Source organism: Phytohabitans rumicis, from assembly GCF_011764445.1.
Lineage (GTDB): Bacteria > Actinomycetota > Actinomycetes > Mycobacteriales > Micromonosporaceae > Phytohabitans > Phytohabitans rumicis.
This window is the reverse complement of sequence record NZ_BLPG01000001.1, coordinates 8,197,986-8,255,656: the sequence shown is the minus strand read 5'-3', so window position 1 is coordinate 8,255,656 and position 57,671 is coordinate 8,197,986. Positions and strand designations below refer to the sequence as shown.

The window sequence follows — 57,671 nt, the reverse complement described above, 5'->3', positions numbered from 1 at the left end:
CGCCGGCGCGCAGCTCTTCGGCGCGTTCCAGGTCGGCGCCGTGTGGCTGACCATGCCACCCGGGCTGAAGGCGTCCCACGCGGTGCTGACCGTGGTGGGCCTGGCCGGCGCGATCCCGGCCCTTGTCGCGTACCGCGATGGGGATCCGGACGCGGGGCTGAGCGGTTGGGGCTGGCAGCGGTCCCGGTACGTGCTGGCCGGCGGGCTCGCGGCCGGCGTCGGCGTGTTCGCGTGGCTGCTCACCTCGGGGCGTACCGAACGGATCCTGGACCTCATGCCGGGCAGCCTCTACCGGCACCCGCGCGCCCTGCTGGCCGCCATCGGCCTGGCCATCCTGGTGGCCGCCGTCATCCTCGCGGCCGCCGCCGGCGCCTGGTCGCTGGCCGGCGGGCTCACCGCCGCCGTCGCCCAGGTCGCCCTCGTCGCGCCGCTGCTCCTCGCCGCGTTCGCGCTGGCCATGGCGCACCCGACGCGGTGGTTCGCGGCGCTGGCGGGCGTGGCCCTGGGCGCGGTCGCCGCGGCCCTGCGCTGGCGGATACCGATCGCCGCGGCGCTCGCCGTGCTGGCCGCGGCGGTGTGCTTCATCCTCTACGCCGGCACGTCCGGCGATCCGGAGAAGCTGGTCACCCGCCGCACGGAACTGGTCGGCGCGCTCCTGCTCATCCTGATCGCCGCGACCGCGACCGCGCTCATCGGCGCCGTCACGCCGGTGCTGGCCAAGCGCGGCGCCGCACCGGCCGTGCTCGGCTTCGTCGTCGCCGCGATGACGCTCGGCGGCCAGCAGCTCCTGCAGGTCACCTACCTGGACGCCGCCGGCGGGTACGCGTCGGACGTCCTCGAACCGGTGCGCCACATCACCTCGTCCGCGACCCTGATGCTGGTCGCCGCGGCCGGCCTCGGCGGGCTCGCCCTGGCCGAGCTTTTCGCGGCCCGCCGGGCCGAGCGCCGGATGACCGAACTGGTACGCCGGGAGGCGGCCGAGGCCGAGCGGAACAGGCTCGCCCGGCCGATCCACGACGGCGTGCTGCAGGTGCTCGCGCTCATGCAGCGGCACGGTCCCGAACTGGGCGAGCGCGGCACCGAGCTGGCCGAGCTCGCGGGCGACCAGGAGGCGGCGCTGCGCACGTTGATCAGCAGCGAGGCGGCACCGGGCGGCGGCCGGGACCGCGCGGACCTGCGCACGGCACTGGCCGACCTGGCCTCGCCCACCGTCCACTTCGCCGTCCCCGCCAACGCCGTCGACCTGCCGGCGCACGCCGCCCAGGAGGTCCGCGCGGCGGTCGCGGCCGCGCTGGACAACGTGGCCCGGCACGCCGGGCCGACGGCGCAGGCGTGGGTGCTCGTCGAGGACGAGCCGGACGGGGTACGCGTGACCGTGCGCGACGACGGGCTCGGCATCCCGGAGGGGCGGTTGGCGGAGGCCGCCGAGGCCGGCCGGCTGGGCGTGGCCCAGTCGATGCGCGGCCGGATCGCCGACCTCGGCGGCGCCACCACGGTCACGAGCCGGCCCGGCGAGGGCACCGAAGTGGAGTTCTGGCTCCCCCGCCGGCCCGGTTCGTGACGGCTTTCTACGGCGTCGCCAGCGCCTCCGTGGGGGCCAGCCGCGCGGCCCGGATCGCCGGGTACAGCCCGGCGAGCGCGCCGATGAACAGCGTGGCGCCGACCCCGCCTGCCATCGCCCACGGCGGCACCACGGTCGGCCAGTCCTGCGTGGTGGCGTACGCGGTGGTGACCGCGATGCCCAGTGCCACCCCGCCGGCCCCGCCGAGCGCCGACAGCAGCAGCGACTCGGCCAGGAACTGCACCCGGATCTGGCCCCGGGTCGCCCCCAGCGAGCGGCGCAGCCCGATCTCGGCCCGCCGTTCGAGCACCGAGATCACCATCGTGTTCGCCACGCCGACGCCGCCCACCAGCAGGGCCACCGCGCCCAAACCGAGCAGCAGGCCGGTGAACGCCCGGTCGGCGGCCTGCTTCGCGGCGAGCGCGTCGGACGGCCGGGACACCTTGACCTCGCTGGGCGCCTCCGGGTTCGCGGTGGCCGCCAGCACCTCGCGTACGGCCTCGACGGCCGGCTCGTTGGCGCGCGTGTAGACGGTCGTCGGGTGCCCGTCGAAGTCCAGATAGGACTCCGCTGCCGGCCAGCCCAGCAGCGCGGCCGTGTCCAGCTCCGGCGCCAGCGCCACCGGGGCGAGCACGCCCAGCACCGTGAACCACTTCCCGCCGACGTACACCTGGACGTCCTCGCCCGCGGCGCCGACGCCCAACCGGGCCGCGGCCGTGCTGCCGAGCACGACGGCCGGGTACTTCGCCGTCGCCGCGTTGAACCACGTGCCGTTGGCGACCGTGGCGCCCACTGTGGACAGCAGGTCGAGGCGGGCGGCCACGCACAGCAGGCCGTTCGTCTCGATCTCCGGGATCCGGTCCGAGCGGTACACCTTCGCGTCCGGCACCCGGCCGGTCGCGGACACCGCCGTCACCGGGCCGATCCGCCCGATCATCTCGATCGACTCGGTGGGCAAGGTGGCCGGCTCGCCGAACAGGTCGTTGCCCGGCCCGGCGGTGAGCAGGTTGGTGCCCAGCTGCTCCAGCGTCCGCGCCAGGTCCGCACGGCTGGACGTGGACACCCCGACCACCGCGATCATCGCGGCGATGCCGATCGCGATGCCCAGCGCCGAAAGGACCGCGCGCAACGGGCGGGTGCGCAGGCCGGCGCCGCCCACCCGGACCACGTCCGCGAACGCCAACCGTGCCGGCTTCATCTCACTCACGACTCCACCTGCCCGTCACGCATGCCCACCTGGCGCGGCAGGCTCGCCGCGATCTCCCGGTCATGGGTGATCACGACGACCGTGGTGCCGGCGGCGTTGAGCTCACGCAGCAGGCCCATCACCGCCGCCCCGGAGGCGGAGTCGAGGTTGCCGGTGGGCTCGTCGGCCAGCAGCAGCGCCGGCTCCCCCACGACCGCCCGAGCGATCGCGACCCGCTGCCGCTCCCCGCCGGACATCTCATGTGGACGGTGCTCCAGCCGGTGCGCCAGGCCCACCCGCTCCAGCGCGGCGGCCGCCCGCCGCCGCCGTTCCCGCCGGGGCACGCCGGTGTAGAGCAGGCCGTCGGCGACGTTGTCCACGGCGGGAACCCCCGCGCCGAGGTGGAACTGCTGGAACACGAACCCGATCCGGGACGCCCGCAGCGCGGACAGCTGCCGGTCGGTCAGCCGGGCCACGTCGTACCCGTCGACGCGTACCGTCCCGGACGACGGCCGGTCCAGCGTGCCGATCAGGTGCAGCATCGTGGACTTCCCGGACCCGGACGGGCCGACGATCGCCACGAGCTCGCCGCGGCCGACCGCCAGGCAGACACCGCGCACGGCCGCGACCCCGCCCGGGTACGTCTTCGTCACGTCGTCGAGCTCCAAGACGTGGGCGGTCATGAGGCGGTGCCCACGGTCATGCCCTCGGCCAGGCCCTCGCCGCGCACCTCCACCCGGCCGCCCGAGAACATGCCCACCTCGACCGGCACGATGCGGGTGCCCGTGCCCTCGACCACCTGGACGCCGTACCCGCCCTCGGCCAGCGCGAGCAGGGCCGACACCGGCACGCTGAGCACTCCCTCGCGCTTCTCGGCGGTGAACGTGACGTCCACTGTGGCCCGGTCGAGCGTGCCGAGGCTCTTCTGGTCGGTCAGCGCGACGGTGACCTCCAGCTTGGTCTCCGGCTCGTCGTTGCCCGCGCCACCCGACCCGAGGTCGATGATGGTGTCCACATCGGACACCTTGCCCGGCACCGTCTTGCCGTCCGGCAGCTCCACCGACACCGCGCTGCCCTTGGCCGCGAGGCGTTGCTGGTCGATGTCCAGCTCGACGGTGACCACCCGGGTGGTGCCGGTCAGCGCGAGCACCTGCTGGCCGGGGCCCGCGCCGGCGCCGACCTGCGCTTGGACGTCGTACACCCGCACGGTCCCTGGCGCGTACACGATCCGGCCGGGCTCCACCACGCCGGTCTCCGGCAGGCCTAGATCCTCCTGCCACTCCTCGACCGCCGCGGCGGTCGAGTCGGTGTACTCGTCGTCCACGGTGAACCCGTCGTACCCGAGGGCGGACAGGTTCTGCTCGAACTGCTTGACGTCCGTGCCCTCGACGCCCGGCGCCAGGTTGCGGTACATGGGCAGGGTGCCGCGCATCAGCAGGACCGGCTTGTCGTCCACCGTGTACAGCTTCTGGCCCGGCCGTACGGTGGCACCCTCCTCGGGCAGCCAGGTCACCGTGCCGCCGAGCCGGCCGGTCACCGCCGTCTCGGTGCCGTAGCCGAGGGTGCCGTCCACGGTATCGGCATCCACCAATGTGGACTTCTGCACCGTGGAGGTGGCGGGTGGCAGCGCGCTGCTCCCCGCCGTACCCGCGTCGCCGCCGCCGAATCCGGTGGCCGCCGCCGCGCCGCCGACCGCGACCACCGCGACGCCGGCCGCCAGCGCCACCGGGGCCCGCCGCCGTCGCCGGCTCATCCGCCACTCCCGGGCCGGCGCGGGCGCAGCTGCTCGCACTTCTTCTGGGCCGCGGCGAACTCCGCCGAGTTCGGGTCGAGGCCGCTGTCCGGCCCGGCCCGCAGCATGATGCCGCCGGTCTCCGGGTCGGGGTCGGGGAACGCCGGCACGCCGTTGTCGCGCATGCACTTGGAGTACTGGCGGGCCTTTTCGATGTCCTCGGGGCTCATCCGGGTCTGCTCGCCGCCGTTGGGCAGATACTGGCGGCACTTCTGCATCGCGGCGTCCGCCTTCGCCGGGTCGCCGCCGCGGATCCGGATCTGGGTGCCGCCGCCGGGCTCCGGGTCCTCCATCTCGATGCCCTCGCCCCGCATGCACTCCACGAACTTCAGGTTCTGCTCGTCCGCGTTCCCGGCCGCGGCGCTGGCGCTGGCGCTCGGGCCGCCGCTGGCACCGCCGGCGGTGGCGATGCCGTCGCCGCCGTCCTCGCCCCCGCAGGCCGCGGGTCCCAGGGCGAGCGCCAGCGCGGCGATCGTCCAAGCAATGCGTCGTCTCAACACGTCGTTTCTCCTCCACAACCGATGTCGGTGTCGGGAGGCAGTACACGCGGCGGGGCGTTACCGGGCGGTTTCCGCCGGCCTTAACGCGGAGAGAACATCACGGTGGGTAATTATTGATCTCATGCGCGTACTGGTGGTGGAGGACGAGCGGCTGCTCGCCGACGTGATCGCGCGGTGGCTGCGGGGCGAGGCCCACGCCGTGGACATCGTGTACGACGGCGACGCCGCGCTGGAACGGCTGGCCGTGAACGACTACGACGTGGTCGTGCTCGACCGGGACCTGCCCATCGTGCACGGCGACGACGTGTGCCGGGCGGTGGTCGACTCCCGGGCGGACACCCGGGTGCTGATGCTGACCGCGGCCGCCGAGGTGGGCGACCGGGTCGCCGGCCTGTCCCTCGGCGCCGACGACTACCTGCCCAAGCCGTTCGCGTTTCCGGAACTGGCGGCCCGCGTGCTGGCGCTGGGCCGGCGCTCGCGCCCGGCGGCGCCGCCGGTGCTGACCCGGGCCGGTATCACGCTCGACCTGCCCCGCCGGGAGGTGTACCGGCACGGCCGGTACGTCCCGCTGTCCCGCAAGGAGTTCGCGATGCTGGCGGAGCTGATGCGTGCCGAGGGGGCGGTGGTGAGCGCCGAGCAGCTGCTGGAGAAGGTGTGGGACGAGCACGCCGACCCGTTCACCGCCGCGGTCCGGGTGACGATCCTCAAGCTGCGCCGCAAGCTCGGCGACCCCGCGGTTGTCGAAACGATCCCGGGTGAAGGATATCGGATCCAATGAGCCGTTTGACGCTACGCACCCGCCTCACCGTCCTGTACGGCGCGCTCCTGCTCGCCGCCGGCACCGTGCTGCTGGCTCTGACGTACGTCCTGGTCGGGCGGCGCAGCGGGGTGAAGATCCTGGCCACCAAGACCGGCCCGATCGACGGCACCGACCCGCTCGACGCGTACTACTCCGCCGCCGACCTGCCGGACAAGCTACGCGAGACCGCGCTGCACGACCTGCTCACCCAGGGCGGCATCGCACTCATCGTGGTCACCGCCGTCGGCGTCGCCTTCAGCTGGCTGCTCGCCGGGCGGGCGCTGCACCCGCTGCACCGCATCACCGACACCGCCCGGCGGATCGCCGCCGCGCCCGCCGCCGACCGCGGCCTGCACGAGCGGATCGCGCTCCCCGGCCCGCGCGACGAGGTCAAGGAGCTGGCCGACATGTTCGACGCGATGATCGAACGCCTCGACCGCTCCTTCGACGGCCAGCGGCGCTTCGTCGCGAACGCCTCGCACGAACTGCGCACCCCGCTGACCCTGGGCCGGGCGGTGCTCGAATACGCCGCCCACCGCACCGCCACCACGCCCGAGGTCCGGCAGCTCACCGACATGCTGCTGGACATCAACGCCCGGCACGAGCGGCTCATCAACGGGCTGCTCCTGCTGGCCCGCTCGGAAAACGAGCTGGTCGACCAGGCACCGGTCGACCTGGCCGACATCGTCGAGCACACGGTCTCCCAGGCCGAGCCGGACGGCATCACCGTCGGTGCCGAGACCGCGGAGGCGGTCACGCTCGGCGACGCGGTGCTGCTGGAACGGCTCGTGCAGAACCTGGTGGAGAACGGCATCCGGCACAACACCAAGCCCGACGGCTGGGTCCGGGTGGCCTGCCGCGCGCTGCCGAACGGCCTCGTCGAGCTCACCGTCACCAACACCGGCCCGGTCGTCCCCCGGTACGAGGTACCCGGCCTCTTCGAGCCCTTCCGCCGGTACGGCACCGAGCGGGTCAGCCACGACCGCGGCGCCGGCCTGGGCCTGTCCATCGTCCGCGCGGTCGCCCGGGCGCACGGCGGCGAGGTGACCGCCGAACCCCGGGACGGCGGCGGCCTGGCGGTGCGGGTCACCCTCCCCCGATTTGCGCCGTCGATCTAGCCTGGGGCGATGTTCCGAGTGCTGTGGGTCGCGGCCGTCGCGCTTCTCCTCGGCGCCTGCTCCCCCGGCCGCCCGGTGTCCCCTGTGGATTCCTCAGCACAGCCGCCGGTGCCGCTGGGCGTCCGCGACCCGGCGGTCGCGCCGAGCGCCGTGCCGCCCGAGCCGGCCTGCGATCCGCGGGCCAGCCTGCGCCCGGACGGCACCGATGGCTCCACTGTGGAGAAGATCCGGGCGCGCGGCCGGCTGATCGCCGGCGTCGACCAGAACAACTACCTGTTCGGCTTCCGCGACCCGTTCACCGGCAAGCTGGCCGGCTTCGACATCGACCTGGTACGCGAGATCGCCAAGGCCATCTTCGGCGACGCCGAGAAGGTGCAGTACCGGGTGGTCACCCAGGCGGAACGGCTCACCGCGGTCAACGGCCAGGTCGACCTGGTCGCCAACTCGATGACGATCACCTGCGCGCGCCGCGAGCTGGTCGAGTTCTCCACCAACTACCTGGACTCCGGCCAGCGCGTACTGGTGCCGGAAGGCTCCACCGTCAAGGGCATCGACGACCTGGGCGGCAAGCGCGTCTGCTCGGCCGCGAACACCACCTCGATCCAGGCCGTCATCGACGCGCCGTCGAAGCCGGTCGCCATCTCCGCCGTCGACTGGACCGACTGCCTGGTGCTGCTCCAGCAGGGCCAGGTGGACGCCATCTCCACCACCGACAACGTGCTCGCCGGCCTGGCCGCCCAGGACCCGACCACCAGGATCGTCGGGCCGCGCTTCACCGACGAGCCGCACGGGTTGGCGTTCTCCCGCACGGCGCCCGACTTCGTCCGCTTCGTCAACGGCGTCCTCGACGACCTGCGCGCCAACGGCACCTGGACCGCCCTGTACACCCGCTGGCTAGCCCCCACCCTAGGCCCCGCCCCTCCTCCCCTCCGTCCCGCTACCGCCCGTAACCCCACCACCACCCCACACAATCCTCACGCCCACCCTCCCGCCTCCCGCCTCCCGCCCCGCGCCTCCCGCCTCCGCCGCGCGCTTCGCGCCTCCCGCTGGCGTGCGTCGATCAAGGACTTCGCCGTCGATCAAGGGCGAATGGTCGTGCTTCGATCTCCAAACCACGGCCGTATGCCCTTGATCGACGCGGAAATCCTTGATCGACGCACGCCGCGAAGGCCCGCGCCGCGCGGGCCACGGCACGCGGGCCACGGCACGCGGGCCGCCGCCGCGCGGACCCACGCCAGTCGCCCACCGCGCGCCGGCCCTCGGCCCGCACGCCGCGTCGATCAAGGACCACGCCGCCGATCAAGGGCATACGGCCGTGCTTCGATCTCCAAACCACGACCATCCGCCCTTGATCGACGCGGAAATCCTTGATCGACGCACGCCGCAAGGGCCCGGGCCGCACGGGCCACGGCACGTGATCCACGCCGCGAGCCGCCGCCGCGCGGACCCGCGCCACTCGCCCACCGCGCCCCGCCCTCGGCCCGCACGCCGCGATCAAGGACTTCGCCGTCGATCAAGGGCATACGGCCGTGGTTTGGAGATCGAAGCACGACCGTTTGCCCTTGATCGACGGCAAAGTCCTTGATCGACGCGGCGCGGGGGCCGCGCCGCGAGCGGCCGCCGCGCGGAGCCGGGCCGCAAGGGCCGCCGTGCGAGGGCCGCCGTGCGAGGGCCGCCGTGCGAGGGTCGGGGCGGGAGGGGGTACGGGGTGAGCTGGGCGTGGGTACGGGGTTAGTCGCACGGGCGGTAGGCGAGCGGGGTTGTCAGCGGGAGGCGGTCGTGGCCGCGGATCGCGAGTCGGCGGAGCGGGGCGAGCCGGTGGCGGGCGGCCACCCGTTCGTAGCGCAGCCGGTGCACCGCCGGGGGCGGGGGCGCGCCGGTGAGCGGGTAGCCCAGCGACCGTAGCCGCCCGCCGAGCACCGCCTCGCACAGGCCGGCTTCCCAGGGTTCGAGGATGGACCGCCAGCGGCCGATCCGGTCGGGGCCGATCGCCGAGCGGGTACGGGCGTGCCAGGACTTCCGGTCCGGCACGGCAAGCGTGGCGAGCGCGGCCGGGTCGGTCATCGCCGGGTCGTACTCCTCGTGCAGGAAGCGGCACAGCGCGGCCAGTTCCGGCCCGACGTTGGTGACCAGCCGCTCGTACCGGATCTCGTGGTAGGCGCCGGGACCCAGGACCCGGGCCGCCCACCGGCCGTGGTCCACCGCCTGCGCCCACGCCGAGATCGCCTGGTAGATGCCGGTCCGGTGCCACGGCATCTGTTTGAGGGAGGCGACGCAGTCCCGCCCGTCCCGGATCACGTGTACGAACAGGGCGTCCGGGAAGAGCCGTGCCAGCGCCGGGAGGTTGGTGACGTACGCGGGTCGCTTGTCACCCCACCGCGACTTGCCGAACCGCTGGGCGTACCCCTGAAGTGGGATGGCCAGCGCGGAGCCCAGCGTGGGCGGCCCGGCGGTGATCTCCTCGATAGTCTCCTCGGCCGATAGGCCGAGGTCCGCGAACCGCGTCTCCGGCCGGTCGACGATCCACCGGGCCAGTGCCCGGCGGGCGCCGCTCTCGCGCAGGTCTCCGAACGCGCGCCGGGCCCGGTACGCCTCCAGCACGAACCGGGTCTCCGGCGGAATCGCGATCCTGGCGTGCGCGTGCAGCATGAGCTGCACCAACGTGGTCCCGGACCGCGGGCACCCACATACGAAGACAGGCTGCCCCACACACCCACCATGCCACGACGCACCTAGGTGGCGGTGTCGAGCAGGTGTTGCATTTGCTCCAGCTGGGCCACGCGGGAGAGTTCTATGCGGGTGGCGAAGGCGCGGATGCGGGGGTCTTTGCCGCTCGCGAGCTCCATTTTGGCCAGGCGGATGGCGTCGCCCTGGTGGGACATCATCGTGGTCAGGAAGCGGCGCTCGAACTCCGTTCCGGTGGAGGCGTGCAGCGCGGCGATCTCGACGGCGCTGGTGCCGGGCAGCCCGCCGTGCGCCGCGTGCGGGTCGGCGCCGTCCGTGGCCGGCGGGGCGGTTTCCGGGGCGCCGGCCTCGCGCAGCCAGCCGGACATCGTCTCGACCTCGTCGCGCTGGGTGGACTCGATCGCGGCGGCCAGGAGGGTCAGGTCGGTGCGGGTGCCACGGGTGCGGCCGAGCCCGGCCAGTTCCACGCCCTGCCGGTGGTGTGGCAACAGCATCTGCAGGAACATCACGTCGGTCGCCGCCGCTGGCGGGTCCGAAGTGGACGGGCGGGCGGCGGGGGCCGCGGAGCAGCCAACGAGCAGCAGGAGTGACAGGAGAAGCCACCGCGACATCGAGACTCCTAATCGTAAAGAAGATTAAGAGTAGTGTGCGCATCTTCTCTTAACAATATTTACAAATAGGAACGGGCCGATGTAGCCTCCTGCCACCAACGTCCGAACCGTCCGGAAGGAGCGGTATATGAACCTACGCAGAAGGGTGGCGGCCATCGCCGGCGGCATCGCGGCCGTGCCGTTGGTGCTGGTCGCGTTGCCGTCGAGCCCAGCCGCCGGGCACGGCTGGATCACGTCGCCACCGAGCCGGCAGGACATGTGCGCCACCGGGCGCGTGGCCAACTGCGGGCCCATCCAGTACGAGCCGCAGAGCGTCGAAGGGCCCAAGGGGCTGCGCAGCTGCAACGGCGGGCTGGCGCAGTTCGCGGTGCTCAACGACAGCTCCCGCTTCCCCGCCACCTCCGTCGGCAGCACCGTGACGTTCAATTGGCGGCTGACCGCGGCGCACCGCACCACCACCTGGGAGTACTACATCGGCAACCAGCGGATCGCGCAGTTCGACCAGGGCAACCAGCAACCGCCGTTCACCTTGTCGCACACGGTCAGCGGCCTGCCCAGCGGGCGGCAGACGGTGCTCGCCATCTGGAACATCGCGGACACCCCCATGGCGTTCTACGCCTGCGTCGACCTGCAGGTCGGCGGCGGCAGCACCAGCCCGAGCCCCAACCCCCGACGCCGTCACCCAGCACACCCAACCCCAACCCGACCACCAGCGCCCCGCAGCCGGGCGGCACCTGGGCGCCATACGTGGCGTACGCGGTCGGCGCCCGGGTCACGTACGGCGGCCGGACGTATCAGTGCATCCAGGCGCACACCTCGCTGCCGGGGTGGGAGCCGCCAAACGTCCCCGCCCTCTGGCGTGCCCTGTAGCGTCCTCAATGGCCCGCTGGCGCCGGGCGCGCCAGCGGGTCACCTCACTCGTACGCCAGCAGCGGGGTGACCGGGCGGCGGCTCAGCAGGCGCGCCGGTACCGCCACGATCGCCGCGTACGCCAGCGGCACCACCACGGCCACCGCGGCGTACGTGGTGGCGGGCAGGTTGATCGGGGTCAGGTCCTCGCCGCCCACGAGGGTGAAGAGCAGTACGCCGAGCGGGATGCCGGCGGCGCAGGCGAGCAGGCACCCGCCGAGTTGGGCGACCACGAAGGCGACCACGGTCTGGCGCGGGGTGGCCCCGACGGTACGCAGGATGGCGTGGTTGCGGGCGCTGTCCCGGGCCGCGAAGACGGCGACGACGACCGCGTTGACCGCCGCCAGCGCGATCAGCAGGCCGGCTCCGGCGTACACCAGCGTGACGAGTTGGTCGATGGCCCGCGCGGTGATCTCGCGGCTGACCGCGCTGGTGTCGGGCGCCTGCTCCGCCAGGAAGTCCTGGATGCCCTTGTCCAGCGCGAGACCGATCATCACCATGGCGACGCCGAGGCTGAGGCCGGCGGCGTTGGCGACCGCGCGCCCGGGACGGCGCAGCGCCGAACGCAGTCCGAGGACTACCGGCAGCGGCAGGCCGGCCCGGCTCCCCCACTGGGCGAGGCGGCTGGCCCGGCGGGGTGGCCGGGCGGTCGTGGTGAGGGATCGCAGCGTGCTGTGCCGTGCCCCGCGCAGCGCCGGCCGTACCGTGGCCAGCAGCACCACGGCGATGGCGATGCCGGCGACGGCGGCGGCCCGGGTCCAGGTGACCGGCGGGGCCTGCGGGGCGCCGTAGAGGCTGCGCGAGAAGTCGCCCGCCAGCGCCGGAGAAAGCGCCTGCCCGGCGGCGATGCCCACCGCCGCGGCGATGCCCGCCAGGGCCAGGTACTCCGCGAGCAGCACGGCGGTCACCTGCCCCGGGGTGACGCCCACCGCCTTGAGCGTGCCGACCTGCCGGATCTGGCTGGCCATCCGCCCGGCGACCAGCACGGCGGCGGTGGCGATGGTCAGCCCCGCGAGCAGGATGCCGATGCTCAGCATCGCCACCGCGAACGCCGTCATGTCATCGTGCGAGGCGTCCCGCCTTTGCTCCCAAGTGGACAGTCCGACATAGAAGGACGGGCCCAGCTCTGCCCCGCCGCGGGCGGCCACGAACGCGGCCGCGTCGCCCTGGTGGGCCAGGCGCAGCTCGATCGAGGAGGCGAAGGACCGGGCGCCGGTCGCCTGGACCCGGCCGCCGACGGACTCGCTGACCCAGATCCGCGCCGGCTGGTACATCGGGAACCGGCCGATGGCGACGCTCGTCGCGACCCCGCGTACGGGCAGGCGGTGGCCCGCGATCGTGACGGTGTCGCCGGGCCGCACCTTCATGGTCGAGGCCAGCCCGTCCTCCAGCACCACCCCGTCGCCGCCGTCCAGCCACTGGCCCGCGGTGAGCAGCGGCTGGCCGACCGCGGCCGGCTCGGACCGGCGCACCAGGACCTCGACCTCCCTGGTGTCACCGCCGATCTCGCCGGTGGTGACCAGCTCGGTCCAGGGTCCGCTGGTGGCGACCACGCCGGGAGCGGTGGCCAGGGCGACCAGGTCCGCGCGGGCCCGCGCCAGCTCCGCCTCGGCCGGCGGGTCATCCGGGTCGTACGCCAGGAAGGCGGACACGTGGGCACCGTTGGTGGCGTGCCACACCCGTTCCCAGGCGTTGTCGCCGGCGCCCCGGACCGCGAGCGCCACGCTGAGGGTGCTGGTGGCCAGGCACAGGGCGAGCAGCAGCAGGGCGGCCTGGCCGGGCCGGTGGCGCAGGTTGCGCCAGGCCAGGCGGGTCACCAGTCGACTCGTGGCCCGCATGGCTACGCGTCCCAGCCGGCGATCTGGGCGAGCACGGCCTGCCGCGACACGCCGCCGTCGAGCGGGGTGTCCTCGACGATCTCGCCGTCGCGCATGGTGAGCAGCCGGTCGGCGGTGGCGGCCGCCCGCGGGTCGTGCGTGACCAGCAGCAGCGTCTGCCGCGCCTCGCGGAGCCCGGCGAAGAGCTTGAGGATCTCGCTGGTCGCGTGGCTGTCCAGGTTGCCGGTGGGCTCGTCGGCCAGCACCAGCAGCGGCTCGTTGACCAGGGCCCGGGCCAGCGCCACCCGCTGCCGCTGGCCGCCGGAGAGCCGGTCGGGCAGGTGGCTCGCGCGGTCCGCGACGCCGAGGCGCTCCAGCAGCTCCAGCGCCCGCTTGCGGGCCGCCCGCCGCGAGGCGCCGACCAGCAGCGCGGGCAGCTCGACGTTTTCCACCGCGGACAGCTCGTCGACCAGGTGGAACGCCTGGAACACGAACCCGATGCTGCGCCGGCGCAACCGCGCCCACGCCGCTTCGGAGAGTTTGTCGGCCCGCTGGCCGGCGATCGCCACCGCGCCGGCGGTGGGCCGCTCCAGCCCGCCGAGCAGGTGCAGCAGCGTCGACTTGCCGCAGCCGCTCGGCCCCATCACCGAGACCGACTCGCCCTGCTCGATGACCAGGTCCACGCCGTCGACCGCCCGCACCGGAGCCCCGTCTCCCGGGTAGAACCGGCTCAACCCCATCGCCTCGACAACCGCGCTCATCCGGGCCTCCTCGACGTCCTGGGTTCGTTCGCTCGCGCGGCGCCAAAGGCGACGTCTTCCCTCGTCGCTGCGCTCCTCAGTCCAGACGCCGCCGCGCCAGCTCGCTCACTCACCGGACGTCCACCGCTGCTCGCAGGCTTCGAGCCAGCGGATGTCGGCTTGCAACCGCAGGGCGCTGCCCTCCAGGATCAGCGCGCCGTCGCTGCCGGCCGGCTCGGCCTGCGCGATCCGCTGCACCTCGCGGAGCCGGCGCAGCAGGTCGCGGCGCTGGGCGTCGATCAGCGCCACCGGATCGGCCAGCCCGGTGGCCGCGGCGGCCACCAGCTTGAGGTGGAACTCGGTGGGTGCCACCTTGGGCCAGGCGGAGTCCATCAGCCAGCCGGCGACGTGGTCCCGGCCGGCCGGGGTCACCTCGTACACCTTCTTGTCGGGGGCCGCGCTCTGCTCCACCTGGACGCCACGCACGAGCCCGGCCTTTTCCAGGCGGGACAGGGTCACGTAGATCTGGCCGGGGTTGAGCACCTCGCCGACCGACCCGAGCGCCCGTGTCAACCGTTGTCGCAGCTCATAGCCGTGCGCCGGCTCCTTGGCCAGCAGCGCCAGCATCGCTTCGCGCACCCCGCACCTCCTCTAGATAACGGTAATCTACAACCGTTATCTAGAGATGTAAACGGGTCAGGCGGCGAGCGCCGGAACGGCGTCCGGGGTGAGCAGTTCCAGGGCCCAGCGCATGCGGATCGCGGCCGCCTCCGGGTGCTCGCCGTACTCGGCGGCCAGCACGGCCGCGCACCCCCTGGCGCCGCCACGGCTCAGCAGGCTCGCCCGGATCGCGCGCGCCACCTGCGCGGGCGTCGGCCGGTCGGAGGGCTGCAGGTCGCTGGCGAACAGGGCCTCCGCCCGGGTGGTCTCGGTCATCGCGCTCACCGCCCTTCTCTATGACACACAGAGTCCTCTCAGCGTCGCCCCGATACATCCGGAGGTTCCCCAGACGGAACCCTGACACGAACCCTTAGGTGACCGCGTTGACGACCACCTTGTGGATCTCCTTGCCGGAGTCGGCGTTGGTCAGCACCACGCAGCCCGCGCCCGAGCCGAGTCGGATCGCCGACATCGCCCGGTAGCCCGGCGTCTGTCCATTGTGGCCAATCTCCGGATCCGGCCGGGTGTAGTCCACCACCGTGCCCAGGCCATAGAAGCTGCCCGGGTGTGCCTCGGTCAGCATCACCCGCGCGGACACCGCCGACAGCAGCGCCGACTCGCCGTGCTGGGCCCGGCGCACCTCGACCGCGAGCTGCGCGAGGTCGCCGGCCGTGGACCACAGGCCGCTGCCGGCCACCGCCGGGCGGGAGCGGTAGCCGCCGTCCAGCGGCCGCCCGCCCTCGTGGCCCACCGCGTGCCCGAGCGGCGGCGCGAAGCCGCTGTCCCGCATGCCGAGCGGGGAGAAGACCAGCCGCGACGCCAGGTCCGCGAACGGCTCGCCGGTCACGTCGGTCAAGAGCTGCTGCAGCACGGCCCACTGCCCGCCGGACTTACGGAATTCCGCACCGGGCTGATGAGCCAGACCAATCCCATCGAGTACGTCGGAAAGGGGCGGGACGGGGTCCGGCGGCGCGTACCAGGTGGCGGGCGTCTCGGCGATGCCGGACAGGTTGGCCAGGCAGTGCCGGAGGCTGGCGGACCAGCCGCTGCCCGGCGGTGCGGCGAGCGGCCGGGCGAGGTAGTGGTTGACGTCCCGGTCCAGTGCGAGCACGCCGTCGTCCACCAGGCGCAGCACCAGGAACGCGGTCACGTGCTTGCTGATCGACCCGGCCTGGAACGGGGTACGCATCGTCACCGGCCGGGGTTCGGCGGCGGAGCGTACCCCGTAGGTCTGGACGGACGTGATCTCGCCGTCCTCGATGTGCGCGACGGTGGCCCCGGGGACCGCGTGCAGCTCCATCGCGACGGAGATGGCCCGCCCGGCGTCGAAGGCCGTACGCCGGGGGCGCGGCGCCGGCACCGGTTCGGTGGTCACGCCGTCGCCGCACGCGACCGCCAGCTCCTCGATGGTCTCGTTGTCCAGCAGCATCCGCAGGGTCAGCGGGAGCCCCGCCTGCCGGGCCGCCGCGAGCACGTGCACGATCCGCATCGAGTCGGCGCCGAGGTCGACGAGCCGGTCCCGCACGCCCACCTGGGCCACGCCGAGCACCCGGACGCAGATGTCCACCATGGACCGCTCGGTGGGCGTGCGCGGTGCGACGTACTCGCGGTCGGCGACGAGGGCGGCGCGGTCCGGCGCGGGCAGCGCCCGGCGGTCCACCTTGCCGGCGGCGTTGAGCGGCAACGCGTCGAGCACCACGAACGCGGCCGGCACCATGTACGGCGGCAGCGACTCGGCGAGGAACTCCCGCAGCCGCGCGTGCTCGACCTGCTTGCCCTCGTGGCCCACCACGTACGCGGCGAGCCACTTGTCCCCGGCGCCGTCCTCCCGGGCGACGACCACCGCGTCGCGCACCTCGGGCTGGCGCAGCAGCCGCTCCTCGATCTCGCCCAACTCGATCCGGTAGCCGCGGATCTTCACCTGGTGGTCGGCGCGGCCGAGGTACTCCAGTTCCCCGTCGGGGCGGAAGCGCACCAGGTCGCCGGTGCGGTACATGCGCGCGCCCGGGTGCGGGCCGTACGGCTCGGGCAGGAACCGCTCGGCGGTCAGCTCGGGGCGTCCCACGTAGCCGCGGGCCACCCCGTCCCCGCCGATGAACAGCTCGCCGACCACGCCGACCGCGACCGGCTGGAAGTTGCCGTCGAGGACGTACACGCGGGTGTTGTGGATCGGGCGTCCGATGGGGACGGTGGTGAGGTCGCCCGCCACGTCCCAGCCGGTGGACCAGATGGTGGTCTCGGTCGGGCCGTACAGGTCGACCAGTGTGGACACCCGGCGGCGCAGGTCGCGGGCGAGGCCGGGCGGGCACGCCTCGCCGGTGGTGACCGCGACGACCGGGCGGTGGTCGAAGCCGGCCTCGACGAGCAGCTTCCAGCCGGCGGGCGTGGCCTGGACGTGGGTCACGCCGTGCCGGTCGATCAGGTCGAGCATGGCGGCCCCGTCGCCGGCCTCGCCGTCCCCGGCCAGCACCACCCGGCCGCCGCTGACCAGCGGCAGGCACAGCTCGGCCAGGGAGATGTCGAACGACAGGGAGGTCGCCGCCAGCCAGGCGTGCTCCGGGGTGGCGCGGAACCGGACCCGCATCGAGAAGAGCAGGTTGAGCAGCGACCGGTGGGTGACCTGGACGCCCTTGGGCCGCCCGGTCGAGCCGGAGGTGAACAGCGTGTACGCGAGCGCGCCCTGGTCCACTGTGGGCGGCGGCGCGGTGGTGGGCCCGTCCGCCACGGTGTCGGCCCACACGTACTCGCCGCCGTACACGTCGGCGAGCAGGCCGGCGTGGGTGGACTCGGTCACCACGACCCGCGCGCCGGCCGCGGCGAGCATGTAGCCGAGGCGTTCGGGCGGCAGGTCGGCGTCCAGCGGCAGGTAGCAGCCGCCGGCCTTCCACACGCCCAACAGCACGGCGAGCGTCTCCGGGCCGCGGCTCACCAGCACGCCGACGGGCGACTCCGGCCCGACACCCGTGGCGCGCAGGTGGTGCGCGTACCGGTTGGCCCGCGCCTCCAACTCGCCGTAGCTGACCTCGACGGCCCCCGACCGGACCGCGACCGCGCCGGGCCGCTCCGCCGCGACGGCGGCGAACACCTCGTGGACGCACCTGCGCTCAGCCATGACTCACCACTCCACCTCGGTGTCGTTCCAGTCCTGCAGGAGCCGTGCCTTGTCGGGCTCGGACAGGTACGCGGCCCGCGCGTCGCCGTCCGGGTCGGCGGCCATCGCCTCCAGCACCGCCCGGTAGGTGCCGGCCAGCCGCTCCGCGCCGGCCCGGTTGAGCCCGTTGCTGATCGCCCGCAGCACCAGGAACCCGGGCTGGGTGGCGATGGACAGGGTGAACTCATTGGAGCCCTCGCCGGCCCCGGCCCGGACGTCGACCCGGCCGGTGTCGACCTGGTGGAAGTCCTGGTAGCGGAACATGATGTCGAAGAGCCGGTGGCCGCCCGCCTGCCGCTGGATCGCCGGCAGCGGGTAGCGGCGGTGGGCGTACACCTCGGCCTCCCGGGCGAAGACCTGGCGGACCAGCTCCCGCCACGTCCGGGCGCTGCCGTCGTGGGCGAACGGGAGCGTGTTGAGGTACATGCCGTACACCCGCTCGGCGCCGGGCGCCTCCGGGCGGGCGCTGTAGAGCACGCCGGTGTGGAACGCGGGCTCGCTGGTGACCGTGCTCAACACCTTGAGGTGGGCGGCGAGCAGGACCGCCTTGAACGACGTGCCCGTGTCGGTGGCGAGCGCCCGCAGCCTGTCCTCGATGTCGCGGAAGACGATCGGCAGCTTGAGGTCCGCGCGCGGCGCGTCCGGCCCGTCGCCCCAGTCCGGGGGCAGGACGCACGGGGCGTACGCGTCGACGACGTCCTTCCAGTATTGACTGTCCTGCGTGGACTCCAGCGACGCCTGCTCGGCGGCGATGAAGTCGGCGTACCGCACCGATGGCGCCTCGAAGGCGGCGGGCCGGCCGCTGTACAGGTCGAGCACCTCCATCAGCAGCGAGTGCTGGCTCCAGCCCTCGGTGATGGCGTGGCAGTGGGTGAAGCCGAGCCGCCACGCCTCGTCGCTTTCCACCAGCGCGGATATCCGCAGCAGCGGTGGCCGGGACAGGTCGAAGAGGTCGGCCCGCTCCCGCGCGATGTGCTCCCGCACCGCCTCCTCCCGGCCGGCCTCGTCCAGGCCGCGCAGGTCCCGCACGGTCACCGGCAGCTCGGCGCCGGCGTGGACGAGTTGCAGCGGCACGCCGTACCGGTCGAGGTCGAACGACGTGCGCAGCATCTCGTGCCGGCCCACCACGGTACGGGCCGCCGCACGCAGCGCCTCGGCGTCGAACGGTCGCCCGTCGCGGATGAGGAACGTGGCGCTGTTGTGGTACTTGGCCAGCCCTTCGTCGGCGAACATCTCGACGAGCATGCCGAGCTGCACCTGCGACAGCGGGTACGCGTCGACAACGCCCGCCGGCAGCTGTGCGCGCACCTGCGGCGGCACGAGCGCGAACGGCGCGACCCCGGCGGGCTCCGCTGCCGGCGCCGCCGTGGTGGCGAGCGCGGCGGCCAGCGCGGCCACCGTGCGGTGCTCGAACACGTGCCGTACGCCGGCGTCGTACCCGGCCGCGCGCAGCGCGCCGACGAGCGCGATGGCCCGGATGGAGTGGCCACCCACGTCGAAGAAGCTGTCCTCGATGGACACCCGCTCCAGGCCCAGCACCTGGCCCCAGATGGCGGCGATGCGCTCCTGCTCGGGCGTATGCGGCGCCACGTACGGCCGCTCGCCGGCGGCACCGTCCGGGTCGGGCAACGCCCGCCGGTCCACCTTGCCGTTGGCGTTGAGCGGGATCCACTCCACCGCGACGGACACCGACGGGACCATGTAGTCCGGAAGCGACTGTCCACAGTGCGCCGCCAGATCGGTCGGGCCGACCACGTAGGCCACGATCCGCTCGCCGTGGACGACGACGGCAGCGTCCTTGACGTCCGGGTGGTCCAGCAGCACGGCCCTTATCTCGCCCAACTCCACCCGGTAGCCCCGGATCTTGACCTGGTCGTCGATCCGGCCGAGGAACTCGACGCTGCCGTCCGCGGACCAGCGCACCAGGTCGCCGGTGCGGTACAGCCGGCCGCCCACCGAGCCGAACGGGTCGGGCAGGAACCGTTCCGCGGTGAGGTCGGGGCGGTTGACGTAGCCGCGGGCCACGCCGGTGCCGCCGACGTACAGCTCACCGACCACGCCGGCGGGCACCGGCCGCAGGTTCGCGTCGAGCACGAACATCGTCATGTTGGGCAGCGGGTGTCCGATCGGGACGATCCCTTCGTGGAGGCGGGTGAGCGGGAACACGCAGGTGCCCACCGACGCCTCCGTCGGGCCGTACTCGTTGATGAGGTTGCCGTCGCCCAGGACCCGGCGCCACTTCTCCGCGATCGGGCCGGGCAGCGCCTCACCCGCGACCACGATGACCGGCGCGTACGCGAACGACGGATCCAAGATCTCCAGATGGCCCGGCGTCAGCTTGATGAAACTGAACGGGGCGGCCTTGCGCAGGGCGGCCGACAGCCCGTCCAACTCGGTGTCCGGCGGCAGCAGCCACAGCCGCTGACCCGACACCAACGGCGCCCACAAGTTCGGCACCACCAGGTCGAACGCCACCGACGAGAACAGCGGCGCCCCGCCCGTACCCCGGGACGCCAGCACCTCGGCGGCCCACTGCACATGGTTCGTCAAGCCGCGGTGGGTGATGGCCACACCCTTCGGTCGCCCGGTCGAGCCGGACGTGAAGATGGCGTACGCGAGCCGGTCCAGGTCGTCCACCCGCTCCGGCGGCGTCGACGGCCGGCCGGGCGCGTCCGGGAGCACCGTCTCCACGGTGAACCGCTCCACATAGGACGCCTGGGTGACTGCCACCTGGGCGCCGGCATCGGCCAGCATCCGGCCGACCCGGTCGGCGGGGAAGGCCGGGTCCAGCGGCACGTACGCGCCGCCCGCCTTCCACACCGCCAGCAGCGCCACCACCAGGTCCACGCCCCGGTCGAGCAGCACCGCGACGAGCGACTCCGGCCCGACACCGCGGGCACGCAACTCGTGCGCCAGCCGGTTGGCCCGGGCGTCCAGGTCGGCGTACGTGACGCGGGTGTCGCCGACCTCCACGGCGAGGGCACCGGGCGAGGTGGTGGCCCGTTCCTCGACCATCTCCAGCACCGAGCGGCCCACCGTGGCGCCGGGGTTGTGGCTCCACTGCATCAGCAGGCGGTCGCGCTCGCCGGCCGGCAGGTACGTCTCCCGCGCGTCCCCGTCGAGGTTGGCGGCGACGGCCTCCAGCACCGCCCGGTACATCCGGCCGAGCCGCTCGGCGTTGGTGGGGCTGAGCGTGTGGGTGTCCACAGTGAGCACCAGCCCGCTGGCCCGGGCGGCGACGGCGAGCCCGAACTCGGTGGCGCCCTCCCCACCCCGGAGTCGGTGTCCACCACATCCGTCTCGGCCTGGGCCTGCTGCAGGTCCAGGTAGCTGAAGCGCACGTCGAGCAGCCGGGCCCCGTCACCCAGCTCGCGCTGGATCACCGGCATCGGGAAGCGCCGGTGCGGCCACAGCTCGCCCTCCCGGTCGTACGCCTGCCGGACCGCCTCACGCCAGGTGGCGGCGGTGCCGTCGTACGCGAACGGGAGCGTGTTGAGGTACATGCCGTACACCCGCTCGGCGCCGGGCAGCTCGGGCCGCCCGCTGCACACCAGGCCGGTGTAGAAGGCCGGCTCGTCGGTGAGCTGGCTCATCACCTTCAGGTGCGCTGCATGCAGGACGGCCTTCAGGGACGCGCCGGCCTCGCTGGCCCGGGCCCGCAGCGCGGGACCGAGGTCCGCGAGCGGGACGGTCACCGTGTACGCCCGGCGCGGCGCGTCCGGGTCGTCGCCCCACCCGGCCGGGAGCTGGAAGCGGGCGTACCGGTCCACGATGGACTGCCAGTACGACCGGTCCTGAATGGACGCGACCGCGGCGAGCTCGGCCGCCACGAAGTCGGCGTACCGCAGGGCGGGCACGTCCCGCTCGGGCGCCGCGCCGCCGCCCCGGATGCCGAGGTACGCCTCGACGAGCTCCATCAGCAGCGAACGGTGGCTCCAGCCCTCGGTGATGGGGTGGCAGACGCTGACCGACATCCACCACGCCTCGTCGCTCTCCACGTGCGCGGCGATGCGCAGCAGCGGCGGCCGGGTCAGGTCGAAGACCGTGGCACGCTCGCGCGCGGTGAAGTCGCGGATCGCCTGGCGCAGCCCGTCCGCGTCCAGCGCGCGCAGGTCGCGCACGTCGACCGGGATCGTCGCGGTGCGGTGCACGAGCTGCATCGGCACGCTCAGCCCGTCCAGGTCGAACGACGTACGCAGCATCTCGTGCCGGGCGACGACCACACCGGCCGCCGCGCGCAGCGCCTCGACCGAGAACGGCCGCCCGTCGCGGATCCGGAACGTGGTGGTGTTGTGGTACTTGTTCACGCTGTCGTCGGCCAGCATCTCCACGAGCATGCCGAGCTGCACCTGCGCGAGCGGGTACGCGTCGACCAGGCCCGCCGGCAGCGCGGCGCGGTCCTCGGCGTCGACGAGCGCGAACGGGGCGACGAGCGGCTGCTCCTGCGCCACGCCGGTCTGCGCCAGCGCGGCGGCCAGGGCGGCCACCGTCCGCTGCGCGAAGACGTCCCGGACGCCCGCCTCGAAGCCGGCCGCCCGCAGCGCGCCGACCAGCGCGATGGCCCGGATGGAGTGGCCGCCCACGTCGAAGAAGCTGTCCTCGATGGACACCCGCTCCAGGCCCAGCACCTGGCACCAGATGGCCGCGATGCGCTCCTCGGCGGGCGTACGCGGCGCCACGTACTCTCGTTCGAGAGCGGCGCCGTCCGGGTCGGGCAGGGCCCGCCGGTCCACCTTGCCGTTGGCGTTGAGCGGGATGCGGTCCACGGCGACGAACACGGACGGGATCATGTATTCGGGGAGCTTCTGTCCACAGTGCTCGGCCAGGTCGGTCCGGCCCACCACGTAGGCCACGATCCGGTCGCCGTGGACCACCACGGCCGCGTCCGTCACCTCCTCCAGCAGGACCGCCCGGATCTCGCCCAGCTCCACCCGGTACCCGCGGATCTTGACCTGGTCGTCGACCCGGCCGAGGAACTCGATGTTGCCGTCCGCAGACCAGCGAACCAGGTCACCGGTGCGGTACATCCGGGCGCCCGGCGACCACGGGTCGGGCAGGAAGCGTTCGGCGGTCAGCTCGGGCCGGTTGACGTACCCGCGGGCCACGCCGGTGCCGCCTACGTACAACTCGCCGACCACACCGACCGGAACGGGCCGCAGGGTGGCGTCCAGGACCCGCATCGTCATGTTCGGCAACGGCCGGCCGATCGGCACCACGCCGGCGGGCTGCGGCCCGGAGACCGGGAAGACGCAGGTACCCACGGACGCCTCGGTCGGCCCGTACTCGTTGATGAGGTTGCCGTCGCCCAGGACCCGGCGCCACTTCTCCGCGATCGGGCCGGGCAGCGCTTCCCCGGCCACCACGATCACCGGCGCGTACGCTTCCGGCGGGTCGAGAATCTCCAGGTGGCCGGGAGTGAGCTTGATGAAGCTGAACGGGGCGGCCGTCGCCATCTCATCGGCCAGATTGGACAGCTCGACGGACGGAGGTAGCAGCCACAGCCGCTGGCCGGTGACGAGCGGCGCCCACAGGTTCGGCACCACCAGGTCGAACGCAACGGACGAGAACAGCGGCGCCCCACCCGTACCCCGGGACGCGAGCACCTCCGCGGCCCACTGCACATGGTTCGTCAGGCCACGATGGGTGATGGCCACACCCTTCGGCCGCCCGGTCGAGCCGGACGTGAAGATGGCGTACGCGAGCCGGTCCGGATCGTCGACGCGGTCCGGCGGGGTGGACGGCGCGCGGGCGATGAGCCGCCGGTCGCGATCGACAAGGATAGGATCGCCCTCGAACCGGTCGGCAAGGTCCGAGTGGGTAACGACCGCGCGCGCACCGGCGTCGGCCATCATCCGGCGGATCCGGTCGGCCGGGAACGCCGGGTCCAGCGGCACGTACGCGCCGCCTGCCTTCCACACGCCGAGCAGGGCGGCCACCAGGTCCAGGCCGCGCTCCAGCAGCACGCCGACCAGCGACTCCGGCCCGACGCCGAGGCCGCGCAGGTGGTGCGCGTACCGGTTGGCGCGGGCGTCCAGCTGCTCGTACGTCAGCTCGGCGTCCCCGCAGCGCACGGCGGTCGCCGCCGGGGTGGCGGCGGCCTGCCGCTCGAAGAGCTCCAGCACCGAGGCGCCGGAGAACTCGGCCGCCGAGTCGTTCCACTCGGTGACCACCCGGCACAGCTCGCCGTCGGGCAGGTACGTGGCGGCGGCGTCGCCATCCGGGTCGGCGGCCATCGCCTCCAGCACCGCACGGTACATCGCCGCGATCCGGTCCACATTGGACCGGCTGAGCGCGTGGTTGCTGGCGGTCAGCACGCAGAATCCGGCCCGGGTCGAGACGCCCAGCGGAAACTCGGTCGGGCTGTCGTCGATGGTCGCGGCGTAGTCCACCACGCCGGCGTCGACCTGGCGGAAGTCCTGGTAGCTGAAGCGCACGTCGACCAGGCGCTCGCCGCCGCCGTACTCGCGCTGGATCGCGGCGAGCGGGAAGCGCCGGTGCGGCCACACCTCGATCTCCCGGGCGAAGACCCGCTGGACCAGCTCGCGCCAGCTGCCGGCGCCACGGTCGTACCCGAACGGGAGCGGGTTGAGGTAGACGCCGGCCACCCGATCCGCGCCGGCCGCCTCCGGCCGGGCGTTGGTGACCAGTCCGGTGTGGAACGCCGGCTCGTCGGTGAGCTGGCTCATCACCTTCAGGTGCGCGGCGTGCAGCACCGCCTTGATGGGCACGTCCGCGGCGGACGCCAGCGCGCGCAGCCGGTCCTCCAGGTCCCGGTACGGCACCCACGCCTTGTGTACGCCGCGCGGCGTCGCCGGGTCGTCGCCCCACCCGGCCGGGAGGGTGAACTTGGCGTACCGCTCGACGGTGGACCGCCAGTGCTCCTGGTCGGCCGGATCGTCCAACGAGGACAGCTCGGCGGCCACGAAGTCGGCGTACCGCACGGCGGCCGGCGCGGCCGGATCGGGCTCCCGGCCGTCCCGGTAGGCCCGGTAGGCGCCGACCAGCTCCATCAGCAGCGAGTGGTGGCTCCAGCCCTCCAGCACGGCGTGGCACTCGGTGAGCGTGAGCCACCAGCCGTCGTCGCACGCGTGCGCGTGGAAGCGCACCAGCGGCGGCCGGGCCAGGTCGAAGAGGCGGGCCCGCTCGGCGGCCATGAAAGCGCGCAGCGAACGCTCCAGCTCCGCGCCGGACAGGCCGGGCAGCTCCCGGGCGCCGACCGCCGGCTCCGCGCCGCCGTGCACCAGCTGCAAGGGTGTCGAGTACGCGTCGAGCGCGAACGACGTACGCAGCACCTCGTGCCGGTCCACGACGAGTTGGGCCGCGCGGGTGAACGCGGGCAGCGAGAACGGCTCGGAGTCGACGATCCGGAACGAGGTCGAGTTGTGGTAGTGGTGCCGGCCGTCGTCGGCGAGCATCTCCACCACCATGCCGAGCTGCACCTGCGCGAGCGGGTACGCGTCGACCACGCCCGCCGGCAGCGCGGCCCGGTCCACGTCCGCGATGAGCGCGAACGGCTGGACCGCAGCCGCCGGAGTGGGCCCGCCGACGCCAACGAACTCGGCCAGCTGGGCCACCGTGCGGTGCGCGAAGACGTCCCGGACGGCCACCTCGTACCCGGCCTCGCGGAGCGCGCCGACCAGGGCCACCGCGCGGATCGAGTCGCCGCCGAGGTCGAAGAACCCGTCGTCCACGCCGACCCGGTCCACGCCGAGCACCTCGCGCCAGACCGCCGCGACCCGCTCCTCCGCCGGCGTACGCGGGGCGACGTAGGCCCGGTCGGCCGACAGCGCGGCACGGTCCACAGTGGGCAGCGCGGCCCGGTCGAGCTTGCCGTTGGCGGTCAGCGGGATCTTCCCCAGCGGCACGAACGCCGACGGGATCATGTATTCGGGCAGCGTCCGGGCGAGCAGGGCGCGCAACTCCCCGGCGACGGGACCGCGTCCCGGGCCGGCACGGCGTACCCGACGAGCCGGCGGTCGCCGGGCTTGTCCTCGCGGACGACCACGACCGCGTCGCGGACCTGCGGGTGCGCGGCTATCGCCGCCTCGATCTCGCCCAGCTCGACCCGGAAGCCGCGGATCTTCACCTGGTGGTCGATGCGCCCGAGGAACTCCAGGCTCCCATCGGGGGCGCGCCGGGCCAGGTCGCCGCTGCGGTAGAGGCGGGCCCCGGCGGGCCGAACGGGTCGGGCACGAAGCGCTCGGCGGTCAGCTCGGGCCGGTTGAGGTAGCCGCGGGCGACCCCGGGGCCGCCGACGTGGATCTCGCCGGCCACGCCGATCGGGGCCACGTTGCCGTCCGCGTCGAGCAGGTAGACGGTCAGGTCGCGCAGCGGATACCCGACCGGGTTGGCCGCGCCCGGCGCCAGGTCCGCGTCGACGAGCCGGTAGTACGTGGTGTGCACCGTGGTCTCGGTGATGCCGTACATGTTGAGCAGCGCCGTGCGCTCCAGGTCGCGGCGCGCCACCCACGGCGCCAGCTCGGGCACCTCCAGCTTCTCCCCGGCGAACACGACGGCCCGCAGCACAAGCGCGTCGATGCGCCGGTCGCCCTCCGCGGCCAGCGCCACCAGTCCCCGGAACGCCGACGGCGTCTGGTTGAGCACGGTGACCCGGTGGGAGACGAGCAGGTCGAGGAAGTCCTCCGGCGAGCGGGTCACCGCCTGCGGCACGACCACGAGCCTGCCGCCGTACAGCAGCGAGCCCCACAGCTCCCAGACCGAGACGTCGAAGGCGTACGAGTGGAACAGCGGCCACACGTCCCGCGCGCTGAAGGCGTAGTGCTCCTCGGCCGTGGTGAGCAGGCGCAGCACGTTGGCGTGGGTGAGGCAGACGCCCTTGGGCCGGCCGGTGGAGCCGGAGGTGTAGATGACGTAGATGAGGTTGTCCGGAGTGGACACCGGCGCCGGGTTGGTCGCCGGCCGGGCCGCCAGCGCGGCGGCGTCCTCGTCCAGCACCACCAACCGTCCGGAGTGGATGGTGCGCAGCTTCTCCACGTGCGCGGCGACGGTCACCACGACCGGTGCGGCGGTGTCGGCCAGCATGAACGCGAGCCGGTCCGCCGGGTACGCCGGGTCGAGCGGCAGGTACGCCGCGCCCGACTTGAGCACGCCGAGCAGCGTGGGCACCAGGTCGATGCCGCGCTCCAGCGACACCCCGACCAGCGACTCCGGCCCGACGCCGAGGTCGCGCAGGTGGTGCGCGAGGCGGTTGGCGCGCTCGTTCAGCTCGGCGTAGGTGAGCCGCTCCCCGCCGTACACCACGGCCACGGCGTCGGGGCAGGCCGCGGCCCGCTCCTCGAAGACCTCGTGGACGCAGCGGGCCGGCGGGTCCAGGAGTTCCTGGGGCGGCGCGACCAGGGCCAGCTCGTCGGCGTCCAGCACGACGTGGTGGGACAGCGGGGCGTCCGGCGCGGCGGTGACGCTCTCCAGCAACCGCACCAGGTGCCGGGTCATCCGCTCCACCGTGGAGCGGTCGAACAGGGCGGTGACGTACTCCAGAGTGCCGCGCAGCGAGCCGTCGGCGGCCTCCTCCACCTGGAGCGTCACGTCGAAGCGGGCCACCCGGGTCGGCGCGCTGAGTGTCTCGACAGTCAGGCCCGGCAGCGCGAACGCGCCGGTCCGCTCCTCGTGCATGGTGAACGCGGCCTGGAACAGCGGCGTGCGCGACATGTCCCGCTGCGGCTGCAACTCGTCGACCAGCCGCGCGAACGGCACCTCCTGGTGGTCGAACGCGGCCAGCACGGTCTCCCGCACCCGGCCCAGCAGCTCGGCGAACGACGGGTCACCCTCGGCCCGCCCGCGCATCACGAGACTGTTGATGCCGTACCCGATGAGGCGCTGCACCTCCGGGAGCGTGCGCCCGGACACGACCGTGCCCACCGGCACGTCGGTCCGGCCCGTGTACCGGCCGAGCAGCACCTGGTACGCGGCCAGGAGCGTCATGAACAGCGTGGTGTCGTGCGCGGCGCCGAGACTGCGCAGGCGCTCGGTCAGCGCGGCCGGGAACGCGAACGGCACGGCGTCGCCCACCCAGCCGCGGGTGGCCGGGCGCGGCCGGTCGGTCGGCAGCTCCAGCGGTGGTACGCCGTCGAGCTGGCCGCGCCAGTAGTCGAGGTGGCGCTGGAGCACCCCGCCGGTGAGGTGCTCGCGCTCCCAGGCGGCGTAGTCGGCGAACTGGATCGGCAGCGGCGCCGGCGCGGGCCCGGCACCGTAGAGGGCGCTGAGCTCCTCGGCGAAGACGCGGACAGACCAGGCGTCGCAAGCCACATGGTGGAAGATCACGACCAGGATGTGGTCGTCGGCACCGAGCCGCAGCAGGCTCGCCCGCACCGGCCACTCCGCCTCCAGGTCGAACGCCTCACCCGGCGCGCTGGCGGCCAGCTCGGCGGCACGCCGCTCGCGGTCCACTGTGGGCAGTGCGGTGAGGTCCTCCACCGGCAGCTCGAACGGCCGGGGCAGGTCGATCACCTGCACCGGCTCGACACCGGCCAGCGCGTACCGGGTGCGCAGGATCTCGTGCCGCTCGACGAGCCCGGTGAAGGCCCGGCGCAGCGCGTCGACGTCCAGCGGGCCGCGCAGCCGCAGCGCGACCGGCACCACGTACTCCCAGCTGTCCGGCTCCAGCCGGCTCAGGAACCACATCTGCTGCTGCCCGTACGACAGCGGCAGCGGCCCGCCACGGTCCACCGGCCGCGGGGAGACGCGCCGCTGCGCGCGAGCGCCCCCTCCGGCGAGCCGGGCGCGGATCAGCTCCTCGCGGAGCGCCTCCGCACGCTCGGTCGTCCGCACTCCACCGGTGCTCATGCTTCGCGCCTCCCTGGGTCGTGTCGCTCGGCGGGTTCAGACCGCCTCGGCCTGCTCCATCCGGCGCCGCAGACTCAGCGGGCGCATGTCCGTCCACACCTCGGCGATCCGCGCGAGGCACTCCTCCTTGGGCCCCTCGGTCCCCTCAGCCCGCCACCCGGCCGGCAACTCCCGGTCCGCCGCCCAGATCGAGTACTGCTCCTCGTCATTGACGACAACGCAATAGGTCTCCATGCAAGCAGCGTGCCCGCGCCCGCTATATCTCCCCTATAGCCGCCGCCCCGCGTCCCCCCGTCCCCGCGCCCCGCGTCGCCCCGCGCCGCCCCGCCCGCCCCTCCCCGTTGATCAGGGAGTACCTCGGGCGTGTCGCGGCGCGCCGAGAGAGCAACTCCCTGATCAACATGGGTCGTCCGGGCCGCCTCCCGGTGATCATGGGCTACGCGGCGCGATTTCGGCGTGTCGTGCTGCGGAGCCCATGATCACGGGACGAAGGCTGTCGGATCGGTGACTCAGCGGCCAGACGGTGGAGGTTTGGGGCTGAGTTCGGTGAAATGGGGCGGTGAACGATCCGCCCGTGGTGTTCATCTCGTACGCCCACGACTCCGGCGAGCACAAGGAGCTCGTGCGGCGGCTGTGGGAGTTTCTGCGCAGCCGCGGGATCGACGCCAAGCTGGACCTGTCCGCCGCCGCTGAGCGGAGGGACTGGGCACTGTGGATGGGGCAGCAGATCGACCGCGCCGACTACGTGTTGGTGATCGCGTCTCCGGCCTATCGCGAGCGCGGCGACGGCGACGTCGACCCGCACGACGGGCGCGGCGTGCAGTACGAGGCGGCCCTGCTCAAGGACCGGTTGATGCAGGACCGAGCACAGTGGACGGGCCGCATGCTGCCGGTGATCCTGCCTGGCCGGTCAGCAGCGGAGATCCCCCGTTTCCTGCAGCCGTACGCGGCAAGCCGGTACGAGGTCACCGACTTCACCGACGTGGGTGCTGAGGAACTACTACGGGTGGTCACGAAGCAGGCGAAATACCCCGAGCCGCCGCTCGGCACCCTTCCGCGTCTGCCGCCCGAAACCGGCCGGTCCACCGAGGGGTGGCGGATCGGGAACGTGCCAACCCTGGCATCGGCCCTCCAGCCGCGCGAAGGGCTGCGCGAACGCGTCGACGCCGCACGGACAGCCGGCGGTGGCGTGTTGTTGACTCAGGTGCTGGCCGGTGGCGGCGGTGTGGGCAAGTCCCAGCTCGCCGCGGCGTACGCCCACCAGGCCATCCACGACGGCGTCGACCTCGTCGTGTGGATCAATGCCGCCGGCCCGGAGGCGGTGATGGCGGCGTACGCGCAAACCGCGGCGCAGGTCCGGACGCCCGGTGTCACCGGCTCGGATGCGCATGCGGACGCCCGGGCGCTCCTGGCCTGGCTCGCCGGCACCGATCGCCGCTGGCTGATCGTGCTGGACGACATCACCGACCCGGATCAGATGAAGGACCTGTGGCCGGTCAGCCACACGGCGACGGGCTGGGTGCTCGCCACCACCCGCCGTCGCGACGCCTCCCTCAGCGGCGGCGGGCGCGCCCTGGTCTCCGTCGACGTGTACGGTCCGGCCGAGTCGATCAACTACCTCACCCAGCGCCTGACCGCCGCAGACGCGGCGTCCCTCCTCGACGACCGGGTCGGACCGCTCGCCGACGCGATGGGGCACCTGCCCCTCGCATTGGGGCACGCCGCCGCGTACATGATCAACGAAGGCGTCGACTGCACCGGCTATCTCACCCTGTTGATCGGGCAACGCTCCCGGCTCGAACAGCTGATGCCGCAAACAGCCGACACGGAGAACTATGGCCGTCCCATCGCCGCCGCCCTCCTTATCGCCCTCGACGCGGCGCAGGCCGCGCACCCCGTTGGGCTGGCCAAGCCGGCCCTCCGGTTGGCCGCGGTGCTAGACCCGGCTGGGCACCCCGACACCCTGTGGACGGCGCCCGCCGTCGGGGCGTATTTGAACCAGTTCGCTCCGACCGCCGATGCGCGTGCGGCACTGCGGCTCTTACACCGCTACGGCCTCGTACACCACGAGGCCCGAGGTGGTCCCCGGGCGGTACGGATCCACGCCCTCACCGCTCGCGCCGCCCGCGAAACCAACTCGCCGGCCGAACTCCACGCCGCGATCCGCACCGCCGCCGACGCGCTCCTGAGCGGCTGGCCCGAACCAGACACCCATCCCGACCACGGCGACCTCGTGGCCGCCCTGCGCGCCAACACGACCTCCCTCGCAGGTCATCCGGGCGATCAACTGTGGCGTTCGCCGACGCACGAGTTGCTTTATCGTGCGGGCGAGAGCCTCCTCGATGCCGGCCTGCACGCCGCCGCGGTCGCCTACAACGAGGGCCTCGTGGACGCGGGCGAACGGATCTTCGGATCCGACCATGAGGTGACGATATCGGCACGCGCTTACCTCGCCATCTCCTACTCGTTGGCTGGACGCACAAACGAAGCTATGGCCATCAAGGAACTGGTTCTGTCGGACCGCGAGCGCATCCTGGGACCAGACGACCCCAAAACGATCACCGCTCGCGCCAACCTCGCCATCTCCTACCGGGACGCGGGGCGCACGACCGATGCCATCGCCCTCCAGGAACGAGCGCTAGCCGACAGCGAGCGCGTCCGCGGCGCGAAGCATCCTTCCACACTGATCTACCGCTCCCAGCTCGCGGCCACCTACCGGCAGGTCGGACGCACGGACGAAGCCATCGTCATACACGAACAGGTCGTGGCCGACACCGAACGCGTCCGCGGTCCGGAACACATCGACACCCTCACCGCCCGCAGTCAGCTCGCCGCCTCGTACCGGCAAGCCGGACGCACCACTGATGCGATCCCTATCGAGGAGCGGGTAGCTGCCGACGCTGAACGTGTCCTCGGGGCCGAACACCCCGACACCATCGTCGTCCTTGCCAACCTCGCCGCCTCGTACCGGCAGGCCGGCCGGATCGCCGAGGCCACATCCATCCAGGAGCGTGTCCTGGCCGGCCGAGACCGCATCCTCGGGCCCGAACACCCACGCACGGTCACCGCTCGCATCACCCTCGCCGTCTCGTACCACCAGGCCGGACGAATCGCCGAGGCCCTTGCCCTCCAGGAGCGCGTGGTGGCTGAACACGAACGCATCCTCGGACCTGAGCACCCCGACACGGTACGAGCCGCGGAGGCACTGCGCGCCTGGAAGCAGCAGAGCCAAGCAAGCTGATCAGGGAGTTCCTCTGGTGGCGCGCGGCAACACGCCCGAGGAACTCCCTGATCAACGCACCAGGGCGGGCTACTCGCGAGCTGCGGTTAGGGCTACGGCGCGGGTGCGTAGGGCGGTCGCCGTGGGCAGCACGGCGCCTAGGACGGCTAGCAGGGCGGCCACCGCGGCGATGCCGGCCACTATGCCTACCGGTACGACGATGGGAGTTGTGCCGAACAGGCCGGTCAGGGCCACCCACAGCCCGGCCAGGTTGAGCGCCGACGCCATCAGCGCCAGCACCACCCCGATGCCCGCCACCAGCAGGGACTCGGCCGCGAAGAAGGCCACCACCTGCCGCGGTGTCGCGCCCGCCAGCCGCAGTACGGCGAGGTCGCGGCGCCGGTCGGCGGTGGCCATGAGGAGCGTGTTGACGATCGCGATGAAGCAGAACACCACGACGATGACGGCGACGGAGCGCTGCCGTACGGCGGTGAGCTGGCGGGCGGCGGCGCTTTCGGTGGCCACCAGGTCCTCGGTGCTCAGCACCTGGGCGCCCAGCCCGTCCACGGCGGCCCGCATGCCGGCGAGCGCGGCCGTGGGGTCGGTGCCCGCCTCCAGGGAGACGTACGCCCGGCGGGCCAGGCCGTTGCGGGCGTACGCGCCGGTGCCGGCGTACTTCTGGGTGAGGTAGCCGATGTCCTGCCCGCGCAGCGCCTCGTAGACGGCGGCCACCCGTAGCGACACGGTGGTCCCGTCGGCCATGAAGACCTCGACGGGCTGGCCCAGCTCGTACCCCCACGACTGGGCCACCACGATCGTGTCGTCGGTGAGGTCGTCGAGGGAGCCCTCGATCACGGGCAGGTTGAGCGTGCGGGACAGGGCGGCGGGGTCGACGGCGTACCCGTCGTTCTCCTGGAGCTGGTCGCCGTCCATTGTGTACAGGGTGGTGAGGACGGGCGCGACCACCTGGACGCCGGGCACGGCGGCGATCTTCTCGACGGCGGCGCGGTTGATGCCGGGGCTGCCGTCCGGGGTGAGCACGTAGTCGGCGCTCACCTGGTTGCGCAGGCCGCTGTCCCGGGCCTCGTTGATGGAGTCGGTCGCGCCGAGCAGCGAGATCGCCAGGCCCACGGTGAGCAGCACCGGCACGGCTGTCGCGGCGGTGCGCCGGCGGGACGTCAGCGCGCTCTCCCGGACCACCATGGCGCCGGCACCCCGGGCACCGCCGAAGGGCGCCATCAGCAGCCGGGTGAGCGGGCCGACCAGCACCGGCGCGAGCAGGGCGAACGCGAGGATCGGCACGAGCAGCGTCGGCACGTACTTGTTCGGCACCAGGGTCATCTCGGGGGCGCCGAAGCCGACGTACCCGACCATGCCGGCGCCGGCGGCGAGCCCGGCGACGCCGAGCAGCCAGCGGCCGGAGGTCATCGGCCGGTCGACGGCGGCGTCGCGCAGCGCCTCGATCGGGCGTACCTGTCCGGCCCGCCAGGAGGCGGCCGCGGCGCCGAGCAGCGCCACCAGGACGCCGGTGAGGAACGCGCCGAGCATCGGCAGCAGCACCGACAGGGCCAGCGACGGGTGGACGTCGAACCAGGACGGTGAGATGCCGAGCGCGATCAGCCAGCGGGCGAGCAGGCGGGCACCGAACAGGCCCAGTACGCACCCGGCGGCCGACGCGAGGGTGCCGACGAGCAGCGCCTCGGCGAGCACCATGCGGCGTACCTGCTTGGGGGTCGCGCCGACGGTGCGCAGCAGCGCGACCTCGCGGCGGCGCTGCACCACGGCGAACGCGAACGTGGAAGCGACCACGAAGACGGCGGTGGAGCCGGCGACGCTGGCCGTGATGGGCAGCAGCGTGACGGTGTTGTCCAGGGCCTCCCGGTCCCGGGCCGAGCTGGCGTCGACACGGTGCCGGTCGTCGCCGGTCAGCACCTCCACAGTGGACCCCGCCACGGCGGCGCGGACCGCGGCGACCGGGCCGAGCGGCACGAGCGCCTCGATGCGGGGCGAGATGCGGGCCGCCTCGGCGTCGGTGAAGAACACCGCGTGCTCGTAGTCGACCGCGTTGGTCACGCCGACGACCTGGTACTCCCGGGCGGTGTCCGCGGTTAGCACGGTGACCGACGCGCCCACGGTAGAACCGCCGCCGACCACGACCTCGCCGTCGGTCGCCGGGGCGCGGCCCTGCGCCAGCGCGTACCCGCCGAAGCGCGCCACCGACCACGGGTGGCCGACCTGGTCGGCCGCGCCGCCGGCGACCTGGGCGTAGAAGGCCCGGTCGACGACCACCTCGCCGGTGGCGGACACCTTCTGCAGGACGCCGTCGGGGATGCCCTTGGCCTCAGCGAGCGAGCGCACGCCGAGGTCGTGGTGGGCCGGGTTCCACTCCGGGTCGGACGCGTAGACGACGGCGGGCGCGCCGGCGAACCGCTGCGGCGGCCGGTCCGGCAGGTCGAGCAGCGCGCCGAGCAGCAGCCCCATCGCGGCGACCTGGGCCACGCCGAGCAGCAGCGCGACGACCGTACCGGCGAAGGACACCTTGCGAGCCCGCAGCGTCTGGATCGCGATGCCAAGCATTTAAGCTGCCACCTCCAGGTGGACCATGCGGGCGGCCACCGCGTCGGCCGTGGGGTCGTCCAGCGCGCCGACGACCTTGCCGTCGGCGAGGAAGATGACCTTGTGGGCGTATGAGGCGACGACCGGGTCGTGGGTGACCATGACGATGGTGGCGATCCCGGGGGCGCCGACCGCGGTGCCGTCGACCAGCCCGCGCAGCGTGCGCAGCAGGCCCCGGCTGGTCATCGTGTCGAGCGCGCCGGTGGGCTCGTCGGCGAAGAGCACGGCCGGCTTGGTCACCAGGGCGCGGGCGATGGCGACGCGCTGCTGCTGGCCGCCGGACAGCTCGCTGGGGCGGTGGTTGGCCCGGTCGGCGAGGCCCACCTGGCGCAGCGCCTCGGCGATCGCGGCGGGGTCGGGGCGTACGCCGGCGAGGCGCAGCGGCAGGGACACGTTTTGCGCGGCCGTCAGCGACGGCAGCAGGTTGAACGACTGGAACACGAACCCGATCCGGTCGCGCCGCAGCAGGGTGAGCGCGGTCTCGTCCAGTCCACTGAGGTCGGTGCCGGCGATGACGACCCGGCCGCCGGTGGGCCGGTCCAGGCCCGCGGCGCACTGCAGCAGCGTCGACTTGCCGGACCCGGACGGTCCCATGATCGCGGTGAAGCTGCCGGGGGCGAACTCCAGCGTCACGCCCCGTAGCGCGGTGACGGCGTTGTCGCCGCTGCCGTATGTCTTGCTCAACGCCTCAAGGCGCACGGTGTCGTCCATCGGTCCCCCAGTCGAGACGGTGGTTGCGGAGTGTGAGCGTCGCTTAGTTGGTGTATCGGACGGTGACGTCACCGGAGCTGGTACGGGCGGTGACGGTGGACGGTGCGGCCGGGTCGCGGGTGACCTCGACCGTCTCCTCGCCGGACGCGGCGTCGGCGGTGACGTTGTACGCGCCGGCCGGCAGCCGGACCGTCACGTCGCCGGCGCTGGCCACCGCGCTGACGGTGTTCGCGGGCTCGGCGAAGGTCAGTTCCACGTCGCCGGAGTCGATCTCGACGTCGGCGGTGTCGGAACGCAGTCCCACGCCGGTGATCTGGCCGCTGTCCGCGCGTGCCCACAGTGGACCGGAGACGTTCTCGGCGGTGACGTCGCCGGCCGAGGCGGTCAGCCGTACGTCGCCGGTCAGGTCGCGCACCCGCACGCTCCCGGCCTCGGTGCGCAGCTCGACGGCGATGCCCGGCGGGACGCGCAGCACGTAGTCCATCGCGCAGTCGCTGCCGAGCCCGAACTTCAGGCCGCTGCGCGGGCAGCGCCCGGTGATGCTCAGGACGTCGCCGCGCCACGTCTGCTCGACGGTCGGCTTGCGCAGCGAGGTCCAGGACAGCTTGTGCTCCACGGTGACCGTGCCGGGCTCGCCGGCCGTGACGGTGATGTCGCCGGCGTTGCTGTCCAGCTTCACCGCGGTGACCGCCTGCTGGTACGTCTTCCGGTCCTCGTCGGTGCGCGTCGGGCTCAGCCAGGTCCAGGCCACGACGCCGGCGAAGAGCAGCACGAGCACCGTGGTCGCGCCGCCGAGCGTGCGCCAGGCGATGCGCTTTTCCACCACAAGGGCCACAATGACTCCTCAGCTCTTCAGGAACTGCAGGACGGCGAGCACGCGGCGGTGGTCGTTGTCGACCATCGCGATGTCGAGCTTGGTGAAGATGCTGTTGACGTGCTTGGCGACCGCGCTCTCGCTGACCACCAGCGCGCCGGCGATGCCGGCGTTGGAGCGGCCCTCGGCCATCAGCGCGAGCACCTGCGTCTCGCGCGGGGTGAGCCGTTCGAGCGGGTCGGAGCGGTGCCGGACGAGCAGCTGCGAGACCACCTCGGGGTCGAGCACGGTCGCGCCGTCGGCCACCCGGCGCAGCGCGTCGACGAACTCCGCCACGTCGGCGACCCGGTCCTTGAGCAGGTAGCCGACCCGACTGTCCGGGCGGGACAGCAGCTCGGTGGCGTACCGCTCCTCGACGTACTGGGAAAGGACCAGGACCGCGACGGACGGCCACTGGCGGCGCAGCGTCAAGGCCGCGCGCAGGCCCTCGTCGGTGAACGTCGGCGGCATCCGGACGTCGACCACGACGATGTCGGGCGGGTCGGCGGCGACGGCGGCCAGCAGGGCCTCGGCGTCGGTCACCGCGGCGGCGACCGTCATGCCGGACGACTCCAGGAGGCGCACGATGCCCTCCCGCAGCAGCACCGAATCCTCAGCGATCATGACCCGCATGGCAGCTCCACCACGATCGTCGTCGGCCCCCCGTCCGGGCTGTCGATGTCCAGGGTGCCATCGACCGACGCCACGCGCTGAGCCAGCCCCCGCAGGCCGGTGCCGCGCTCGGGGCGGGCGCCGCCGCGGCCGTCGTCGGCGACCACGACCCGCAGCTTGTCGCCGCCCTCGGTGAGCTGGACGGTGACCTCCACCCGGGACGCGAAGGAGTGCTTGGCGACGTTGGCGAGCGCCTCGGAGACGACGAAGTAGGCCACCGCCTCGATCGCCACCGGCGGGCGCTCGGGCAGGTCGACCCGGAGCCGGGCGGGGACGGGCGAGCGGGCGACGACCCCGGACAGGGCCGCGTCCAGCCCGAGGTTGTCCAGGACCGCGGGGTACAGGCCGCGGACGACGTCGCGCAGCTCGCTGAGCGCCAGCTTGGCGTCGTCGTGCGAGCGGGCGATCGCCTCGCGCAGCGGGTCCGGCGCGTCCGGGAAGGAGGCGCGGGCGAGGCCGAGGTTCATCGCGAGGGAGACCAGGCGCTGCTGCATGCCGTCGTGCAGGTCGCGCTCGATGCGCCGGCGCTCGGCGTCCGCGGCCGCGACCAGGTCGGCCCGGCTGCGGGCCAGCGAGGCCACCCGCAGCGCCAGCTCGGCGCGGCTGCTCGGGCCGAGCAGGGCCCGCCCGGCCAGCAGGTCGACCGCGGCGAAGCCGCGGGCCAGCCACGGCGCGGCGAAGACCAGCACCAGGCCGGCGACCGTGGCGCCGGCCAGCGCCAGCGGGCCCGCCGGGTCGTCGGCCAGCAGCCAGCCGTGCAGCGGCGCGGTCGCCAGCAGCAGGCCGCCGGCCCAGGTCAGCGCCACGACGATGGCGCCGGCGCCGCCCACCACCAGCGCGAAGATGTGGTACGCCAGGTGCCGCCACAGGGCCTCCGACCGCGCCTCGCCGACGAGCCGCTGCGACCAGCCGTCATACGGGTGGGTGGCCGGCGCCGGGATCCGCTCGCCGAGAAACACCTCGAAGCGGGAGCGCTGCAGCGCGGCGAACGCGTACACGCAGGCGTACAGGGCGAAAACGGTGCCGAGCGCGAAGACGACGGTGACCGCGAGGACGGCGGTGGCCAGCGCCAGCGCGAACACCACGCCCCCGGTCACCACCCCGACCACGCCGCCGACCAGCACGTGGGCGGTGGCCTGCCAGGCGCGCGCCGACCACGGAGCATGCCTTAGCAGCTCCGCGGCGACGGCCCGGTACGAACTCACCCCATGACCGTAGAGAAGGCGGCCGGGGTAAACCAGGACACAGGTACCCGTGTTCGCCCTGCACCTAGCACCACCTCCAGTTTTCGCGAAAATGGGCTCCCCGCGGGGAGCCCATTCGATCTTCAACGAGCGGTCAGCCCGACGGCTCGGCCATCGCGACCGCGATCTTGCGAGGTCCCGTGTACGGCTCGCGCCCGTGCGCCGCGAGCATGTTGTCCACCACGAGTACGTCGTCGTACTGCCAGTCGAAGCGGGTGGACGCCTGCCGGTAGCAGGAGCGCAGGTGGTCCATCACGTCGTCCGGGATGGTGCCGCCGTCGCCGTAGTACGTGTTGCTGGGCAGGTCGGCCGGCTCGAAGATCTCCAGCAGCCCGTCCCGTACGTCCTTGGCCTGCGTGCTGAGGTGGAAGAACGTCGCGTGGTTGAACCACACCTTCTCGCCGGTGACCGGGTGCCGGTGCACCGCGTCGCGGACGGCCCGGGTACGCAGCCCGTCGCCGTCGAGCCACTCCAGGGTGATCCCGCGCTCGATCGCGTACGCCTCGACGACGCCGCGGTCCTCGGTGTTGAACGCGTGCCGCCACGAGCTGCCGAAGTCCGGGTGGAAGTTGCGCACCACCATCCACTTGCGCCGGGCGAACTCCTCGCGTACCGACGGGTCGATCGATTCGTACACCCGGCGGATGTCGGCCAACGGCGTGGCACCGCGGGTCAGCGGCGCCTGCAGGCAGTGGAAGTACAGGGTCAGCGGCCAGACCGCCTGGTACGAGTTCTCGTTGTGCAGGAAGATCTCCTCGTCCGGCGGGTAGTCCGTCGAGGTGTACACCTGCCCCTTGATGGTGCTGCGCGGCGAGGAGCGCTCGGCGTACGTCAGCGGCGCCCCGGACAGCGCCCGCACCACGCGGTCGAAGCCGTCCACGCCGCCGATGTCGAAGCCGCGCAGCAGCAGCGCGCCGTGCTCGGCCAGCAGGCCGCGCAGCTTCTGCCGCTCGCCGCCGATGCGTTCGAGCACGCCGATGCCCGAGCCGTCCGCCTCCACGAGGTGGGGCAGCACGCGAGTCATGCCCACTCCCCTCAGTCGGACATCGCGACCAGGACGCGGCGCTGCCCGCTGAACGGCCGCCGCCCGTGGCCCACGAGGATGTTGTCGATCAGCAGCACGTCGCCCTCGCGCCAGTCCACGTCGACGGCGCCCTCCAGGCCGCGGTCGCGCACCTGGATGGCGTACTCGGCCGGGATCGGCGAGCCGTCGGCGAAACTGACCGACTGCGGCAGGTCCTCCTCCGGCATGATCTGGGCCAACGCCTTGGCGGTCTCGTCGCCGAGCGCGGCCACGTGCCACTGGTCGGACTGGTTGAACCAGACCTCGGCGCCGGTCACCGGGTGCGCGATGGTCGAGGGGCGGATCTGGCTGACCCGCAGGGTGCCGTCCGACTTCCACTGCCAGGTCGCGCCGGAGCCGGCCAGGAACGCCTCGACCTGGTCGCGGTCGTCCGTCTCGAACGTGTCCTGCCAGCTCTTGCCGAGGCCGAGCCCGTCGTGCAGGTTCTGCGTGTAGCGCACCCCGTTGGAGTACGCCGCGCGCACCTCGGGGTCGAGCGAATCCAGCCACAGCACGCCGTCCACGACCGGGGTGGCGCCGCCGGTGGTGGCCGCCTTCTCACAGTAGAAGGCCAGGCGGGACGGCCACGCCGCGGCGTACGACAGCTCGTTGTGCATGGAGATGGTGAACTCCGGCGGGTACTCGGTCGAGGTGTAGACGTTCTGGCCGACCTTGGTGCGCGGCGAGTTGCCGTGCACGTACGCCAGGCGGTTGGGCAGCAGCAGGTCCAGCACGCCGTCGAGCTCGCCGGGCCCGACGCCGAACCCGCGGAACACCAGCGCCTTCTCCTTGACCAGCAGTTCGTCCAGCCCGGCCGCGCCGCGCAGGTAGGCGACGAGACCCGCGGTGCTGGCCTCGGCGCCGACGCTGGCCGGGTCGATCTCCAGAGGCTTCCAACTGTCACTCATCACACGCTCTCCCCGCGCTCGCGATTCCGGACGCCCCCAGCATCGATTGCCTGCCTATACATTTCCCATACCGTCTTCCTCCCGGGCCCCACGCCTGGCGAAGGTGGCGATGGTGAGCAGCGCCAGCACGCCCATCGTCACGGACATCGCGGCGAACGCGCGGGTGGTGCTGACCGCCTCCAGCAGGAAGCCGGTGCCCAGCGCGCCGATCGAGCTGGCGCCGGAGGTGAGCAGCAGCACGACGCTGCCGACCCGGCCCTGCATCCCGTCCGGGGTGATGCGCAGCTGGTAGACCATGCCGGCGACGGTGGTGGCGGCGCCGATCAGCGAGGTGGCGAAGAACAGCGCGCCGAACGCCACCGGGTGCGCCGCGACGATCAGGCCGGGCATGACGAGCGCCCAGGCGACGTACGCGACGACCATGATGTGGCGCATCGCCATGCGCCGGCTCCACCAGCCGCCGACGACCGCGCCGGCCAGGCCGCCGACGCTGCCCGCCGCCATGATCAGACCGACCACGGCGGACGACCGGCCCTGCTCCTTGATCACCACCTGGAGCGTCAGGATCATCCCCTGGAAGAGCAGGTTGCTGCCCGCGATCAGCAGCAGCGCCGTGCGGAAGTAGCGCCGGCCCCACACCCACCGCAGGCCGGCGGCCACGCCGGAGCCCTTGCGCTTCGCGGGTGCCCGCACGGGGGTACGCAGGCGCAGCATCGCCACCAGCGAGACGAGGTAGAACACCGTGCTGGTCAGGAACGGCGCGTACGCGGTCAGCCCGAAGAGCAACCCGCCGGCCGGGTGGCCGACGAAGTTCGCGCCGCGGCCGCGCGCCTCGTTCTGCGCCATCGCGGCGGGCAGTTGCGCGGCGGGCACCACGGACCGCACGGTGGCCCGCTCGGCGAGCTGGTAAAAGACCGTCATGGCGCCCTGGGCGAACGCGACGGCCGCCAGGTGCGGGATCCACACCCGGTCGGTGGCCACGGCCGCGGCGACGCTGCCGACACCGAGCAGGCGGCCGGCGACGCAGACCACCATCACCCGGCGCCGGTCCCACCGGTCCACCAGCACGCCGGCCGGCAGCTGCACGAGCAGCATCGGCAGCAGCGCGGCGAACGCCACCAGGCCGGCGGCGCTCTTCGAGCCGGTCGACCAGATCACCACCAGCGTGAACGCCATGGCGGAGAACCGCTCGGCCAGGACGGACAGGGCGGAGCCGGCCCACAGGTACTGGAAGGCGCGGTTCCGGCGCAGCGGCGGGTGGTCCTGTGTGGACGTCTCCTCGACCAGCGTCATTTGGCCGCCCAGCACCATTCCAGCGCCGCCATCGCGCTGTAGAGCTTGTTCTCCGCCTGGGCGAACGCGATGCTGGCCGGCCCGTCGAGCACCTCGGCGGTGACCTCCTCGCCCCGGTGGGCGGGCAGGTCGTGCATGAAGACCGCCTTCGGGCTGCCCGACCACAGCGCCGCCGTCACCTGGAAGGGCGCGAAGACCTCCCGCCAGTCCGGGGTGGGCTTGCTGGTGCCGGTGGTCTGCCAGCGGGTGGTGTAGACGACGTCGAAGTCCTCCGGCACGTCGGCCATGTCGTGCCGCTCGACGAGGGTGGCCCCGGACCGCTGCGCCTGGGCGGCCGCCTCGGCGCGTACGTCCGCGGCCAGGCCGTACCCGGGCGGGGTGCGTAGCTCCAGCGTGGTGCCGGGGAAGCGGGTCAGCGCGAGGGCGAGCGCGGCGGCGGTGTTGTTGCCCTCGCCGGCGTACAGCAGGCGCAGGCCCTCGATGCGGCCGAAGTGCCGCCGCAGCGTGGTCAGGTCGGCGAGCGCCTGGGTGGGGTGCTCCTCGGCGCTCATCGCATTGACCACCGACATCGGGCCGGCGTCCGCCCAGGTGCGCAGCTCCGCCGTCGCGTCGGCGGTCCGGGCGACCAGCAGGTCCAGCATTCCGGACAGCACCCGCCCGGTGTCCTGTGTGGTCTCGCCGGTGTTGAGTTGCAGGTCGTCCGGGCCGAACGTGATGATCTGCGCGCCGAGCCGCAGCGCGCCGGCGGAGAACGCGGTGCGCGTGCGGGTCGACGTGCGGCGGAAGTAGATGCCGGCGATCGCGCCCTCCAGGGGACGGCCGTCCACCCCGCTGGTGCCGAACCGGGCGGCCCGCGCCACGATCCCGTGCAGGTCCTCGTCGGTCAGGTCGCTGATGGAGATGAGATGGCGCATGACTGTCTCCTTCACACCTTGTCGGCCAGCAGTTCAGCGTCGGACAGCGCGGCGATCTCGGCCCGGATCCGCCCCTCGACCTCCGCGCCGAGCTGCGCGATCGTGGGCCGCTCGAACACCGTGCGGACCGGCAGCGTGACCTCGAACTCGGCCTGTAGCCGGGAGATCAGCCGCACGGCGAGGATCGAGTGCCCGCCGAGCGCGAAGAAGCTCTGGTGTACGCCGGCGCGGACGCCCAGCAACTCCTCCCAGATGTCCGCGATCCGCTCCTCGGCGACGGTGCGCGGGGCGACCGCGTCCTCGCCGGCGGCGGCCTGGTCCGGGTCGGGCAGGGCGCGCCGGTCGAGCTTGCCGTTGTCGTTGAGCGGGATCCGGTCCACCGCGATGACGGTGGCCGGGACCATGTACTCCGGCAGCGTCTGTCCACAGTGCTCCTGTACGTCCGTGGAGCCGACCACGTACGCCACGAGGCGCTGCTCGTGGGCGATGACCGCGGCGTCCTTGACGTCCGGGTGGTCCAGCAACACGGCCCGGATCTCGCCCAGCTCCACCCGGTACCCGCGGATCTTCACCTGGTCGTCGACCCGGCCCAGGAACTCCACGTTCCCCTCGGCGGACCAGCGCACCAGGTCGCCCGTCCGGTACATCCGGGCGCCGGGCGACCACGGGTCGGGCAGGAACTTCTCCGCGGTCAGCTCGGGCCGGTTCACGTACCCGCGGGCCACGCCGGTGCCGCCGACGTACAGCTCGCCGACCACGCCCACCGGAACGGGCCGCAGGGTGGCGTCCAGGACCCGCATCGTCATGTTGGGCAGCGGCCGGCCGATGGGTACCACGCCCGGCTTCTGTGGGCCGGAGACGGGGAAAATGCAGGTGCCCACGGACGCCTCGGTCGGCCCGTACTCGTTGACGAGGTTGCCGTCGCCCAGGACCTGCCGCCACTTCTCCGCGATCGGGCCGGGCAGCGCCTCGCCGGCGACCACGATGACCGGCGCGTGCGCGGCGGACGGGTCGAGGATCTCCAGGTGGCCGGGGGTCAGCTTGATGAAGCTGAACGGGGCGGCCTTCGCCAGCTCGGCGGCCAGAGTGGACAGTTCGGCGTCCGGCGGCAGCAGCCACAGCCGCTGCCCCGACACCAGCGGCGCCCACAGGTTCGGCACCACCAGGTCGAACGCCACCGACGAGAACAGCGGCGCCCCACCCGTACCCCGGGAGGCGAGGGTGTCGGCGGCCCAGCGGACGTGGTTGACCAGCCCGCGGTGGGTCACCACGACGCCCTTCGGCCGGCCCGTCGAGCCGGACGTGAAGATGACGTACGCGGCGCCGTCCGGGTCGGGGCGCCGGGTCAGCGGGGTCGGCGGCCGGTCGGCGATCTCGAAGCGCTCGGTGTCCACGAGCACGCACTCCACCGCCGCGAACCGGTCGGCGTACCGGGAGCGGGTGAGCACCAGGCCGGCGCCGCAGTCGGCCATCATCTGGCCGATCCGGTCGGCCGGGAACGCCGGGTCCAGCGGCACGTACGCGCCGCCCGCCTTCCACACCGCCAGCAGCGCCACCACCAGGTCCACGCCCCGGTCGAGCAGCACGCCCACGGTGGACTCCGGGCCGACGCCACGCTCGCGCAGGTGGTGCGCGAGCCGGGTGGCGCGCTCCTCCAACTCCCGGTACGTCAGCCGCAGCTCGCCGATCTCCACGGCCACCGCGTCCGGGGTGGCCTGGGCCTGCGCCCGCACCAGCTCCGGCACCGACGTGACCGGCAGCGGGACCGCGGTCTCGTTCCACTGCGCCATGACCCGCCGCTCGTGGATCGACGAGAAGTCCACCGTGGACAGCCGGACGGCCGGGTCGGCGACGACCGCCTCCAGCAGCCGGACCAGGTGGTCGGCCATCCGCTGCACGGTGGCCTCGTCGAAGAGGGCGGTGGCGTACTCCAGCGCGCCGGTCAGCGAGCCGTCCTCCTGCCGCCACATGAACAGCGTCAGGTCGGTCTTGGCCACCCGCCAGGAGCGCTGGAACGCGTCCATCAGCGCGCCGTCCGCCGCCACCGTCGTGAAGCCCTCGTCCTGCAGGTCGAACGCCACCTGGTACAGCGGTGTGCGGGACAGGTCGCGGACCGGCTGCAGCTCGTCGACGAGCCGCTCGAACGGCAGCTCCTGGTGCGCGAAGCCGATCCGGCTCGCGGCCCGCACCCGCTCCAGCGCATCCGTGAACGTGGGGTCGCCGGTGAGGTCGCAGCGCAGCACGAGCGAGTTGAGGAAGAAGCCGACCATGCCCTCCACCTCGGGCCGGGTGCGGCCGGCCACCGGCGTACCGACGCCGAGGTCGTCCTGGCCGCTGTACCGGGACAGCAGCGCGGCGAACGCGGTCAGCAGGGTGACGAACGGCGTGGCGCCGTGCCGCCGGCCGAGAGCGGTGAGCGCGTCGGTCAGCCGGGGCGACAGGTTCAGCCGTACGCCGGCGCCGCGCGGGTCGCGCTCCGGCGGCCGGGGCCGGTCGGTCGGCAGCTCCAGGGCGGGCAGCCCGTCCAGCGCCGGGCGCCAGTGGTCCAGCTCCCGCCGGATCACCTCGTCGGTGAGTCGGGCGCGCTGCCAGGCGGCGTAGTCGGCGTACTGCACCGGCAGCGGGGCGAGGGCCGGCTCGCGTCCATCGGCGGCCGCGGCGCACAGCTCGCGCAGCTCCCGCTCCAGGACCACGGTGGACCAGCCGTCGGTGGCGATGTGGTGCACGGTCACCAGCAGGATCGGTGCTGAGCTAGCCGGCGCTCGCTCCGCTCGCGCGGATCCCGGGGCCTGGGAGGCGTCGTCTTCCCTCGTCGCTTCGCTCCTCAGTCCAGACGACGCCGGCCCCGGGATCACCAGCAGGGCGCGCCACAGTGGACCGTCGATGAGGTCGAAGCCGCGCGCGAACTGCTCCGCGAAGAGCAGCTCCAGATCCCCCGCGCCGGCGTCGACGAGGCGCAGCTCCACCGGCTGCGGCGCGGCGACGAGTTGCCGGGGCTCGTCGGCGACCGTGACGTACCGGGTGCGCAGCGCCTCGTGCCGGGCCTCCAGCGCGTCGAGCGCGCCCTGGACGGCGGCCGCGGTGGTGCCCGCCGGCAGCCGTAGGAACAGCGGCGCCACCCACTCCGGGCTGCCCGGGTGCATCTGGTTCAGGAACCACAGCCGGTGCTGGCCGAACGACAGCGGCAGCGGCTCGCCGCGCGGCACCGCGGTCACCGGCGGCACCTCGTCCCGGCCGCCGGCGATGAGCTTGGCCTGGGACTCCACCGTCGCGGCGCCGAAGAGCCCGCGCAGCTGCACGTCGCCGCCGGACGCCTTGCGCAGCGCGCTCGCCAGCCGGGTCAGCACCAGCGAGGACCCACCGAGCGCGAAGAAGTCGTCGTGCGCGCCGACCCGTTCCACGCCGAGCAGTTGCTCCCACACCTGGGCGACCAGCCGCTCCTGCGGGGTGCGCGGGGCGACGTACCCGGCGCCGCGCTGGGCGGCGACGGCGGCCGGGTCGGGCAGCGCGCCCCGGTCCACCTTGCCGCTGGTGGTCAGCGGGAACGCGTCGAGCGGCACGAACACGGCCGGGATGAGCGGCTCGGGCAGCCGCTCGCGCAGGTACGTGCGCAGCTCGTCACCGGGCACCTGGCGGCGGGCCACGAGGTACGCGACGAGCTGCTTGCCGGCGCCGCCCTCCCGGGCCACCACGACCGCGTCGCGCACGTCCGGGTGGGCCTGCAACGCGGCCTCCACCTCGGCCGGCTCGATCCGTACGCCGTTGACCTTGACCTGCTGGTCGCCCCGGCCGAGGAACTCCAGCGCGCCGTCCGGCCGCCAGCGGGCCAGGTCACCGGTGCGGTAGAGGCGGGTGCCCGGGGCGCCGAACGGGTCGGGCACGAACCGCTCGGCCGTGCTGTCCGGGCGGCCCAGGTAGCCGCGGCCCACGCCGGCGCCGGCCGCGTACAGCTCGCCGACCACCCCGATCGGCGCGGGGTCGCCCTCGTCGTCGAGGACGAAGACGCGCATGTTCTGGATCGGCCGCCCGATCGGCACCGGCCCGCTCGCCTGCGCCGGGTCGTACGCCTGCGCGGTCACGTCGATCGAGCACTCGGTCGGGCCGTACGTGTTCCACACCTGGGCGCCGGTGGGCTCGGCGAGCCGGCGGGCCAGCTCGGCGCTGAGCGCCTCGCCCGCCGAGAAGATCAGCCGCAGCGAGGTGCACTCGGTCCAGCCCGCCTCGTCGGCCAGCAGCCGCAGCACCGACGGGACGCCCTGCAGCACCGTGATCCGGCCGTCGGCGACCGCGCGGACCAGGGTGGCCGGCTCGCGCTCGGCGCCGGCCGGCGCCATCACCACGACGCCGCCGCTGACCAGGGGCGCGAAGACCTCCCAGCCGGCCGCGTCGAAGCTCAGCGACGTCTTCTGCAGCACCCGGTCCGATGTGGACAGGTTGTGCTCGCCGACCGTCCACATGACCCGGTTGGCGATGCCGCGGTGGTCGATGACGACGCCCTTGGGGCGCCCGGTGGAGCCGGACGTGTAGATGACGTACGCGGTGCTCGACGGCACAACCTCGACGCCCGGCGCGGTGTCCGGCAGGCCGTCCCGCTCCTTGTCCTCGACGCCGATCGTGTCGACGCCCAGGCCGGACACGAGGTGGGACAGCGACTCGTCGGTGACCACCACGCGCGCGCCGGTGTCGGCCAGCACCCAGGCGATCCGGTCGCGCGGGTGGCCGGGGTCCAGCGGCACGTACGCCGCGCCGGCCCGCCACACGCCGAGCAGCACCGCGGCCAGCTCGACGCCACGCGGCAGGCACACGGCGACCAGCGACTCTGAGTTACCGGCGCTCGGGCCGACTCCGCGGGCCCGTAACAGCCGCGCCATCTGGTTGGCGCGGCGGTCGAGCTCGGCGTACGTGAGCTCCTGCCGGCCGTCGACGACGGCGACCGCGTCGGGAGTGCGCGCGGCCTGGCGCGCGACGAGTTCGTGGAGGGGGACGGTCATCGGGACTCCTCGACGGGGTTCGCGGATGGCGGCAGGAAGTCGTCCACTGTGGTGCCGAGCCCGCGGCGGGCGGCCTCGTCGTGGACGTAGCGGGCGAGCGCGAGGTCAAGCACGCCGAGGCCGAACGGCGAGTACACCAGCGGCCGGCCGGGCTCCGGGCGCAGCGTGGCGGTGCCGCGCAGGAGCGCGCCGATGCTCGCGTCGATGAAGTCCCGCCGCCCGGTCTCCTCCTGCGCCAGGTGCGGGGAGGTGCGCTCGCGCAGCACGTGGTCCGGGTCGTCGACGACGTTGTGGCTGGCCAGGATCGTCGCGGTGGTGAGGTCGCGCAGCGAGACGTGCAGCACGACCGCGCCGGGGCGGCTGGCCGCCAGGTCCATGTGCGGGGCGGCCGCGGTGGTCGCGATCGACACCAACTCATGCGCCCCTACGGCCTCCCCCACCCCGCCAGCCACCGCCACGTCTGCAAGGAAGGGCACCTTGTTATCGCTTTTTGCATAGGAAGGTGCCCTTCCTTGCAAGATCGCGGCGAACGCCTCGGCGCGGGCGGGGTCCGAGTCGTAGACGGTTACCGCCGTGAGTTTGGGGTTGTCGGCCATCAGGAAGCGCAGGATCTCGCGGTTGATGACACCGCAGCCGATGAGCGCCACCCCGGTCGGCGTGCGGTCGCCGGACAGCAGCCGGGCGCCGAGGGCGGCGCTGGCGGCGGTGCGCTGCGCGGAGATCAGCGAGCCCTCGATGAACGCCTGCGGGTACCCGGTCTCCAGCGAGTTGAGGATGATCGACGCGCTGGCCCGCTCCCGGCCGGAGTCGATGTTGCCGGGGTAGGACGCGATCCACTTGAGCCCGGCCACCGGGTCCGCGCCGCCGAGGAAGCCGGGCAGCCCGATGATGCGGTTGCGCGGCTGGTCGGGAAAGCGCAGGAAGACCGAGTGCGGCAGCGCCGACAGGCCCTCGTCGTGCCGGCGGTACGCGTCGGCGACGAGGCCGATCAGCTCCCGCTCGCGCCCGGCGAGCAGGCCCCGTACCGTCTCGTGGCCAATGATCAGCACTGGACCGTCACCTCTTCCTTCCACAGGTGGGATACCTCGCCGAAGTGGGACGTCACCCACTCGTCGGAGTAGATGGTGTCGAGGTAGCGGTCGCCGCCGTCGGGAAGACGAGCACGCAGTTGCTCCCCCGCGGGATCCGCCCGCTGAGCTTCTCCAGCGCCGCGACGGTCGCGCCGGACGAGCCGCCGGCCAGGATCGCCTCCCGGATCGTCAGCGTCCGGCAGGCCACCACGCACTCCAGGTCGCTGATGTGGACGAACTCGTCGGCGGCGGACGGGTCGTGCAGCTCGGGCCGGACCGCCGCGCCGTGCCCGGGGATCAGCCGCCGCCCGGGCGGACCACCGAAGAGCACGCTGCCCACCGCGTCCACGCCGACGATCCGGGTGCTCATCCCGTGCGCGCGGACGTACTGGGCCGCGCCGCGCAGCGTGCCGCCGGTGCTCGCCGAGCAGAAGAGGTAGTCGACCCGGCCGTCCAGCGCCTGCGCGATCTCGTGCATCGTGCGCTCGTGCGCCCGCGGGTTGAGCAGGTTGGCGTACTGGTTGGGCCAGTAGGCGTCGGGCAGCCGGTCCACCAGCTCGCGCACCCGCTGCAGCCGCACCGGCAGGTACTCGCCGGTCTTCGGGTCCGGGTCGGTGACCACCTCCACGGTGGCCTGGTACGCGCGCAGGATCGCCAGGTTCTGCTGTGTGGTCTTGGCGTCCACCACACAGACGAACCGCAGCCCGAAGTACCGGCAGATCTGCGCGATGCCGATGGCGAGGTTGCCGGAGCTGGACTCGACCACTGTGGACCGTCCGGGGCGCAGCTCGCCCGAACGGATCTTGCCGAGCAGCATCGACAGCGCCGACCGGTCCTTGACGCTGCCGCCCGGGTTGAAGCGTTCGAGCTTGGCGAAGACCCGGGCGTTGAGCGCGGGAAAGAGCCCGTCCAGCTCCACGAGGTGGGTGTTGCCGATCGTCTCGAGAATGCCCTTGAGCGGCGCAGGCGCCACGGTCGCTCCCCCTTCAGCTGCCCATGGCCAGCAGGCGCTGGCGTTCGACCGCGCTCACCAGCGGTGCCCGCGTGACCTTCGTGAGCGGGTCGGCCACGCCGGCCTCGACCAGCCGGGTGAAGTGGTCCAGGAGCCGATCCATCGTGGACGGCTCGAACAGGTCGGTGTCGTACCGGAAGACCACCACGAGCGCCGACGCGTCCTGGGTGAACTCCACCGTGAGGTCACACTGGCCTTCCATGTGCGGGATCTGTTGGTAGGCCATCTTCACGCCGCTGACGTGCATGACCTCGCCGGCGACGGCCCGCTCCAGCTCCGGCCCGAACCGGTCCGCGGTCACCATCGTGGCCGCGATCCGAAACAGCGGCGCCGCCGCCTCGCGCGCCACCAAGGGGTACGGGTACGCGGCGCTCGCCATCCCTTGCCGTACCTGGTGGTTGGCGGCCACGGCCGCGTCGGCGAACGTGGTGTGCCGCGCGAAGCCGGACCGCAGCAGGATCGGGTTGACGTAGTAGCCGACGACGTCCCGGGCCGCGGCCCGGCGGGTCGAGGCGGGGCAGCCGACCGTGAAGTCGCTCTGCCCGGTGTGCCGGTAGAGCAGCCCCTGGAACGCGCCGAGCAGGAAGGCGAACGGCGAGACACCGATCCGGGCGGCGGTCGCGCGTACCCCCTCGGCGAGCTCGTCGGGAAGGCGGCGGGCGACGCTCGCCCCGGAGAACGACGGGAACGGCGGCCGGGGCCGGTCGGTGGGCAGCTCGGCGGCCGTGGCGCCGGCGCAGACCGTGCGCCAGTGCTCGGCCATCCGATGGCCGCTGGGCGAGTCCAGCAGGCGTGCCTCGCGCGCCACGTGGTCGTCGTAGCCGGCCCGCAGCGGCGGCCAGTCCGGCTCGGTCCCTTCCGCGAACCCCCGGTACGCGGCGATCAGGTCGCGCCACAGCACCCACTGCGACGTGGCGTCGGTGACGATGTGGTGGGTGACCATCAGGAAGACGGCGTCCTCGCGGCGGCGCAGCAGCACCGCCCGCAGCGGGGTGGCCGGCGCCGGCCCGCTGAGCGCGAACGGCTCGCGGGTCACCTCCAGGACCAGCTCCCACAACCGCTCGTCGTCGGCGTCCGGCACGTCGCGCACGTCCAGGTGGTTGCGTTCCGGCCCGCGTACGACCCGGCGCGGGTGGCCGTCCACCTCGGCAAAGGTGGACCGCAGCCCGTCGTGCCGCGCGGACAGGGCCCGCACCGCGCGCGCCAGCGTGGGCACGTCCGGTGCGGGCGTCATCCGGGCGCCACCCGCGAGGTTGTACGCCGCGCTGTCCGGGGCGAGCTTGTGCAGGAGCCACAGCGACTCCTGCCCCACCGACAGCGGCCTGGTCTCGGTCATGGGCTTAGACGCTTGCCTTGCTGGTGGCGAGGAACTCGGTCAGGTCGCTGACCCGCAGCAGCGTGGCCACCGCGTCGTCGGGCACCTCCAGACCGAACGTCCGCTCCACCGCGGCGAGCAGGTCGACCCGGGTCAGCGAGTCCATGCCCAGCTCCTCGAACTGCGAGTCGGGCGTGATCTCGCCTTCCACGTCCGGCATCTCCTGCCGGATGAGGCGCACGATCTCAGCGGTGATCTCTTCCTGGCTCATGGCTTGGGTTCCTCTCGAATGTGGGTGGGTCAGGGCATGCGGATCAGCTGGCCGGCGTACGTGAGACCGGCACCGAAGCCGAGCAGCAGCACGCGGTCGCCGGGGCTGGTCCGGCCGGTCTCGTACAGCCGGGACAGGGCCAGCGGCACCGACGCGGCCGACGTGTTGCCGGTGTCGACGACGTCGCACATGACCCGGTCCTTCGGGAAGCGCAGCGTGCGGGTGAGCGTGTCGATGATGCGGCGGTTGGCCTGGTGCGGCACGAACCAGTCCACATCGGACAGTGTTACGCCGGCCGCGGCGCAGGCGCGCTCGGCGACGCCCGGCATGGTGGCGGTGGACCACTTGTAGACCAGCGGGCCGTCCATGGTGACGAACTCCCGCCCGTCCGGCAGCTCGGTCAGCCCGAGCACCTTGTGCCGCCCGCCGTCGCTGCCCCACACCGTCGGCCCGATGGCGTCCTCGGTGGAGCGCGAGACCACCACGGCGCCCGCGCCGTCGCCGAAGATGACGAACGTGTCCGGGTCCTCCGGGTTGATCCAGTCGCTGGTGCGCTCGACGCCGACCACCAGCACGTTGCGCGCGTCGCCGACGCGCACCGCGTTCGAGGCCATCGACACCGAGTACGTGAAGCCGGCGCAGACCGCGTTCAGGTCGTACGCGCCGGAGGCGGGCAGGCCGATCCGGGTGGCCACCTGCGGGCCGATGCCGGGCATGCGCTGCCGCCGGGTCGCGGTCGCCACGATGGTGAGGTCGATCTCGGCCGGGTCGACGTTCGCCATCGCGATCGCCTTCTGGCCGGCCTCGGCGGACATGGTGACCATGTCCTCCTCGTCGGTGGCGTGGTAGCGGGTCTTGATGCCGGTGCGTGACTCGATCCACTCCGGCGTCACGGTGGTCCGCTTCGCCAGCTCCTCATTGGACACGAGGTTGGTGGGCCGGTACGCGGCGATGCCGGTGATCGCCGAGCCGTAGGTCTGGTGCATGTCACTCCCCCAGAGAAGGTCAGGTGGTGATGCCGCCGTCCACGCGGAACACCTGTCCGGTCACATAGGACGATCGCGGGGAGGCCAGGAAGGAGACCATGTCCGCGACCTCGTCGGCCGTGCCGAAGCGGCCCAGCAGGGTGCGGCCGAGCAGGTCGGCGGCCACCTTCTCGGGCAGCTCCGTGGTCATGTCGGTCTCGATCAGGCCGGGTGCGACCACGTTCGCGCGGATGCCGTACCGGCCGACCTCGCGGGCCAGCGACTGGGTGAAACCGATGATGCCGGCCTTGGACGCCGCGTAGTTGGTCTGGTTGGCATTGCCGGAAACGCCGGCGACCGACGACATCGTGACGACCGAGCCGGCCTTGCGGCGCATGAGCCGGCGGACCACCGCCCGGCAGACGTGGTAGGTGCCGTCCAGGTTGACCCGCAGCACCGCGTCCCAGTCCTCGTCGGCCATCAACGCCAGCGGGCGGTCCCGGACGATGCCGGCGCTCGTGACCACCACGTGCACCGGGCCGAGCTCCCGCTCGGTGTCCTCCACGAACGCGTGGGCCTGTGCCCGGTCGGACACGTCGGCCCGGCGGGCGAGCACCCGCGCGCCGGTCTCCGCGCACTCCTTGGCGAGCAGCTCCGCCGCCTCCGCGTTGGAGTGGTAGCAGAAGCTGACGTCGAAGCCGTCCCGTGCGAGGCGGCTCACCACGGCGCGGCCGATGCCGCGCGAGCCTCCCGTGACGAGCGCGACCGGACGATCGTTGTCGGACATGACCCAAAGGCTGCCGCCGGGCCCTATACCTTTCCTATAGGTAGGCGAGTCGTCCGCTACGACGCCAGGTCCATCGCGCCGGCGCGGGCCAGCTCGCAGACGAAGAAGCCGTCGCCGGTGTCCCGCACGTGGATGTACGCCACCGACGGGCGCAGGAAGATGCGGGTGATCGCCGCGTCCAGCTCGCCGAACGTGGCCGGACGCTCCTCGGCGATCAGCTCGCGGCCGGCGCCGTACCCGTCGAGGGTCATCGGCAGCCCGGCCAGCTCGGCGGGGATGACCTGTCCGCTGTAGACGGTGCACGCGTTTTCGTGAATCTGCACCGGACTGGGCAGCGGAAAGGACTCGTGCCGGTGGAACGGGTCGTACGTGAACAGGATGCGCCGGTCCGCGCCGACCCGGAACGGGCGCAGGCACACCCGGCACGGGCCGGGCGCGTCGGCGAGGTCGACGTAGGCCGGGTGGCGGTACCCCGGTGCCCGCAGGCTTCCGCGTACCCTCCAGGCGAGCTCTTCGTCGAGCGGAATGACGCGATAAGCGGCCACCAACCTGCTCCTTCGGATTGTCCGGTCATCGGCAGGCTATTCACTGCGGCACGGTCGACACCAGGACACAAGCACCCGGATCGGACTGCATCTAGCACCACCCCGGAGTCGGGCACCTGCGTTACTGACTTTCGACCCGCTGGGCGGCAGGCTTGCTGGCGTGTTCATTCAGCGCGGCGCGCAGGCGCTCGCCGACGTCGGCCACGAGCGCGGGCTCGCACGGCACCAGGTAGAAGTGGTCGCCGGGGAAGACGCGCTGGGCGAACCCGCCGGTGGTCAGCTCGGCCCACGCCGGCAGGGCGCGCACGCCGCAGGCCGGGTCGCGGTCGCCGCCGTACGCCACGACCGTCGCCCGCACCCGACTGTGCGCGAAGCGGTGGGTCTCCAGCAGCCGGTAGTCGTCGCGCAGCGCCGGCAACACGAGCGCCCGCAGGTCGGGGTCGGCGAAGACCAGCGGGTCCGGGTTGCCCAGCCGGGCGACCTCGGCGAGCAGCCCGGCCTCGTCGGCCAGGTGCAGCTCGGTCGGCTCGGCCCGGTGCGGAGCCGGCCGCCCGGAGACGAAGAGCCGCACCGGCGACGTGCCGTGCCGGGTCTCCAGCCGGGTGCCCACCTCGAAGGCGAGCAGCGCGCCCATGCTGTGGCCGAAGAACGCGAGCGGCGCGTCGAGCCGCGCGGTCAGCGACTCGGCCACCTCATCGGCCAGCGCGGCCAGCGAAGCCGGGAACGGGTCACCCAAGCGGTCCTGGCGGCCGGCGTACCGCAGGGCCATCACCTCGACGCCGGGTAGCCCGTCGGCCCAGGTCCGAAAGAACGTGGCCGTGCCGCCCGCGTGCGGAAAGCAGACCAACCGAACGGAAGGAGTCACCAGGGGGCGGAACACCCGGTACAGCGGGTCACTCACCTTATTGCCTCCGTAACAGAACGTTTACCGCTCATTCTTGTGCGCCTTTATGGGAATCCCATAAAAGCACGGGCGAACACTTTCCGCAAACGGCGGGTTAATACGTCGCGCCGCATGCCGGTACGCTGTCACGCGTGCCGGCTTTCGTGCGCTCCCAGGTAGCCGTGATACGTCGTGTGTGCGACCTCGCTGAAATGGCGCTGACTACCGTTGGGTACGCAAATCCGACAGATATTCGCATTCACCGAACGTGTCGGTTGTCGGACCGTATTTCTCACACCACGAGGCGCTCCATTCGGTCAATTCGGACATGGTACCGCAGAACTATGGACGGATTTGCCGGTCAAACAACCCTATTGCCACCGCACTCAGAGTACCGTTGCGTGTCGGTCGTGTTACCTCAAGCTTTTGGCGGATCCGTTGACACCCCACTCTGCGCACACCTAGATTCATTCGCGAGTGCAGCACATACCGGGGTCACAGGAGTTCCGTGATATCGCGAGTCGTCATTCTATGCGGGTTTGTCGTTTCGACAGATGTCATCGGATATTCAAGCTGACCTGCCATCCCGGAGCCCAGGCGCGTCGAAGCGCCCGCTCCAGCACGGCATCAGTTCCCCTCGGCGCGAAACGATGCTCCAATGTGGAGGGAGGCCAGATGGAGCTCCGTATTCTCGGGCCGGTCGAGATATGGACCGACGACAACAGAAACTCGCTGGACGGGTCGAAGCAGCGCACGGTGCTGGCGGCACTGCTGCTGGCCCGCGAGCGGATGATCGCCGACCACCAGCTCAGCGCGCTGCTGTGGGGCGCCGACCCGCCCGCCACGATGAACGCGCAGATCTACACGTACATCTCGCGGCTGCGCAAGCTGCTGCAGGAGGACGCGACCATCGTCCGCCAGCGGCCCGGCTACCTGATGCGCATCGGCACGGCCCGCTTCGACTTCGCCGACTTCGAGCGCCTCTCCCAGCTCGGCCGGGCCGCGCTGCGCGAGCGCCGGTACGAGGACGCGGCGCGCCACTTCCGGGCCGGGCTGACGCTATGGCGCGGCCCGGCGTTGACCGACGTGACCGAGTTCCTCGCCGACGTCGAGCTGCCCCGCCTCGAAGAGGCCCGGATGGCGGCCCTGGAGAGCCGCATCGAGGCGGACCTCGCGCTGCGCCGGCACGCCCAACTGGTGGCCGAGCTGACCGGGCTGGTGGCCGCGTACCCGCTCGCCGAGCGGCTGCGCGCCCAGCTCATGATCGCCCTGTTCCGCTCCGACCGGCAGGCCGACGCGCTCGCCGTCTACCAGTCCGGCCGCCGCATCCTCGCCGAGGAACTGGGCGTCGACCCCGGTCCCGCGCTGAGCAAGGCGCACATGGAGGTGCTGGTCGGCGAGGTCCCCCCGGCGCCGACCACGCGCCCCGCCGCGATCACCGCCGGCCAGTGGACCCGGCCGCGGCCGGCGATGCTGCCGGCCGACATCGCCGACTTCACCGGCCGCGAGGCCGAGGTCGAGCAGCTGCGCGGGCTGCTCGGCGGCGCACGCCCCGACGGTGCCGGCCGGCCCGCCGTGGCCGTCGTCCACGGCATGCCCGGCGTCGGCAAGAGCGCGCTCGCCGTGCACGCGCTGCACGGCCGCACCGGCGACTTCCCCGACGGCCAGCTCTACGCCGACCTGGGCGGGTCGGCCGGGCACCGGACCGAACCCGCCGACGTGCTCGCCGGCTTCCTCACGGCGCTCGGCGTCTCGCGCGACGCGATCCCGGCCGACGAGGCGGGCCGCGTCCAGCTCTACCGCAGCCAGCTCGCCCGCCGGCGCGTACTCGTGCTGTTGGACAACGCCACCGACGACCGCCAGGTGCGGGCGTTGCTGCCGGGCGGCGCGGGCTGCGCGGTCGTGGTCACCAGCCGGGCCCGGCTGGCGACGCTGGCCGGGGTCCGCCCGGTGCCGCTCGCGCCGCTCCCGGCCCCGGCCGCGGAGCGGCTGGTGCGCGGCGCCGTCCAGGCCGAGCGGGTGGCCAGCCAGGGCTGCGCCCTGCACCGGATCGTCCAGCTCTGCGGCGGGCTGCCGCTCGCCCTGCGCGCCGCCGCGGCCCGGCTCGCCGGCCGCCCGCACTGGCCGCTGGCCCGGCTGGCCGACCGGCTGGGCGACGACCGCCGCGCCCTCGACGAGCTGCGGGTCGGCGAGATCGACGTACGCGGGAGCCTGGAGACCAGCTACCGCTCGCTGACCGGCAACGCCCGGACCGCGCTGCGCCGGCTCGCCCTCCTCGACGTGGACGCCGTGCCCGCCTGGGCGTCCGCGGCCGTGCTCGGCGTCTGCGAGGACCGCGGCGAGGACGTGACCGCGGAACTGGTCGAGGCCAACCTCCTCGAGGTCGCCACCGCCGACGGCCACGGCGGGCCGCGCTACCGCTTCCACCCGCTCGTCCGCCGGCTCGCCCGGGAGATGGCGCTGGCCGACGACCCGCAGGTCGACCGCGCGGCGGCGGTCGACCGCGCCCTCGGCGCCTGGCTGTGGCTGGCCGGCGAGGCCGACCGCCGGCTGCCCGACCGGGAGGCCCTCATCGACCGGCGGCCCCGGCTGGCGGCCGGCGACACTCCGCGCTGGCGGCTCGGCGCCCGGCTCGCCGCGGCGGTCGCCGCGGTGCCGCTGGCCTGGTTCGCCACGGAGAGCACCACGTTGCGGGCCCTCGTCCAGCAGGCGGCCGCGGACGACCGGCCCCACGCGGCCTGGGAGATCGCCCACGCGGCCGCCAACTACTTCGAGCTCAGCGGCCGGTACGAGGAGTGGCACGGCACCCACCAGCGGGCGCTGACCGCGGTGCGGGCCGGCGGCGATGAGTTCGGCGAGGCGGTGATGCTGCTCGGGCTGGCCCGGCTCTCCGCCGCCCTCGACGACGTGGGCGCCCGCCTGACGTACGCCGACCGGGCGGCCCGGCTCTTCCAGGCCACCGGCGACGCCGCCCGCGCGGCCGAGGCGCTCGCGCACGCCGGCGGCGCGTACCGGCTGACCGGGCACCACGACCGCGCGCTGCCGCCGCTGCGACGCGCGCTGGAGCTGGCCGAGGCCGCGGGCGACCCGGGCGCCACCGCCGCCGCCCTCCAAGGCACCGGCGACCTGCTGCTCGACCAGGACGACCGGCCGACCGCGGCCCAGGAGTACGAGCACGCCCTGGACCTGTGGCGCGGGCTGGGCGACCGGCGCCGCACCGCGGGGGTGCTACGCCGGCTCGGCGCCGTCGACCGGGAGCGCGGGCGGTTCGAGGACGCCGCCGCCCGCCTCGGCGAAAGCGCGCAGATCGCACGGGACATGGGCGACCGGACGCTGGAGTGCTTCGTCCTGGTCGGCCAGGGCCAGCTCGCCCAGTCCACCGGCCGCGCCGACGCCGCCCGCCAGGCGTACACCCAGGCGATCCGGGGCTTCGACGCCGTCGGGCTGCCCCGGCGCTCCGGCCACGCGGCCGCGCTGCACGGCCTCGGCGAGTTGGCGCTCGCCGAGGGCCGCGTCGCCGCCGCCGTCCAGATGCTCGCCGACGCGGCCGACGTGTGGCGCTGCCTGTCGATGCCGCTGCACCGCGCGCGAACGCTGGCGGCGCTGGGCGACGCCCAGGTGGCGCGCGGCCACTTCGAGGACGCCGTGGCAACCTGGCAAACCGTCAGCGACCTCCGCGAACGCGCCGTCCCCCAAAACACCCCCACCCCATAACCCGCCCTCGGGCCCGCGCGCCGCGCGGCCCGTGCGCGGCGCGTCGATCAAGGGCTTTGCCGCCGATCAAGGGCAAAGGGTCGTGCTTTGATCTCCGATCCACGACCGTTTGCCCTTGATCGACGCGGAAATCCTTGATCGACGCGCCGCGCACGCGACGGGCGCAGCGCGCACGGGCACGGGCACGGCGCGCACGGGCACGGCGCGCACGGGCACGGCGCGCACGGGCACGGGCACGGGCACCAGGGCGGGTTAGCTGTCGCGGGCGAATGCCTGGCGGGGGCGGGGCGTT

At 73.3% G+C, this 57,671-nt stretch carries 40 protein-coding genes and 2 pseudogenes (2 of these 42 cut by a window edge); 7 read left to right on the top strand and 35 right to left on the bottom strand.

Annotation, left to right across the window (positions count from 1 at the left end):
- Window positions 1-1,561, top strand: the 3' portion of a protein-coding gene (locus Prum_RS50095; protein ID WP_218577552.1) for a sensor histidine kinase. 389 nt of this gene lie to the left of the window's left edge; only the last 1,561 of its 1,950 coding nucleotides appear in the window; the start codon falls outside the window, past its left edge; its stop codon occupies window positions 1,559-1,561.
- Between the two features lie 7 nt (window positions 1,562-1,568).
- Here the strand turns inward: Prum_RS50095 and Prum_RS37360 are convergent, their stop codons facing one another.
- From Prum_RS37360 to Prum_RS37345, 4 genes are read right to left on the bottom strand one after another with little or no spacing between them, the layout of a single operon-like run.
- The gene (locus Prum_RS37360; RefSeq protein WP_173084597.1) at window positions 1,569-2,759 is read right to left on the bottom strand and encodes an ABC transporter permease; all 1,191 of its coding nucleotides are present in this window, start codon (window positions 2,757-2,759) and stop codon (window positions 1,569-1,571) included.
- Between the two features lie 5 nt (window positions 2,760-2,764).
- Window positions 2,765-3,430: an ABC transporter ATP-binding protein gene (locus Prum_RS37355; RefSeq protein WP_173081326.1), complete on the bottom strand. Its 666-nt coding sequence runs from the start codon at window positions 3,428-3,430 to the stop codon at window positions 2,765-2,767.
- Window positions 3,427-4,500 carry an efflux RND transporter periplasmic adaptor subunit gene (locus Prum_RS37350; RefSeq protein ID WP_173081324.1) on the bottom strand — a complete coding sequence of 358 codons (1,074 nt, stop codon included), beginning with the start codon at window positions 4,498-4,500 and terminating at the stop codon, window positions 3,427-3,429. Before Prum_RS37350 ends, Prum_RS37355 begins: the two co-directional genes overlap by 4 nt.
- Window positions 4,497-5,039, bottom strand: coding sequence for a hypothetical protein (locus tag Prum_RS37345; protein WP_173081316.1), 543 nt, complete (start codon window positions 5,037-5,039; stop codon window positions 4,497-4,499). Before Prum_RS37345 ends, Prum_RS37350 begins: the two co-directional genes overlap by 4 nt.
- A 121-nt stretch (window positions 5,040-5,160) precedes the next feature.
- On the opposite strand from Prum_RS37345, the gene Prum_RS37340 reads away from it, so the two are divergent.
- The 3 genes from Prum_RS37340 to Prum_RS37330 are packed head-to-tail and all read left to right on the top strand — an operon-like array spanning window position 5,161 to window position 8,327.
- Entirely contained in the window at window positions 5,161-5,817 is a 657-nt protein-coding gene (locus Prum_RS37340) for a response regulator transcription factor (RefSeq protein ID WP_173081314.1), read from the top strand.
- Window positions 5,814-6,956: a sensor histidine kinase gene (locus Prum_RS37335; protein ID WP_173081312.1), complete on the top strand. Its 1,143-nt coding sequence runs from the start codon at window positions 5,814-5,816 to the stop codon at window positions 6,954-6,956. Before Prum_RS37340 ends, Prum_RS37335 begins: the two co-directional genes overlap by 4 nt.
- A 9-nt stretch (window positions 6,957-6,965) precedes the next feature.
- Window positions 6,966-8,327, top strand: coding sequence for a glutamate ABC transporter substrate-binding protein (locus Prum_RS37330; protein WP_173081310.1), 1,362 nt, complete (start codon window positions 6,966-6,968; stop codon window positions 8,325-8,327).
- Window positions 8,328-8,687: 360 nt separating this feature from the next.
- Here the strand turns inward: Prum_RS37330 and Prum_RS37325 are convergent, their stop codons facing one another.
- Together Prum_RS37325 and Prum_RS37320 are read right to left on the bottom strand one after the other, a co-directional pair.
- Window positions 8,688-9,665, bottom strand: a complete 978-nt coding sequence (locus Prum_RS37325) for a sulfotransferase family protein (protein ID WP_173081308.1) — start codon at window positions 9,663-9,665, stop codon at window positions 8,688-8,690.
- A 23-nt stretch (window positions 9,666-9,688) separates the two neighbouring features.
- A complete protein-coding gene (locus Prum_RS37320) occupies window positions 9,689-10,252 on the bottom strand; it encodes a DUF305 domain-containing protein (RefSeq protein ID WP_173081306.1) in 564 nt (187 codons plus the stop codon).
- Between the two features lie 127 nt (window positions 10,253-10,379).
- On the opposite strand from Prum_RS37320, the pseudogene Prum_RS37315 reads away from it, so the two are divergent.
- Window positions 10,380-11,122 (top strand): annotated as a pseudogene (locus tag Prum_RS37315) (lytic polysaccharide monooxygenase).
- A 44-nt stretch (window positions 11,123-11,166) separates the two neighbouring features.
- Here Prum_RS37315 and Prum_RS37310 read toward each other — a convergent pair.
- The 10 genes from Prum_RS37310 to Prum_RS37255 form a co-directional block, all read right to left on the bottom strand.
- Window positions 11,167-12,978, bottom strand: coding sequence for an FtsX-like permease family protein (locus tag Prum_RS37310; protein WP_173081304.1), 1,812 nt, complete (start codon window positions 12,976-12,978; stop codon window positions 11,167-11,169).
- A 23-nt stretch (window positions 12,979-13,001) separates the two neighbouring features.
- The gene (locus Prum_RS37305) at window positions 13,002-13,718 is read right to left on the bottom strand and encodes an ABC transporter ATP-binding protein (RefSeq protein ID WP_218577800.1); all 717 of its coding nucleotides are present in this window, start codon (window positions 13,716-13,718) and stop codon (window positions 13,002-13,004) included.
- A 126-nt stretch (window positions 13,719-13,844) separates the two neighbouring features.
- Entirely contained in the window at window positions 13,845-14,357 is a 513-nt protein-coding gene (locus tag Prum_RS37300) for a PadR family transcriptional regulator (RefSeq protein ID WP_173081298.1), read from the bottom strand.
- 57 nt (window positions 14,358-14,414) lie between these two features.
- A complete protein-coding gene (locus Prum_RS37295) occupies window positions 14,415-14,654 on the bottom strand; it encodes a hypothetical protein (protein ID WP_173081290.1) in 240 nt (79 codons plus the stop codon).
- 94 nt (window positions 14,655-14,748) lie between these two features.
- The gene (locus Prum_RS37290; RefSeq protein WP_173081288.1) at window positions 14,749-17,490 is read right to left on the bottom strand and encodes a non-ribosomal peptide synthetase; all 2,742 of its coding nucleotides are present in this window, start codon (window positions 17,488-17,490) and stop codon (window positions 14,749-14,751) included.
- Between the two features lie 3 nt (window positions 17,491-17,493).
- The gene (locus Prum_RS37285; protein ID WP_246278680.1) at window positions 17,494-20,544 is read right to left on the bottom strand and encodes a non-ribosomal peptide synthetase; all 3,051 of its coding nucleotides are present in this window, start codon (window positions 20,542-20,544) and stop codon (window positions 17,494-17,496) included.
- 50 nt (window positions 20,545-20,594) lie between these two features.
- Entirely contained in the window at window positions 20,595-25,448 is a 4,854-nt protein-coding gene (locus Prum_RS52540; protein ID WP_246278348.1) for a non-ribosomal peptide synthetase, read from the bottom strand.
- The gene (locus Prum_RS37265; RefSeq protein ID WP_173081284.1) at window positions 25,409-25,615 is read right to left on the bottom strand and encodes an AMP-binding enzyme; all 207 of its coding nucleotides are present in this window, start codon (window positions 25,613-25,615) and stop codon (window positions 25,409-25,411) included. Before Prum_RS37265 ends, Prum_RS52540 begins: the two co-directional genes overlap by 40 nt.
- Window positions 25,612-28,332 carry an amino acid adenylation domain-containing protein gene (locus Prum_RS37260; protein WP_173081282.1) on the bottom strand — a complete coding sequence of 907 codons (2,721 nt, stop codon included), beginning with the start codon at window positions 28,330-28,332 and terminating at the stop codon, window positions 25,612-25,614. Before Prum_RS37260 ends, Prum_RS37265 begins: the two co-directional genes overlap by 4 nt.
- Window positions 28,333-28,368: 36 nt before the next feature.
- Window positions 28,369-28,566 (bottom strand): MbtH family protein, encoded by a 198-nt coding sequence (locus Prum_RS37255; RefSeq protein ID WP_173081280.1) that lies wholly within the window; start codon window positions 28,564-28,566, stop codon window positions 28,369-28,371.
- Window positions 28,567-28,891: 325 nt separating this feature from the next.
- Between Prum_RS37255 and Prum_RS37250 the strand changes: the two genes are divergently transcribed.
- Window positions 28,892-31,573, top strand: coding sequence for a tetratricopeptide repeat protein (locus Prum_RS37250; RefSeq protein ID WP_173081277.1), 2,682 nt, complete (start codon window positions 28,892-28,894; stop codon window positions 31,571-31,573).
- Between the two features lie 69 nt (window positions 31,574-31,642).
- Here Prum_RS37250 and Prum_RS37245 read toward each other — a convergent pair whose 3' ends face one another.
- From Prum_RS37245 to Prum_RS37160, 18 genes and pseudogenes are all read right to left on the bottom strand, one after another.
- On the bottom strand, window positions 31,643-34,129 hold the full coding sequence (locus tag Prum_RS37245) for an ABC transporter permease (RefSeq protein ID WP_173081275.1): 2,487 nt from the start codon (window positions 34,127-34,129) through the stop codon (window positions 31,643-31,645).
- On the bottom strand, window positions 34,130-34,879 hold the full coding sequence (locus Prum_RS37240; RefSeq protein WP_173081273.1) for an ABC transporter ATP-binding protein: 750 nt from the start codon (window positions 34,877-34,879) through the stop codon (window positions 34,130-34,132). It abuts the gene before it with no gap.
- Window positions 34,880-34,922: 43 nt separating this feature from the next.
- Window positions 34,923-35,714, bottom strand: coding sequence for a DUF4097 family beta strand repeat-containing protein (locus tag Prum_RS37235; RefSeq protein ID WP_173081271.1), 792 nt, complete (start codon window positions 35,712-35,714; stop codon window positions 34,923-34,925).
- A 9-nt stretch (window positions 35,715-35,723) separates the two neighbouring features.
- Window positions 35,724-36,365, bottom strand: a complete 642-nt coding sequence (locus tag Prum_RS37230) for a response regulator (RefSeq protein WP_173081269.1) — start codon at window positions 36,363-36,365, stop codon at window positions 35,724-35,726.
- Complete coding sequence (locus tag Prum_RS37225; RefSeq protein WP_246278347.1) at window positions 36,353-37,609, bottom strand: sensor histidine kinase; 1,257 nt, start codon at window positions 37,607-37,609, stop codon at window positions 36,353-36,355. The genes Prum_RS37230 and Prum_RS37225 overlap by 13 nt, the downstream gene beginning before the upstream one ends.
- Window positions 37,610-37,742: 133 nt before the next feature.
- A complete protein-coding gene (locus Prum_RS37220; protein WP_173081267.1) occupies window positions 37,743-38,672 on the bottom strand; it encodes a TauD/TfdA family dioxygenase in 930 nt (309 codons plus the stop codon).
- An 11-nt stretch (window positions 38,673-38,683) separates the two neighbouring features.
- Window positions 38,684-39,619 (bottom strand): TauD/TfdA family dioxygenase, encoded by a 936-nt coding sequence (locus Prum_RS37215; RefSeq protein WP_173081265.1) that lies wholly within the window; start codon window positions 39,617-39,619, stop codon window positions 38,684-38,686.
- A gap of 54 nt (window positions 39,620-39,673) precedes the next feature.
- The gene (locus tag Prum_RS37210) at window positions 39,674-40,912 is read right to left on the bottom strand and encodes an MFS transporter (protein ID WP_173081262.1); all 1,239 of its coding nucleotides are present in this window, start codon (window positions 40,910-40,912) and stop codon (window positions 39,674-39,676) included.
- Window positions 40,909-41,826 carry an ornithine carbamoyltransferase gene (locus tag Prum_RS37205; protein ID WP_173081260.1) on the bottom strand — a complete coding sequence of 306 codons (918 nt, stop codon included), beginning with the start codon at window positions 41,824-41,826 and terminating at the stop codon, window positions 40,909-40,911. Before Prum_RS37205 ends, Prum_RS37210 begins: the two co-directional genes overlap by 4 nt.
- 11 nt (window positions 41,827-41,837) lie before the next feature.
- Window positions 41,838-46,817: a non-ribosomal peptide synthetase gene (locus tag Prum_RS37200; RefSeq protein ID WP_173081258.1), complete on the bottom strand. Its 4,980-nt coding sequence runs from the start codon at window positions 46,815-46,817 to the stop codon at window positions 41,838-41,840.
- Window positions 46,814-47,866: a 2,3-diaminopropionate biosynthesis protein SbnB gene (gene sbnB / locus Prum_RS37195; RefSeq protein ID WP_173081256.1), complete on the bottom strand. Its 1,053-nt coding sequence runs from the start codon at window positions 47,864-47,866 to the stop codon at window positions 46,814-46,816. Before sbnB ends, Prum_RS37200 begins: the two co-directional genes overlap by 4 nt.
- A pseudogene (sbnA, locus tag Prum_RS37190) lies at window positions 47,860-48,836 on the bottom strand (2,3-diaminopropionate biosynthesis protein SbnA). The gene sbnB and the pseudogene sbnA overlap by 7 nt, the downstream one beginning before the upstream one ends.
- Before the next feature lie 37 nt (window positions 48,837-48,873).
- On the bottom strand, window positions 48,874-50,235 hold the full coding sequence (locus Prum_RS37185) for a condensation domain-containing protein (protein ID WP_173081254.1): 1,362 nt from the start codon (window positions 50,233-50,235) through the stop codon (window positions 48,874-48,876).
- A gap of 4 nt (window positions 50,236-50,239) precedes the next feature.
- Window positions 50,240-50,485 (bottom strand): acyl carrier protein, encoded by a 246-nt coding sequence (locus Prum_RS37180; RefSeq protein WP_173081247.1) that lies wholly within the window; start codon window positions 50,483-50,485, stop codon window positions 50,240-50,242.
- A 29-nt stretch (window positions 50,486-50,514) separates the two neighbouring features.
- Window positions 50,515-51,471 carry a beta-ketoacyl-ACP synthase III gene (locus Prum_RS37175; protein ID WP_173081245.1) on the bottom strand — a complete coding sequence of 319 codons (957 nt, stop codon included), beginning with the start codon at window positions 51,469-51,471 and terminating at the stop codon, window positions 50,515-50,517.
- A gap of 19 nt (window positions 51,472-51,490) precedes the next feature.
- Entirely contained in the window at window positions 51,491-52,237 is a 747-nt protein-coding gene (gene fabG, locus Prum_RS37170) for a 3-oxoacyl-[acyl-carrier-protein] reductase (RefSeq protein ID WP_173081243.1), read from the bottom strand.
- Between the two features lie 56 nt (window positions 52,238-52,293).
- The gene (locus Prum_RS37165) at window positions 52,294-52,782 is read right to left on the bottom strand and encodes a DUF1203 domain-containing protein (protein WP_173081241.1); all 489 of its coding nucleotides are present in this window, start codon (window positions 52,780-52,782) and stop codon (window positions 52,294-52,296) included.
- A gap of 121 nt (window positions 52,783-52,903) precedes the next feature.
- A complete protein-coding gene (locus Prum_RS37160) occupies window positions 52,904-53,683 on the bottom strand; it encodes a thioesterase II family protein (RefSeq protein ID WP_246278346.1) in 780 nt (259 codons plus the stop codon).
- A gap of 657 nt (window positions 53,684-54,340) precedes the next feature.
- On the opposite strand from Prum_RS37160, the gene Prum_RS37155 reads away from it, so the two are divergent.
- Complete coding sequence (locus Prum_RS37155) at window positions 54,341-57,379, top strand: AfsR/SARP family transcriptional regulator (protein WP_173081239.1); 3,039 nt, start codon at window positions 54,341-54,343, stop codon at window positions 57,377-57,379.
- 47 nt (window positions 57,380-57,426) lie between these two features.
- Here the strand turns inward: Prum_RS37155 and Prum_RS37150 are convergent, their stop codons facing one another.
- Window positions 57,427-57,671 carry the final stretch of an aminotransferase class I/II-fold pyridoxal phosphate-dependent enzyme gene (locus tag Prum_RS37150; protein ID WP_218577551.1) on the bottom strand. It continues 1,246 nt past the right edge of the window, so only the last 245 of its 1,491 coding nucleotides appear in the window; its start codon lies beyond the right edge, outside the window — the gene reads right to left on this strand; it ends in the stop codon at window positions 57,427-57,429.

Coding starts and splice junctions, on each gene's coding strand:
- Prum_RS37210 (WP_173081262.1), bottom strand. CDS start 40,912: ATGACGCTGGTCGAGGAGACGTCCACACAGGACCACCCGCCGCTGCGC.
- Prum_RS37180 (WP_173081247.1), bottom strand. CDS start 50,485: ATGAGCCAGGAAGAGATCACCGCTGAGATCGTGCGCCTCATCCGGCAG.
- Prum_RS37295 (WP_173081290.1), bottom strand. CDS start 14,654: ATGACCGAGACCACCCGGGCGGAGGCCCTGTTCGCCAGCGACCTGCAG.
- Prum_RS37205 (WP_173081260.1), bottom strand. CDS start 41,826: ATGCGCCATCTCATCTCCATCAGCGACCTGACCGACGAGGACCTGCAC.
- Prum_RS37330 (WP_173081310.1), top strand. CDS start 6,966: ATGTTCCGAGTGCTGTGGGTCGCGGCCGTCGCGCTTCTCCTCGGCGCC.
- Prum_RS37245 (WP_173081275.1), bottom strand. CDS start 34,129: ATGCTTGGCATCGCGATCCAGACGCTGCGGGCTCGCAAGGTGTCCTTC.
- Prum_RS37215 (WP_173081265.1), bottom strand. CDS start 39,619: ATGAGTGACAGTTGGAAGCCTCTGGAGATCGACCCGGCCAGCGTCGGC.
- Prum_RS37320 (WP_173081306.1), bottom strand. CDS start 10,252: ATGTCGCGGTGGCTTCTCCTGTCACTCCTGCTGCTCGTTGGCTGCTCC.
- Prum_RS37350 (WP_173081324.1), bottom strand. CDS start 4,500: ATGAGCCGGCGACGGCGGCGGGCCCCGGTGGCGCTGGCGGCCGGCGTC.
- Prum_RS37355 (WP_173081326.1), bottom strand. CDS start 3,430: ATGACCGCCCACGTCTTGGAGCTCGACGACGTGACGAAGACGTACCCG.
- Prum_RS37285 (WP_246278680.1), bottom strand. CDS start 20,544: ATGGTCGAGGAACGGGCCACCACCTCGCCCGGTGCCCTCGCCGTGGAG.
- Prum_RS37260 (WP_173081282.1), bottom strand. CDS start 28,332: ATGAGCACCGGTGGAGTGCGGACGACCGAGCGTGCGGAGGCGCTCCGC.
- fabG (WP_173081243.1), bottom strand. CDS start 52,237: ATGTCCGACAACGATCGTCCGGTCGCGCTCGTCACGGGAGGCTCGCGC.
- Prum_RS37185 (WP_173081254.1), bottom strand. CDS start 50,235: ATGACCGAGACCAGGCCGCTGTCGGTGGGGCAGGAGTCGCTGTGGCTC.
- Prum_RS37240 (WP_173081273.1), bottom strand. CDS start 34,879: ATGGACGACACCGTGCGCCTTGAGGCGTTGAGCAAGACATACGGCAGC.
- Prum_RS37305 (WP_218577800.1), bottom strand. CDS start 13,718: ATGGGGTTGAGCCGGTTCTACCCGGGAGACGGGGCTCCGGTGCGGGCG.
- Prum_RS37255 (WP_173081280.1), bottom strand. CDS start 28,566: ATGGAGACCTATTGCGTTGTCGTCAATGACGAGGAGCAGTACTCGATC.
- Prum_RS37340 (WP_173081314.1), top strand. CDS start 5,161: ATGCGCGTACTGGTGGTGGAGGACGAGCGGCTGCTCGCCGACGTGATC.
- Prum_RS37175 (WP_173081245.1), bottom strand. CDS start 51,471: ATGCACCAGACCTACGGCTCGGCGATCACCGGCATCGCCGCGTACCGG.
- Prum_RS37290 (WP_173081288.1), bottom strand. CDS start 17,490: ATGGCTGAGCGCAGGTGCGTCCACGAGGTGTTCGCCGCCGTCGCGGCG.
- Prum_RS37200 (WP_173081258.1), bottom strand. CDS start 46,817: ATGACCGTCCCCCTCCACGAACTCGTCGCGCGCCAGGCCGCGCGCACT.
- Prum_RS37335 (WP_173081312.1), top strand. CDS start 5,814: ATGAGCCGTTTGACGCTACGCACCCGCCTCACCGTCCTGTACGGCGCG.
- Prum_RS37360 (WP_173084597.1), bottom strand. CDS start 2,759: ATGAAGCCGGCACGGTTGGCGTTCGCGGACGTGGTCCGGGTGGGCGGC.
- Prum_RS37220 (WP_173081267.1), bottom strand. CDS start 38,672: ATGACTCGCGTGCTGCCCCACCTCGTGGAGGCGGACGGCTCGGGCATC.
- Prum_RS37230 (WP_173081269.1), bottom strand. CDS start 36,365: ATGCGGGTCATGATCGCTGAGGATTCGGTGCTGCTGCGGGAGGGCATC.
- Prum_RS37155 (WP_173081239.1), top strand. CDS start 54,341: ATGGAGCTCCGTATTCTCGGGCCGGTCGAGATATGGACCGACGACAAC.